Origin of the sequence: Thermosynechococcus sp. QKsg1, from assembly GCF_031586415.1 — a bacterium.
In the GTDB taxonomy this organism is placed as follows: Bacteria; Cyanobacteriota; Cyanobacteriia; order Thermosynechococcales; family Thermosynechococcaceae; genus Thermosynechococcus.
Window position 1 is genome coordinate 738,096 of record NZ_CP134200.1, and the last position, 55,508, is coordinate 793,603.

Genomic DNA, 55,508 nt, shown 5'->3' on the forward strand with positions numbered 1-55,508 from the left:
GTGGCTTGGAATGGTTGTTTTATTGGGGATGACAGTGAATTAGAGCATTGCATTTTGGCTCGCCATGTCCATGTCGATCGCCATGTAACCCTACACGAAGGGGTAATTATTGGCAGTCGCTGTGTGGTCGGGGAGGAAGCTAGCCTCAGTCAGGGGGTGCGCCTGTGGCCGGGCAAACGTATTGAAGCGGGTGCAATTGTCAATGAAAGTCTGATCTGGGGCACAACGGGACAGCGCTATCTCTTTGGTCAGCGGGGGGTAGCCGGTGTGGCCAATGTGGACATTACACCGGAGTTTGCGGTGCGGTTGGCAGCGGCCTATGCATCCACCCTTGAACTGGGAACTAGTGTCTTGGTATCGCGGGATCAGCGCAATGTATCGCGGATGGTAGCCCATGCCCTGATGTCGGGTTTGATGTCAGTGGGGATTCATGTGCTCAATTTGGAGGCGATCGCCCTGCCTATTGCCCGTTTTGCTGCCCAAACCCTTTCAGTCAGCGGCGGAATTCATGTGCGTGCCCATCCCGATCGCGCCGATCAACTCTTGATTGAGTTTTTTGACCATAAGGGCATCAACCTGAGCAAAGCCAAAGAGCGGCAAATTGAAACCGCCTACTTCCGCGAAGATATTCGCCGCGCCCTACTGACGGATGTCGGTGTCATGACCCATCCCAACAACTGCGTGGCCGCCTATGCCCAGGGCTTTGAAAAGTGGCTGAATACCCAACTGTTTTATGGTAGCCCCGCCAAAATTGTCATTGACTATGCCTATGCCGTTTCTGGGGTTGTCTTGCCCCAGCTCCTCAGTAAGTTTGGCTGTGATGCCGTTGTTCTCAATGCCACCCTGCACCCAACCCTCCTCAATATTCTCGAACGACAGCGACTCCTGCGGGAACTAGGACAGGTGGTGACAGCGCTGTCTGCCAGTTTGGGGGTACAAGTCTCCGCCAATGGTGAACGGTTGACCTTGGTGGACAATGCCGGTCAGGTGTTCAGTGATCAAGAACTCACGGCGTTGATGACCTACTTGACCCTCTTGACCCATCCGGGGGGCAGCGTTGTGGTGCCGGTCACAACCTCTAGCGCCGTGGAGGCGATCGCCCGCCAACAGGGCGGACAAGTCATTCGCAGTCGCACCAACCCCACTGATCTCATGGAAGCCTGCCAACACCACAGCGGTGTGGTTCTCGGCGGTTCTGCGGAAACCGGTTTTATCTTCCCGCAACTGCATCCGGGGTTTGATGCCATGTTTACGATCGCCACGCTGATCGAACTACTGGCACTGATTGGCAAACCCCTCACCGTCATGCGCCAAGAACTACCCCGCGTTCACTACTATCACCGCCCGATTCGCTGTCCTTGGATTGCCAAAGGGTCATTGATGCGGCACTTGGTGGAAACCCATCCCCGCAATCACTTAAGTCTCATTGATGGCGTCAAAATTGGTGAACCCAACACGGATCATTGGGTGCTGATTCTCCCCGATGCCAGTGAGCCACTGGTACACCTCTATGTAAACAGTCCAGATGCTACGTGGAGTGAGCAGATGCTGCACCGCTACAGCCGCCGCATTGAAGAGTTTGCTCGTTTGGAACCCCTCTCAGATGCCACAATAAAGATGTAACCAAAATCCCGTAGAATCAGGGAAAATTTTTCGTACATTAGGCGCAATGGTGCTTTTGAAAACGGAGAAAACCGAAGGGGACTTTACTGATAAATTGCGGGGAATTGCCCGTTGGTGGTCAGAATTCAAGATTCAAACCCGCCTCATGGCCACAGCAACCCTCGTGGTCTCGATCATCATGAGTGGTTTCACCTTTTGGGCGGTGAATACCATTCAAACCAATGCCCACCTCAATGACACCCGCTATGGCCGCGATTTGGGGTTGCTCTTAGCTGCCGATGTGGCTCCCCTAGTGGCCAAGGGGGATACCGCCGCTGTTGCCGAATTTTCTCGTAAGTTCTACGAGCGCAGTGCCAGTATTCGCTACATCCTCTATGCCGATCCCGATGGGGAAATTTACTATGGCCTGCCCTACTCTGCCCCCCAAGTGGAAAGTGCGCTGACCCTGCGCCGCCGTATTCAACTGCCGGACACCTACCGTGCCAGCCAAGAACCCCTTGTGCGCCAACACCAAACCCCCGACGGCCTTGTGGCCGATGTCTTTGTGCCGTTGATATTTAATGGTGAAAATCTAGGAGTTGTGGCTTTGGGCATTAATCCCAACCAAACGCTTATTGCCTCTGCCAATCTCACGCGGGATCTCACGATCGCCGTCTTTGTCTCCCTCTGGATCATGGTGATCTTGGGGGGCGTCTTCAATGCCCTCACCATTACTCAACCCATTAAAGAATTGGTGCAGGGGGTCAAAAACATTGCCGCCGGAAATTTTAAGCAACGCATTAACCTGCCCTTTGGCGGTGAACTGGGGGAACTGATCACCAGCTTTAACGACATGGCTGAGCGCCTTGCTTCCTACGAAGCCCAAAACATTGAAGAACTCCAAGCCGAGAAAGCGAAACTGGATACCTTGGTGTCCACCATTGCTGATGGGGCGATTCTCTTAGATACCGACATGCGGATTATTCTTGTCAACCCCACGGCTCAGCGCCTCTTCAATTGGGAAGGGATGAACGTCATTGGCCAAAATGCCCTGAACTGTTTTCCAGCACCGGTATGTGAAAAACTCACCTGCCCCCTCTACAAAGCCTCCAAGGGCGAGTCGGAAGGAGGAGAATTTCGGGTAACGCTGCAAGAGCCTAGCTCGCGATCGGTACGCATTTTGCTGACAACGGTGATGGATGTGCAACGGGAAAAACCCAAGGGCATTGCGATTACGATTCAGGACATCACCCGCGAGGTGGAACTCAACGAAGCCAAAGCGCAATTGATTAGCAATGTTTCCCACGAATTACGCACACCCCTATTCAATATCAAATCGATCATCGAAACCATTCAAGAGTACGGCAGCAGCCTCAGTGAAAAAGAGCAACAGGAATTCCTCGAAACTGCTAACCACGAGACCGATCGCCTGACTCGTCTTGTGAATGATTTCCTCGATATTTCTCGCCTCGAATCGGGTCGCCCCTATCAATTTGGCTCGGTACAGATGGCGCAGGTGATTGATCAGATCATGCGCACCTACCAACTCAATGCTGCCAATAAGTCCATTACCCTCACTGCCGAAGTGGAAAACCCCCTGCCACCGGTTTGGGGCAACTACGATCTGCTCATTGGTGCCCTCACTAACTTGGTGGGGAATGCTTTGAAGTTTACCCCCGAAAATGGACGGGTAACCATTCGTGCCTATGTCTGGCATCCCCCCAGCGATCCAGAGCAGGAACGGGTGCGCATTGAAGTCGCCGACACGGGTATGGGCATTGCCCCAGAGGATCAACCCCGCGTCTTTGAACGCTTTTTCCGCGTTGAGAATCGCGTGCATACCCTAGAGGGGACAGGGCTGGGGTTGGCCATTGTCCAAGATATTATCCACAAGCACAATACACAAATTCATTTAATTAGTGAATTGGGGGTCGGCAGTACCTTTTGGTTTGATTTGGCCATTGATGAATCCGCCCTCGTTAATAACCCTGATGGCACTGCTGAAAGGGCACTTCCCCCCGCTTGAACAAGTTGATAGAGGAAGGGGGCGATCGCCCCCCGTTGCCAACAACCACAAATAATCGGCTAAAATCTGAAGGCACGAATTCACCACTCCTCACGCCGATGGTTCCTTGGGCTTGACCCACAGGAAGAAAAAAACAGGTCTTTGTATTGATTTTGCGGCTCTATACTAAAACCGAATAATTAAACATTGGGGTTGAGGACGTGAAAACAAACTTATTTGCACCCGTTGCCCTTCTCTCTGTTCTCGGCAGTACGGGAGCGGTGTTACCTGCTTTAGCGATTCCAGTTCTCACCCCCACCCAACAGGATATTCAGCCCCCCCTACCGGAACCACCCCCTCTACCCTCCCCTTCGCCACCCGCTCTTGAACCGCCCCCTTCACCCCCTAGCCCAGCCCCCGAGTCAGAAAACGTTTTAATACCTGTACAAAAAATTGTTGTTGAAGGGAGTACTATCTTTGGGCCTGCGGAATTTGATCCGATTATTAAGCCCCTGGAAGGGCGTCAGGTGACGCTTGCGGAGCTACAAGGCGCTGCCGATGCGATTACAAAACTCTATCTTGAGGGGGGCTATTTGACCTCTCGCGCCGTTTTAGGCGAGCAGGTGGCACGGGATGGGGTAATCACGATTCAAGTGCTTGAAGGCCGCCTAGAGGACATTCGTATTGAAGGGAATAAAGGAATTATCCAACGCTATATTCGCAGTCGTATTGCCCTCGGTGCCGGCGTGCCCCTCAACTCCAATCGTCTGGAAGAGCAGTTGCGCCTGCTGCGAACGGATCCTCTCTTTGCCAATCTTTCTGCCAGTCTGCGACCCGGCACGACGCCTCAAGACAGTATTTTGGTGGTACGGGTGGTGCCCGCCCGCTGGTTTAATGCCGCCTTTGGTTTGGATAACAATACACCACCGGCGATCGCCCCCAGCCGTGCTACTGTCTTTTTGGGATACAACAACCTCAGTGGCCGCGGCGATAGTGTCTATGGCTCCTACGCCATTAGCAACAACCTTAGCACCTTTGACTGGGGAGCGTCCAACACCGTAGAGTTTGGCTACAGTCTGCCCCTCAATGCCATGAATGGCACACTCACCATTCGCACCGTACAAGCAGACAGCGAAATTACCCGCCCCCCCGCCCTTGCTGGCTTGAATATTCGCAGTGAGTCTTCTATTTACGAAGCCAGTTTTCGCCAACCAGTGATTCGCAATCTCCGTGAGGAACTGGCCTTTGGCATTGGCTTCCTGATGCAGTCGGCACAGACTTTTGTTTTGGGAGTGCCAACCCCCATTTCCATTGGTTCTGATCCATCGGGCTATAGTGCCACCCGAGTGCTGGAAGTGAGCCAAGAATATATCCGCCGTGATCCCCAAGGGGCATGGGTCTTTCGTTCGCAGTTCAACTTTGGCCTGCCGATCTTTGGCGCCACCGAAAACCCCAGTCCAACCCCTGATGGTACTTTCTTTAGCTGGCTGGGACAGGGACAGCGGCTGCAACGCCTCTGGGCAGATAACTTCTTGATTTTGCGTACGGATGTGCAACTGAGTCCCAATAGCCTCCTCCCCTTTCACCAATTTGTCATTGGTGGCCCCCTGTCGGTGCGGGGTTACTCAACCAATGCCCTCTCTGGGGATAATGGCCTGCGGTTCTCTGGGGAAGCCCGTTTTCCCATACTGCGCACTGCCAATCGTCGCCCGATTATTTCCATTGGACCGCTGTTTGATCTAGGGGTGGTCTGGAACAATAGCCGTAATCCTGCGGGTGCAGTGCCCGATAATGTGATTGCCGGCTTAGGTATGGGACTCTTGGTGCAACCAACGCCCAACTTAGACATTCAGTTCCAGTACGCGGCACCATTGATTGATCTGCCCGGTCAAACCCGCAGTTTGCAGTCCGATGGCATTTACTTTACGTTGACGGTGCGTCCCTAGGGCGTATCGAGGGCTGCGCGGAGTGACTGACAAAACTCGGCGACAGCGGCAACTCCCTGCTCTGGTTCTGCCAGACGTTTGACAAAGGCACTACCGACAATGGCAGCATCGGCGCCCCAATCGCGCACTTGGCGGGCATGCTCCGGACTGGCAATGCCAAACCCGACACCGATGGGCTTGGGAGTGATCTGGCGTAGGGTGTGCAACAGTTCCTGAACCCGAGTGGCCATTTCTTGGCGCATGCCAGTGACACCCGTGGTGCTGACAAGGTAGATAAAACCTTGGGAGGCGGTGGCGATCGCCTGCATCCGTTCGGGCGATGTGGTGGGCGCAATCAGTAGTGTCAATTCCAAGCCTAGATGCGCTGTTTCTGCAAGAACGGGTTCTGCTTCCTCAAGGGGCAAATCCGGAATCACTAAGCCCTTGATCCCGGCTTGGGCAACGGCTTTCAGAAATGAAGAGACCCCTCGATGGTAGATGGGATTGTAGTAGGTAAATAAAATGAGTGGTGCCCTCAGTTGGCGGTGTAAGTCCGTTGTCATTTCTAAGACTGCCTCGAGGCGAGTTCCCCGTTGCAGGGCGCGGGTAGCGGCTGCCTGAATCACGGGACCATCGGCCAAGGGATCGGAATAGGGCATTCCCAGTTCAATCAAATCTGCACCATGGGCATCTAAGGCCTTGAGGGCAGCAACCGTCGTTTCTAAATCAGGGTCACCGGCAGTCAAAAAGGGAATCAGGGCACAGCGTTGGCGGGCACGACATTGCTCAAAGCGTTCAGAAATTGTAGGCACAGTCACAGGCAGTCGCTCTAAAAGATGCATAATAATTGTGCCAGATTAGATACTGTTCCTATAGTGGCCGATGCCAGTGAGGGTCATCTAAGCGTGAGTTGGTGGCGTTTTCTCCCCTTTGGCGATCGCCTGCGGCGCAGCGAAGCGGTTGGCGACCTGCGGCAGTGGACCCTAGAAGCACGATTGCTCCACTGGTTGACCCTAGTGTGGATTGGTCTTGGCTTGGTCGTCCTCTTTTCCGCTAGTTTTCCCGTCGGTTTGGCCGAAACAGGGGATGGGCTGTACTACTTTACGCGCCAGTTGCTGTGGCTTGCCCTTGGCTGGATAGGCTTTCAAGTGTTTCTGCGGCTGCCGCTGCGGCGATCGCTCCAGATGGCCATTCCAGGTTTCTTTTTGTTTCTGCTGCTGATCTGGGCAACACGCCTACCGGGGGTCGGGACAACGGTGATGGGCGCCACCCGCTGGATTAGTCTTGGTCCTTTTCAACTCCAGCCCTCGGAAATGATGAAGCCTTTTTTAGTCCTGCAAGCCGCTTGGGTGTTTAGTTCTTGGCGGCGGCTGCATCTCAAGGCACGCTGTTTTTGGTTAACGGCCTTTGCCGTGACGCTGCTGGGAATTTTAATCCAACCCAACCTCAGCACCACCGCCCTCTGTGGCATGACATTGTGGCTGATTGCCCTTGGGGCAGGTTTACCCTTGGCGCCCCTACTGTTAACAGCCATGAGTGGCTTGGGCTTGGCAGTCCTCAGCATCAGCATTAACGAGTATCAACGGCGGCGGGTGATGTCCTTCCTCAACCCTTGGGCGGATGCGATGGGGGATGGCTACCAACTGGTGCAGAGTCTCTTGGCGGTTGCTTCGGGGGGCGTTTTGGGCACGGGCTATGGCTTTTCACAGCAAAAGCTCTCCTATTTGCCCATCCAGCACACGGATTTTATTTTTGCGGTCTATGCCGAGGAAATGGGGCTATTGGGGTGCCTCTTGCTCCTAGGACTGCTGGCGGCCTACGGTTGGCTGGGAATGCGGGTGGTGAATCAGGCGCGGGATCCCCTGATCCAGCTCATTGCCTTGGGGGCAACGGTGATCATGCTCCTACAGGCCCTGATTAATATAGGTGTCGCCATTGGTATCCTACCGACAACAGGATTACCCTTTCCCCTCTTTAGCTATGGCGGTAGCTCAATTATGGCCAGTATGGCGATCGCTGGCCTGTTGATTCGCTGTGCCCGTGAAGGACAGCAGGCAGAGGTGATTGCCTTCCCCGCTGCCACAAACACTCGCGCCAAAACGTCTAGAACCCACCGCCGCCGGGCTGCCCCAGTCGTACCCCTGCGTCCTGAAGGGATCAATCGCTATTCTTCCCGCAAGCCCTAGGCTGACACTTCCCGGCCATCTGAGCGCCATACAGCAATGACGGCAGGCCGAGGCACGACCACCTCTTCTCCATAGGGCCAGCGTGTTGGCAGATCAGCTGTGGATTTTGCCCCTTCCCCCGGATGCTGAATGGCACAGAAAAAGGTTTGATAGTCACTGCTAAATTCAGGGCCACAAATTTCACAGCCGGGCACGCCAGAGAGGAACATCTTCAGTTCGCGGCGCTGCGGATTGAGGACATAAACGCCATCATTTTTGCCCAAGCGGGTTGATCCGCCATTGCCATCGGTGGCAATCCAGACATTGCCGGCGCGATCGAAGGTCAAGTTATCGGGGGCTGAGATTGGCGGTACCTCTGCGTTGGTGGGTTCACCATACAGCACTAACTGGCGGTTTTTCTCTGGGGCGGAGGGATCTCCACAAAGCAAAGGTAAACGCCACTGAAACTGCAAGGCGGTTGGGTTATTGCCCTGCTCAATCATTTCAATCACATGCCCCATCACATTTTCAGGACGCGGGTTGGCGCCATCCGTGGCCTTAGCCTTCCGTTTCTCGTTGTAGGTCAGCGCCAGCCAAACACTTTTGGTGACCGGATTCCACTCGAAGTCCTCGGGTCGATCCATTTTTGTTGCCCCTAGGGCATCAGCGGCGGCGCGGGTGTAAATAAAACACAGGGCAGGATCCTGTTGGAAGGCTGTGGGCAGATTGGGGTTGGGGGTAATTGTACTGCCCTCAACGCGGGCGATCGCTCGCCATTCACCCGTCAGATCGTCATTAAAGCGAGCAACGTACAGTTCCCCTTCATCCAACAGGTTCAAGTTGGCGGCGCGATCGTTGGCTTGGTACTTGCCCTTGGTAATGAATTTGTAGGCATACTCAAAGCGTTCATCATCCCCCATATACACCACAACTCGACCATCGGGGGCAATCACCGTTGTCGCCGCCTCATGGCGAAACCGTCCTAGGGCTGTGCGTTTAATGGGGGCGCGATCCGGAGAAAGAGGATCCACTTCCACAACCCAGCCAAAGCGAAAGGCCTCTTGGGGTTCCTTCGCGATGTTGAAGCGATCTTCATAGAGATAAAAGCCATAGCGATCGGCCCGCTCATTGGGAATGTCATAGCGCTTATGCAGCTCCTTCACCATGCCCGTGAGGTTGCTATCACTGCCGCCAAAATAGCTATGGAAGTTTTCCTCGCAGGTGAGTACCGTGCCCCAAGGGGTTTTGCCCGCTGAGCAGTTATTGAGGGTGCCATTCACCCGTGTCCCCGTGGGATCCGCAGCCGTTTTCAAAAGGGCGTGGCCTTTAGCAGGGCCAGAAATCTCACAGGGCGTTGAACCTGTGATTCGGCGGTTGTAGGGCGAGGCTTTCACATATTGCCAGCCACCATTGGCGTTTTTGGCAATCTCGACAATGGAGAGTCCATGGGCCTCCCGCTGGAGTGCGGCTTGCCATTGATTGGGGCGATCGCCCACGGTTTGAAACATGAGTTCGGGATTGGTGTATTCATGATTTACGACCAGCAAATGCTTGCCATCGGGTGTGGTCTGATAGCCAACAAAATCACAGTTGTAGCCAAAGCACTGCTGCTGCCGTTGGACATCGGCTGCGGTGACTGTCTGGTGAATGCGATTCCAATTCAAGTTTTCACCACCATCGAGGGCATCGCCCCAGCGAATCACGACGCCATGCTCAAAGCCCTCAGGCAGCGTAATTTTATCGTCGGTGTTGGGGTAAATCGTTGGAAAGCCTAAAGCCGGTGCAGTGGCACACCCCTTGGTCAGGGTTGCAAGGGTTAAACCCGCCGCGCCAAAAAGAGCAGTTTTTAGTACGGTGCGTCGGCTTAGGACACGGGGTAACAGATCACCAAAATATTCAGCCATGAAGCGTATCTCGTTCCAAATTCATCCACTGTGGGCAGCCAGTTCCTAAACTTTAGGGAAGTTGGGTTAGGGTTTGCCTAAGAAATGGGGGAAAAATGGTTAAGATACGCTACAGAGCAGCGGCCAGCAATTTTTGCGTGTAGGGATGCTGCGGCTGGGCAAACAATTGGGCAGTGGGAGCCAGTTCAACGATCTTACCAGCGTACATGACGGCAATGCGATCGCAAAAATAGCGGGCGATCGCCAGATCGTGGGTGATAAAGAGATAAGTGAGTTGGAATTGTTCCTTTAACTGTTGCATCAGCGCCAGCACCTGGCGTTGGATATGGGCATCGAGCATACTCACTGGTTCATCACAGACCACCAGTTGGGGATGGGTAATCAGGGCACGGGCGATCGCCACCCGTTGGCGTTGTCCCCCCGACAGGGCATGGGGATAGCGATGAACATACACTTCACTGGGGGTTAATTCCACCTGTGCCAGCATCTCGCGTACCCGTTCTTGGGCAGCCTCTTTGGCCATCAGCCGATGAATTAGCAGTGGCTCCAGCAAGTTTTGCCCTACGGTCATTTTGGGATTGAGGCAGGCATGGGGGTCTTGGAAAATCATTTGCAGATCGCGGCGGACTGGGCGCAGTTGTGCCGCTGGTAATTGAGTTAAATTGCGCCCCAAAAAGACCACTTCACCGGCGTTGGCGGGAATCAGTTGCAGAATCAGGCGCGAGAGCGTACTTTTACCACAGCCGGATTCGCCCACAAGGCCAAGGGTTTCTCCGCGGCGCAACGTTAGATCGACGCCATCAACCGCTCGAATCGTGGTTTGCGGTTGTAGCCATCCCCCCAAGCGGTAGTGCCGCTGTAAATTGTGAACCTGCAGCAGTTCTGGGGCAGTGTCCAAGGGTGGGGTTTCTTTAGGGGTGAGTTGGGTGGCCGCAAGTAGGGACTGGGTATAGGGGTGGTGGGGCTGTTGCAGCACTTGACGAGCCGCTCCCAGTTCAACAATCTTGCCTTGGTGCATGACCGCAAGGCGATCGCAATACTTGGCCATCAATGCCAAATCGTGGGAAATCAGCAGCAGTCCCCGCTGCTCCTCTTGGCACAGGCGCGTGAGTTCATCGAGAATTTCCGCCGCGACAGTCACATCTAGCGCCGTTGTCGGTTCATCAGCAATGATCAGGGGTGGGTTCAAGAGCAACGCAAGGGCGATCGCCACCCGTTGACGCATCCCGCCACTAAACTCATGGGGATATTGATAGAGGCGATTGGCCGAAATTTTCACCCGATCCAACACCTCAACAATGCGCTGCCGCCGTTGGGAGCGACTCCAAGCAGAGCAATGACTCCGCAATAGCTCATCGCAGTGGTCATAGACGCTCATGAGGGGATTGAGGCGCGTCATCGGATCTTGAAAGACCAAACCAATTTGCTCGCCCCGCAGTCGCCGCAATTGGGAAGTGGTCAGCTCCAAAAGGGATTGCCCCTGAAGGGCGATCGCCCCAGCAACCTGTGACCCAGTCGGCAATAATTGCAAAATGGCCTTACCAATCGTGGATTTGCCACAACCCGACTCCCCCACTAAGCCAAACCGCTCCCCTGCGGCCACACAAAAAGAAACACCATCCACCACGCATGTTGCAGCAGATGATGTCTCCGTTGTAGGGTAGGCGACCCGCAGTTCCCTGAGTTCTAAAAGAGTCGCCATGGGCTGGTCGATCCTAGGCAGGTTCGATGCGGGCGTAAAAGACCCCTTGAATTTTCACTTCGTGAGGTTCGTGGGCACCCATATCATCATCGGAGAGTTGCTCACTTTCAAAGGTGCCAGCAATTTCACCCGTGCGGCCATCCACTTTCGCCACATTCAGAGAAATTTCACCCTTGGTCAGGGAGAAGCGTTTGACGTTGGCGCGAGCCAGCTCTTCTTCTTTACCTTGGGGAATGGCGATCGCCGAATCATAACCAGAGGCCAAGCCCCGTCCTTTGGGATCGAGGAAGTTGGCGGTGCGGTAGGAAGGAACGGTGAATTCCCCTTTGAAATCCGTTGAAGTGGTGATGCTGCTAATGTTGGGCTGAGTGCTCGCCACCAAGTTTTTCACCGTAAACAGCAGTGGGATACGCTCGCCACCGGGCATTTGCACGGTCACTGGTTGGAAATCAATCCCATCCTCTTCTATGAACGTGAGGCTGCCATCGCTGTTGACCTTGAGTTCCCCTTGAATTTGATCCAAGCTCGTGGTTTCACGGGTCACCAGTTTTGTGGGAACAAATTCGGCCTCTTGGCGTTTGTTCTTAGGCTCTTCCTTGACCAAAAATGTCGTCGGCTGCAAGCACAGTTGGGCAATGCGATAGGTTTGGGAGCTATCAATGGGGTAGGCACCGCGTGCCGTATCATCAAGCGTGGGGCACTTGTTGGCCAGACCAGTGCCGACAATATCGTCATAGGTTAAAGTCTGTTTTGCGGCAAAGGCGGGGGCGCTCAAGGAAAAAATCCCTAAACATACCGCCAGCAGCGTCGCCATTAAAATGCGATATTTCATGGTTAACCTCAGAAGTCAAAGCATCTCAAAGCAGTCAGAGTGTGGGAGATACCCCTGCGTAAGAGTCCAGTGAAGGCAGCCATGCAACTACCTTATCAATCCATGATTATACGGAGCTTTGCGATCGCCTCAGAAAGGAAATTTTCCCAGATGTTTTAATTTCAAAAAGTAAAAATGAATTGGCTCCCCCTCTCCTGCTGGTGCGGCCCAGCGAACTGGCTACACTAAGAGAGAAGCAGAATCGGGAGTGGATACATGGATGACAGCGAGTTGTTTGCTGTTTTTGTTGCCGATGTTGTCAATGGGGCTGAGAGCCTTGCATCGAATCCCAACTATCGCATTGAATCCGTCTTAGGGACTTGGCAACTGGTGGACAACAAAGCGGGCGTCATTGCCACAGGCAAAAGTGAAAATGGTCAACCGCAGATCATGGTCAAGCGCTACTGCGATGCGTGGGAATCTTTGCGACAAGCATTGACCCATGGTTCATTTTTCCCTGATCTTGCTCAAAATAAGGCACAACTGGTGCCCTTTACCCGTGCCGCCATTCCCGAAGGCTATCAACTCTATGATTGTGCTGCCAGTGAGATGTGGCGCAGTTGGCGACGGGGCGCCGTTGATCATGTGCACATCTATACCGCGAATCAGTGGCGATCGGTGGGGGAGATTTCCTGTAGTGGCGGTGTGGTCTTTATCCCTGTTCCGGATCTGGAGAAAGAGATTCAGATTACCAGTTCTTCACTGATGTCTTGGTTAGGCGTTCCCAATGCTTAGAACCCTAAAAAGGCTTAAGAAACTACGGATTGGGGGGAGCGATCGCCCCAATGGATCAAACAGAACCTAAAGACTCTAGAGATATAGCTATTCCAATCAAGAATGAGATATTATCCAGCACAATACTTGCGAATCACCTCATCAATCGAACTGTTTGACCCTGCATACATCCGCGCTCGCTTCAGCGCACTGAAGTCGTGCTCAATCACATTCAAATCAGGAGAGTATTTCGGTAAAAATAACACCTCGTGACCCGCCGCTTTGACCGCTTCCTGAATCGCCCCTTTCGGATGAATCGGTGCATTATCCATCATCAACAACGAACGTTTCTCTAACGCTGACAAACAGTACTGACTCAGCCAGCTCACAAACCCTAACGCATTCAAATATCCTGAAAACAGCATCGGCGCGATGAAGTCTTTCTGGTGTCTATACCGTCCTGCGACTACACTCTCTCTTTTCTGACGCTTCCCCGCTCGCTCTCCATCAATTCGTTGGCCTCGCGCTGACCACCCATACTCACACGCCACCCAAGAGTCAAACCCCGTTTCATCGATATACACCAGCGTTTCCTTGCCGTGGCTCTCTACCCATGTGTCGAGCTGCTGTTGATACGCTTGTCGCTCTTCTTCACACCGTTCTTGGTAACGTATCTGTTTTTTTTTCGGGTGATGCCCATCTGGGCGAGGGCATAACTAATGGTGGAAACTTGAACGCCAAATCGCTGGGCACGGTCGATTAAACGGTCATCGGGATGGGCAGCAACATCGGCTGCTAAGGCCGCCCAATCCAGCTTCCAAGGACGACGGGGGACAACTGTGGGGGCTAAGTCGTCTCGCTTCAGCCAGCGATGGATAGTGGCGCGGCTCACCTGAAAAATTTGAGTCGCTTCACTGATTTTGCCACCTTGCTTGATATAGGAGACAACCCGCTCTCGTAAGTCCAAGCTATAGCTCATATTCTTGAGTAACATTCATGACTCTTTGAGTATAGCTTATCCCTCTTGAAAATATCTCATCTCCTTTCGAAATGGCTATAATAGACGTATAACCATAGCGACCTAGCAACACAATACTTGCCTGTTTGCGACCTCGTCAGCCGATTTCCCCTTGAGGCAACTATGTCAGAACCGCACCGCGATACCAACATTGGCCAAATTCTGATGAATCGGTACCAGCTGACGGAGCTGATTGGCAAAGGCTCAATGGGGCGGGTGTATCGAGCAGAGGACATTCTCCTTGGTGGTGTTCCCGTTGCCGTTAAATTCCTGTCGCAAACCCTGCTCAACGATCGCATGAAAACCCGCTTTGCCCAAGAAGCGCGCGCGGGTGCTCTCCTCGGTCAGAAAAGTATGCACGTGGTGCGGGTGCTCGACTACGGCATGAACAACGAGGAAATTCCCTTCTACGTCATGGAATTTTTGGAAGGCGAAAACCTCAGTGATTTGCTCCTAGAAGAACCCCTGCCCTTAAGCCGATTTCTGCGAATTGCACGCCATATGTGCCTTGGTCTGCAGGTAGCCCATGAGGGAATTATCATCGAAGGCCAAAAATGCCCCATTATTCACCGTGACATCAAACCTAGCAACGTCCTTGTGATTCAGGATGGCACGATGGGGGAACTTGCGAAGCTATTGGATTTTGGGATTGCCAAATTTTTGGGGGATGTCTCTGAAAAAAGGCAAACCTCGTCGTTTATGGGCACTTTGGCCTACTGTTCCCCAGAGCAAATTGAAGGGCGAGAGTTGGATCACCGCTCGGATATCTACAGTCTTGGCATCACCATGTATGAGCTACTCACCGGCAAGATGCCCATTCAGGCGGACACCCACTCCATTGGCAGTTGGTTTAAGGCACACCACTTCCAAAAGCCAGTGCCCTTCAATGTGGCCAGTCCAGGGTTGTATCTTCCTCCTGTCCTTGAGGAACTGATCATGGCCTGCATGGCCAAGTCCCCCAGCGATCGCCCCCAAAACGTCGGTGAAATTATCAACGTCTTAACAGCCCTTGAGGAACAGTTTGGGAGTAGTCGAGTCACCCAGCCGGGGGTAGAGGTTGCTGCAAAAGTCTCTCAACCCTCAGAACGCCAGTCTCAACCGCCTGTTGCCCTTGCAACGGTTGAAGAAGTCTGCTGGCAAAGTGTTTGGCCTGCCGATAAACCCGTCGCGGAAATTGTCTTTCCGATGCCTTTGTATGCACAGCGGGAATCAGCCGCCTCGCTGTGGGTGATGCTGCCTCGCCCAGAAATTGATCGGCGCATGCTCAATATTCGCTACAACCAGTTTCTCTTTACCACCAGTCCCCACCCGATGATCCTCTGGATTACTGCTATCTACGATCCCAAACAAGGTCCCCGCTGGTTGCCCTGTTATTTGGATATGAAACTGCCACGCAACCAAGAACTCTGCGTTTTGCTCTCGGAGACCGGCTACTATCCGCTGCTCTTTTTCTCCCTTGAGGATCCGCAACACTGCATCAATGTCCGCATGTTTACGATCGCTACCTTCCAGCGGCAACTGCTACGGGATTGGCTGCAAACCAGTAAAAGCTTGCCCAGTTCTGCCCCAGCGATTGTGAGCCGTAATCTCCTCAAAGCAGAGTTTGAAAACTACAAGCCGCAAATCCTCGCCAAGCTGGAGAACGTGAAGATGGCCACAGTCATTGATTAGGGATACCGCGATCGCCCTCTAGGACAGCAATAGAGAAAAATATATTAAGAGATGTTGCGGAATTAGTAAAGAATTGTTACAGTGAGGGTACAGGGTTCGATCAGGAGTCAAAACCATGGAAGATACCAAAACCATCAAAGCTGAAGATCGCAACGCATGGGTCTTTGGATTCACCCCCCAAGCTGAAATTTGGAACGGTCGCCTCGCCATGATTGGCTTTGTGGCGGCGCTACTCACAGAACTGATCACCAAACAAGGCGTGCTTCACTTCTGGGGTCTCCTCTAGACCTTAACTCTCTCCCAATTTTCAGCGGTCAAAGTGTCATTTTGAGGTCAGTAATGGCCTCTTTTTTTTTTGGCCAATTCAGCGGTACTACAAGGCAAACACAGCGCCTTTCACAAAGAGAGCACACCTTCAAAACCGTGAAAGCGACTAGCAGAGAGGATTGTACTCCCTCTATGCATCCCAATATGTCAGGACTGTAGCGGGAAATTTCGCTGTCAAAGTACCTGTTAAATAATTCGCGATTAAGGATGAATAAATCTAGGAGTGATTCACACGAGGAATCCCCAGACTGTAGTTGCGCACGCGACTGTTGAGGTTGTAGCCAATTTCCCCCTGCATCAGCAAAGAGCGAATAAAATGCTCCAAGTCCGAGCCAATGCGCCGCAGATTATATTCCGTCAAGTCCTCGCCAGCGGCATTTGCCACCAACTCCTGAAATTTGGCTTCCACCTTCGCTAGGGCGGCGTCGTTCCACTCCAACTCGTTATCGGGATCCACATTCAGCGTCAGCGTTTCTGTATCAGGATGAACTTCACCATCAACCACATGGCCGGCATAGATGTGAACGTGACGTGTTGTGGACTTCAGTAGCATGGCTGACCCAATGACGAGTGGACAGTAGTTCGTAAACGCTTCTACTATACCAAGAATCCTTTCGCGGAAAGTTTCGAAAAACTCATGCCTTAACCCAAGAATCCGTAATAGAACTAGGCTGGATTCTAGGCTGATTTTGGCTAGCGATCGCTGAAAATAAAAGGGGCAATCGCCCCCTCTATCCATCGAAATTTTTAGCTACCTCACAAAATTTTCCAGCGGCCTATGTGGTAAAGTGGTTTATCCTAACGCGCTTGTCGTTGCTCCCAGCGTCGCCGGCCACCCGCCCAAGGGGGAGGCCCACCATGGGGACGAATGTTAATCACCTCTCCATTGGCGCGGGTAATACGAAAGGCGTCAAAATCATAATCATCATATTTCCCCACCACCGTGACCGTTTCGCCGGGCTGGAGATTGATTTGGTGAAACCAACGCGGCCCCGCATCCACAATCACTTGGCCAGTACCATCATCGAGAATGAAATGATTGCCAACCGCACTGCGTACGGTGCCGCGAATGGTAATGCCATAGACATTGCCTAAATTACGAATCGGGGTTACCGACTGGGCAACGCTTTGAGCCATCGGCGGCATCAAAACGCCCGTAGTACCAACAAAAAGAGACATACCCAAGGCCCATAAATACTTCCTAACCATCTTCTGTGTCCTCAATGCTTCAATCCCTAGATTAAGGAAAAAAAATGACAGAACTATGTCAACGTCCGTCAACGTCCGCTTGGGAGTAAGGTAATGGTCACCGTTGTTCCCTCCCCCACGCGACTGTGAATTTGCAGCTGTCCTTGATGAGCATCAACAATTTGTTTGACGATTGCCAGCCCTAAACCAAAGCCCTGCGGTTGTTTCTGACCTTGATGAATGCGATAAAAGCGCTCGCAGACATGGGGCAGGGCAGCTTCTGGAATGCCGATCCCCGTATCCACAACAGCAATTTGAACCTCGCGCTCCGTTGACTGAGTTTCCAATTTCACCTTGCCACCCCTAGGGGTATAGGCACAGGCATTTCTCAAAAGGTTTGCAATTGCTTGCTTGAGCAGCAAAAAGTCACCCTTTACCATGACGGGCAATTCAGGGAATTGAACCACAAATGTGATCCCTTGGTTATCCATGGGCTGCTGCCACTCTTCAGCTAATTCCTTGATCAGCGCATGGGCATTAAACGATTGGCAATTGGCCAATTGACCTTCATGGCGAGCCAAAAACAGCAGATCGCTGACTAAATTGGCCATTTGTTTTGCAATCTGGCAAATGTTGTTTAAATTTTGCTGCACAGTTGCAAATGATTCACTGTCATCTTGCAGCTCTTCTTCTAGGATCATTAGAGCCAGCTGACTATTACTTAAAATTGCTGATAAAGGTGCCCTTAGCTCATGGGAAGCATTGGCTGTAAATCGCTGAAGCTGATGACAAACAACAGATAGTTTTTCATTATTTTCCCTAAGGGAATTTTCGCGAAATTCTAGCTCCGCAACCAGCTGATAAAACAAGCGAACAGAGAGTAAGCTAGCAATACCACCAATCACGGCGGCAGCAATTATAATTGACCATGCCAATTCTCGATACTCAATTTGGTGCTGCCGGCGATCGCCCAACAGCACCTCCTCATTTTTATAAAATTCGTAAATGCTTTGCCGTGCTCTTTCCATTAAAATTCGACTTTTATTCCAATCAATATTTTGCTCTTGGTTGGACTTACTGAATACATGAGTCGTAGATGCAAAATTTTCTGAATATACGTAACGATCAAAAATCTGAATGTTTTGATGAAGGGTTTCCTCGATGGAGTCTAAAGCTTTAAGTTGCTCAGGATTATCCTGTACCAGCCCTCTAATTTTTTCCAATGATGGAACAATGCGAGATTTTGCTGTGATGTAAGGTTGCAGAAAGCTGTGACTGCGTGTCAGGCTATAGCCACGCACACCTGTTTCCAAGTCCAGCAGTAAGTTAAGTAGTTTTTGCGTTTCTAGTCGTACTTTTTGCGTATGCAACACCCATTCATCATCTTCAATTAGGTTTAGCTTCAACCATATAAATGACGCGACAATAATGAACAGACAGATAATCGGCATGGCAATAATTAAGCCAGCACGATAGCGAATTGATCCAATTACTCTCCTAAGAAACATTTTGCTGGGGATTCAAGGAATAACCACTACCGTAGTGGGTTTTGAGCCAATGCTCTACCCCCAGTTGCTTCAATTGCTCCCGCAGCCGTTTCACTCGCACGGCAACCGCGTTACTCTCAGGGGATTTATCCCATTCCCAGAGTTGACTTTCAATTTGCTGGCAGCTGAGAACTTGGCGTGGATGGCGCATCAGGTAGCTGAGCAACTGAAAATCTCGACTTTTAAGCTGAATTTCCGCACCTTGATAGCTCAACTTCCGAGTCTCTAGGTGGAGAGTTAATCCCTCAAGGGTTAGTTCATCCCCCTGCCAGAGGGGCGATCGCCGCCGCAGGGCGCGGATGCGTGCCAATAATTCCAATAGATCCACGGGCTTAATGAGATAATCATCGGCACCCACATCTAAGCCAGTGACTTTATCCGCCGTCGTGTCCTTTGCGGTAAGAAAGACAATTGGCGCGGTTTTTTGTTGCTGGCGGTAATAGCGACACAGCTGTGTGCCTTCACCATCGGGCAAAAGCCAATCTAAAATGAGCAATTCATAATCCACCTCATGGATTAACCAGTAGGCTGTTTTCAAATCGGGTGCAGTATCAACGGTGTAGCCCTGCCGCTGCAGTGCTAGGCAAATGGGCTGTCGCTGCTGGGGGTCATCTTCGACAAAGAGAATGCGCATGCTCGAGTGACCGCTGCTATAAAAAACGATGATAAACCTGCTGAAATCCAATTTGATTTAGACAGAAAGGAATAGGATTCGGTTCAGGCCAGAGGCAGGTTGAGCAAAAGGGGAAGGCATGCTTAACTGAGTTAAAGAGTTTTGAGCCTTTGCTCCTATGCCTTTGATAACGCTACTGTTTGAACCCTTTTTTGCCAATGCGGCAGCAGAATCAGTGAACTTGGCGGAAGCAGCACCTTTAATTTTGGCCGCTGTTTTACTGAGTCTGGTGGTGATTTACTTGGCGAGCAAAATGGGCGGTGAAATTTGTGCCCGCATTAACTTTCCACCGGTGTTGGGCGAGCTGGTGGGCGGTGTGGTGGTTGGTATTTCGGTTTTGCACCTGTTGGTCTTTTCCGAAGGGGGAACCACTGAGCCCTCTGTGCTGACGACGTTTATTCAGCAGACCACCGGTATGGATGACCCGCTGGCTACGGTGGTTGCCAATACTGCCAGTGAGGTAATTGCCGTCCTCTCAGAAATTGGCGTCATGATCCTGCTCTTTGAGATTGGCTTGGAATCGGATTTAGAGGGCTTGCTCAAGGTGGGGCCCCAAGCGGCTGTCGTCGCCGTGGTGGGGGTAGTGGCTCCCTTTGTTGCGGGAACCTTCGGCCTCGTGACGCTCTTTCATGTGGACTTGGTACCGGCCATCTTTGCGGGGGCGGCTCTGACGGCAACCAGTATTGGCATCACAGCCAAAGTCCTTGCCGAAATTCAACGCCTCACTTCTCCGGAAGGTCAAATCATCATTGGGGCAGCGGTTCTCGATGACATTCTCGGCATTATTGTGCTGGCAGTGGTAGCCAGTCTAGCCAAAACGGGCACGGTCGAGATTAGCAATGTGATCTACTTGATCATTAGCTCTGTGGTCTTTTTGGTGGGGTCTGTTGTCGTGGGGCGGCTGCTGAGTCCCTTCTTTCTGGGGATGGTCGATCGCCTGACAACGCGCGGTAACTTGCTGATTCCCTCTCTTATCTTTGCCTTTGTCCTTGGTTATGTGGCAGTGATCCTGCAATTGGAAGCGATTCTCGGTGCTTTTACCGCTGGCTTAGTCTTGGGAGAAACGGAAAAACGACGTGAGCTAGAGGAGCAGATTTTGCCCATTGCCGATATGCTAGTGCCAGTTTTCTTTGTCTGTGTTGGCGCGCGCACCGATATTAGCGTTCTCAATCCCCTAGAACCGGCCAATCGTGCGGGTCTGATCATTGCCTCCTTCCTTGTCGTTGTGGCCATTGTTGGTAAGGTAGTTACAGGGGCAACGGTCTTTGGTCAGCCGGGAATTAACCGTTGGGCCATTGGCATTGGTATGGTGCCTCGCGGTGAAGTGGGTTTGATTTTTGCGGCTGTGGGGTCGGCCAGCGGTGTGCTCTCGAAGGCTCTAGATGCCGGTATTATCGTCATGGTGATTGTGACCACGTTCGTTGCGCCACCCCTGTTGCGCTTGGTCTTTAAGCCAGAGGTAGAGGAGTCAGAGGCGTTACCCAGCTCAGAAGTTGCAGTGGAGTCTCCCCCAGAAGGATAGCAATGGAACCGATTACGGTCGTTGGTGGTGGTCTAGCGGGTACAGAAGCAACTTGGCAAATTGTTCGAGCGGGTGTGCCGGTGGTGCTGTATGAAATGCGCCCCCATGTGCCTAGTCCAGCTCACCATACGGCGGAGTTGGCAGAGTTGGTGTGCAGTAATTCCTTTGGTGCCAAGGCGAGCGATCGCGCCACGGGGTTATTGCACCATGAACTGCGTGCCCTCGGGTCGTTGATTATTGCCACTGCCGATCGCCATCAAGTGCCGGCAGGAGGCGCCCTTGCGGTGGATCGTGCCCAGTTTAGTCGTGAGTTGACTGAAACCCTCGAACGCCATCCCCTCGTTACACTGCGCCGTGAAGAACTCCGCCGCCTCCCGGAGGACGGAATTGTGGTGCTGGCTACAGGCCCACTGACCAGTGAGGCGCTGAGTGCGGATTTGCAACGTTTTACAGGCCTAGACTACCTGAGCTTTTTTGATGCTGCCAGCCCAATTGTGGTTGGGGAGTCCATTAACCGTGAGGTGGCCTTTTTGGCCTCCCGCTACGACCGCGGGGAAGCGGCCTATCTCAACTGTCCCTTCACTGCTGAAGAATATCAGCGCTTTTGGCAGGCTCTCTGTGAAGCTGAACATGCCCCCTTGAAGGACTTTGAGCGTGAGAATGCTCAATTTTTTGAGGCTTGCTTACCCGTAGAGGAGTTGGCGCGGCGGGGGGTGGATACCCTGCGCTTTGGACCTTTGAAACCCGTGGGCTTGCGAGATCCGCGTACGGGAGAGCGTCCCTATGCGGTGGCACAACTGCGCCAAGAGGATCGCCACGGCCAACTGTGGAACTTGGTGGGCTTTCAAACGAATCTACGCTGGGGGGAGCAACAGCGGGTGTTTCGGATGATCCCCGGTTTAGAGCAGGCGGAGTTTGTGCGCATGGGGGTGATGCACCGCAATACCTTCTTAAATGCGCCGAAGTTGTTGAGTGCCAGTCTCCAGTTTCGCGATCGCCCCACCCTCTTGGCGGCGGGTCAAATTACGGGTACCGAAGGGTATACAGCAGCGGCGGCGGGGGGGTGGTTAGCCGGCACGAATGCGGCTCGCTTGGCACAAGGACTCGCCCCCTTGGTATTACCCCCAACCACGATGGCTGGTGCCCTCTTCCACTACATCAGTACGGCGGAGAGCAAAACCTTCCAGCCCATGCCCCCCAACTTTGGTATTCTGCCACCCCTAGAGCAAAATGTTCGGCAAAAGGCCTTGCGCTATGCCGCCTATCGCGATCGCGCCCTCAAAGATTTAAGCACTTGGGCAACAGCGATGTCGCTGCCCCTACAGCCTCTAAGGTTAGATGGGTGCGATCCTGCTGTCGTTGAAGCTGGAGCCTAAGGTAGTCTGGGGGTAGCGTTGGCAGGCGATCGGGCCACTCTATGGCAACAATTCCCAGATCAATTTCTTCCCCAAGCCAATAGCGTTCCGGTGCCAACTCCGCCACTTCAGCGGGGGTAAGGCGATAGAGATCAAAGTGATAGAGGGGCACACGCCCTTCGGGGTATTCCTGAATCAGCGTGAAAGTGGGGCTTTGGATGACATCCGCAATGCCCAATCCCTCCCCCAAGGCTTGCACAAACGTGGTTTTCCCTGCCCCTAGATCCCCCGCTAACAAGAGCACTGTCCCCGGCGGCAGCCATGTCCCCCACTGGCGCCCCAAGGCTTGCAGATCCGCCAAGCTGAGGTTGAGGTTCGTCATCTAGGCGCGCACTGCTTCTAGGAGTCGCGAAAAGTAAAAGCGGGTTTTGATCATGGCATTGCGTTCAATCCGCCAACCCAAGTCTCGCAAAATCCCCACAATAAATTCCTCACTGTGGAGATAGGCACGGGTGGCCTTGCTGGAGCCGGGGAAGAATTCACCAATTTTTTTCAGCAGCGTATATTTTGGTGTTTTGGGGGCAAAGCTGAGGATCAGTCGCTCCATCGCCAAGGAACTCAAGTGGGCTAGCATCCCTGCCATTTGGCTGTCGGGATAGTGGATGAGGACATCGAGGCAGATGACGGTATGGTATTGTCCCCGCAGGGCTTCAAGATCACTGACACTGAGGATGAGTTCATGGTGGCCATTCAATTGAGCAGCGGCGCGATCGCGGGCTTCGGCCACCATCTTCTCGGAAATATCACTGGCATAGACCCGTGCCCCCAATTCCGCTAGGGGAATGCTCAGACTACCAACACCACAGCCCGCATCACAAATGAGTTTACCCTTGAGGGAGCCATCAGCCTTGAGCCATGCTAGTACCGTATCAATGGTCTGTTGGTGTCCCATGCGGATATCCGCTTGCACCTTGCTGACCTGATCCGTGCCATAGATGCGCCGCCAGCGATCGAAGCCGGTCGTGTTGAAATAATTTTGAACAATTGCTTTCTCGTCAGCCGTAAATTGTGTCATAGCCCTTAGAATCAATCGTCATTGCCCCATTTATTGTGGCATAGCCGCCTACCGCTGAGAGGTGGTTGGCAGGGCTAATCGGGTACTCACCAGTCCCAAAATCACGCCGCTGAGAACCAAGAACACCCCCAAAGCGGGTGACCAGACAACAGAGGCATGGCTAGAAAGAGCGCGAAAGCTGGCCTGTTGGGCTAACCACTGCTGCAGCTGTTGACTGCTACCCCAGCCAACCATCCACGCCAGTAAACCGCCGCCGCCCCCTAGACTAGCAGCTTGAATAAATAGGGGGGTATAAATCCAAGTTTGGGTGGCGCCCACTAGAGTCATGATCTCAATTTCAGGTTGGCGCACAAGGATAATCAACCGTAAAATGGCGCTCACTAAGGCAACTACCGTTAAACTCAGGAGCAGCACCAAAATGAACGTGATTCCCCGCACTACTCGCTGCACACTTTGCAGACCTACTAGGGCGCGCTCAAGATACTGCACCGACTCAATGCCTTCCTTTTGGGCAATTTGGCTGGCTAGGGGAGCTACCTGATCGAGGCTTTGGGCGCGGATCTTGATTTCATCGCTGAGGGGATTGGTGTCAAAGAGGTCTAAGCCACCCTGTTCACTTTTGAGGCCTAAATCAGCTTGCAATTCTGCCCAAGCGCGATCGCGATCCATCCAAGTGAAGTCGGCTACCCCCGGTAATGCCGCCAACTGCTCCTTAAGGCTGGCCACTTTGGCTGCGGGAAGTTCAGGCGACACATAGGCCGTAATTTCTAGGCGATTGCCCAAGGACTCAACACTAGCGCCAAGGAGGTGCGACACTTGCCAACCCCAACCAAAAATAAAGAGCGTCACGGCCACCGCAATGACGGCTGCGCTATTGAGCCAACCACCGCGCCAGAGACTGCGGCGCACTTCTGGAAGCAAAAAGTCAAGGGTGGGTAAGGGGCTCAAGTTTGCCATGGTGCAAATGGAGAATCCGATGGGGGACTAAGCGAGTCAAGGCTAAGTCATGGGTGGTAAAGAGAACCGTTAGCCCATGTTGATGGAGGCGATGGAGCAGGGCAAGAATTTGTTGGCTGGTTTGCGGATCCAGATTGCCCGTGGGTTCATCCGCCAGCAATAGCTCAGGCCCACCAACGATCGCCCGAGCAATGCTCACCCGCTGCTGCTCTCCCCCCGATAGAGATTGGGGATTGGCATTGGCTTTGTGGCTCAGGCCCACCAGTTTGAGCGCCGTTTGTACCCGCTGCTGAATTTCTGCTTTGGGAATACCGCGCACCAGCAGCGCAAAGGCCACATTCTCTGCCACGGAGCGATCGCCCAAGAGCTTAAAGTCCTGAAAAATCACCCCTAGGCGCCGCCGCAACTGTGCCATCCGCCGATCCTGCTGGGGATTGACTTCCTCACCAAACAGGCGAACTATGCCCTGATCTGGGCGAACTTGGCCACAGAGAAGTTTTAAGAGGGTGGATTTACCCGACCCCGAAGCACCCGTGAGAAAATAAAACTCTCCCCGTCGCAGTTGTAAATTGACGCGATGTAAGCAGGGCAAAGTGCCACCAAAGGACTTCGTGACTTGCCACAGTTCTGCAACGATTACCCCCTGAGAGGTGGGTTCGCAGGGGGGTACCACTGGGGTCACTGCTGTCATCGGGACGAGAAACGCTGTCGCCCATACAAACGACTTAGGAGCGCCTTCCATGCAAATTGGGGCAAAGCCAACATCCGCCGCCAGCGCCACGGTTCCTGATACAGGCGATAGAGCCATTCTAGATGGAGTTTTTGCATTAGCTTGGGTGCCCGTTTTTTCACCCCCGCCCACACATCAAAACTACCGCCCACGCCAACCCAAATCGCCTCTGGGCAAATGTGACGATGGCGATCGATCCAGTATTCCTGCCGAGGCACCCCCAAAGCCACAAAAATAATGTGGGGTTGTGTCTCCTTCAGCGTTTCAATGAGAGCAACCTCTGTATCGGCATCGTGGTAGCCTGACTGCACACCAACAATGTTCAGGTTGGGCAACTCTCGATGCCAGCGCTCAGCCACTTTTTCTGCCACCCCCGGCGCTGCCCCATAGAAGAAGACCCGCTTGGGCTGGGGCGCCTCATTGGCAAGTCGCAGGAGGGCTTCGGCAAATTCAATCCCCGGCAGCCGGCGCACCGAGAGGCCATGCAACTTGAGGTAGAGAATGACCCCCGATCCATCGGGAATCACCAAATCAGCACGGTGTAAAACATCAGCAAACTCTGGTGTTCGCTCCGCCAGCATCACCATCTCTGAATTGAGGGTGATCACGTGCTGACCATGGCCATCCCGCTGCTGCATCAAGAGCCACTCTGGGGCATTATCCACCAAGTGCAGTGGAAAGCCAAGAACAGAGACCTTTACGGGAATGGCGGGAATTAGAACTGAGCGACCCATAGGGCAAAATTCAGCGCAAGAAACACCGAGTATCTTACAGCCCTTTTCACAGTAATTGCACCCTCCCGGCAAAAACAGCTTTTAACAGGGATGTTGAAGCAAGGGCCATAATAGCTACCGCCCTATCTTGGGATCTATGCGTTGTTGAAATCCACAAAACGCCTTTGCTAGATTAGAGTCGTTATTAAGATTCGTAAACTTGGCTCTTATCGTCCCATTGAGCTACCTCACGAATCTGCCTTTATCACTTCCTTTTGGAGTTGAGTTTTATGACGATCGCAATTGGACGAGCGCCAGCAGAACGGGGATGGTTTGACATCCTCGACGACTGGCTCAAACGTGACAGATTTGTCTTTGTCGGCTGGTCAGGCATCCTGCTGTTTCCCTGCGCCTACCTTGCCCTCGGGGGCTGGCTGACCGGTACCACCTTTGTGACCTCTTGGTACACCCACGGCCTCGCCTCCAGCTACCTCGAAGGCTGCAACTTCCTCACCGTTGCCGTTTCCACCCCCGCCAACAGCATGGGGCACTCCCTTCTTCTCCTTTGGGGTCCCGAAGCCCAAGGGGACTTCACCCGCTGGTGCCAACTCGGTGGTCTGTGGACCTTTATCGCCCTCCACGGCGCCTTTGGCCTCATTGGCTTCATGCTGCGGCAATTTGAAATTGCTCGCTTGGTGGGCATCCGTCCCTACAACGCCATTGCCTTCAGTGCCCCCATTGCCGTCTTTGTCAGCGTCTTTTTGATCTACCCCTTGGGGCAATCCAGTTGGTTCTTTGCCCCCAGCTTTGGGGTGGCTGCCATCTTCCGCTTCCTGCTGTTCTTCCAAGGGTTCCACAACTGGACTTTGAACCCCTTCCACATGATGGGGGTGGCCGGTGTGCTCGGCGGTGCCCTGTTGTGTGCCATCCACGGTGCCACAGTGGAGAACACCCTCTTCCAAGATGGCGAAGGCGCCAGCACTTTCCGTGCCTTTAGCCCCACCCAATCGGAAGAGACCTACTCGATGGTGACGGCGAACCGTTTCTGGAGCCAAATTTTTGGGATTGCCTTCTCGAACAAGCGCTGGTTGCACTTTTTCATGTTGTTTGTGCCCGTAACGGGGCTGTGGATGAGTGCGATTGGCGTGGTGGGTCTGGCGTTGAACCTGCGGTCTTACGACTTTATTTCGCAGGAGATTCGGGCCGCGGAAGACCCTGAGTTTGAGACGTTCTACACGAAGAACCTGCTCTTGAACGAGGGCATTCGCGCTTGGATGGCGCCCCAAGACCAACCCCATGAAAACTTTGTCTTCCCAGAAGAGGTACTCCCCCGTGGTAACGCTCTGTAGAGCCTAATCGTATCCTCGTCTGAGTGTCCCTCTCCAATTGGGGAGGGATTTTTTATCTCAAGCAAATAGGGGAAGTTCGTTGAAAGACTTGCCCTGCTGATCCTTGGCAGAAAGGAGGGGTTCGCTGTCGATCGGCCATTGAATGCCGACGGTTGGATCATTCCACAGCAGTGTATATTCATCCCCCGGATTGTAGTAGTCCGTTGTTTTGTAGAGCACTTGGGCAGTGGCTGATTGCACCCAGAAGCCGTGGGCAAAGCCAGCGGGAATCCACAGTTGCTGGAAGGTGTCTGCACTGAGCCAAGCCCCTACCCATTGGCCACAGGTGGGCGAGGAACGCCGCAAATCGACTGCGACATCAAAAATTTTTCCTTCGATGACGCGAATGAGTTTGCCTTGGGGCTGTTGGTGCTGGTAGTGTAATCCCCGTAGCACGCCCTGTTGTGAGGCAGAGTGATTGTCTTGGACAAAGGTCACCTCTAAGCCTGTAGCGGCCATAAAAGCCCGTTGATTAAAGCTTTCTAGGAAAAAGCCCCGCTGATCGCGAAAGACACGGGGTTCCAAAAGCAGAACATCAGCGATCGCCAACGGTTGTACCTTAAGCATGAATGCCTCCAGTGACTTCTGCCCACACCTGCAAGAGATATTGACCGTAGCTACTTTTGCGCAGGGGTTGGGCGAGTTCATAAAGTTCCTCTGGGGTAATGTAGCCCTGATGCAGAGCAATTTCCTCTAAGCAGGCAATTTTCACCCCCTGCCGTTCCTCCAGCGTGCGAATGAAGCTGCTGGCCTGTTGCAGCAGATCATGGGTACCCGTATCCAGCCACGCATAGCCGCGTCCCAGCAATTCCACCCGCAGTTGTCCCTTTTCAAGGTAAAGGCGGTTGAGATCGGTGATTTCCAGTTCCCCCCGTGCCGATGGTTGCAGTTGGGCTGCCAGATCGCACACTTGATGGTCATAGAAATAGATGCCGGGCACCGCATAGTTGGACTTGGGTACTGCTGGCTTTTCCTCAATGCCGAGGACGCGACCGCTGGCATCAAACTCAATCACACCGTACTGCTGCGGATTGGCCACCCGATAGCCAAAAATCATTGCCCCTTCCGTCAATTGCGCCCCCTGTTGCAATTTTTGGGGTAAATCATGGCCGTAGAGCAGATTATCCCCAAGGGTGAGGCAGACGGGTTCTCCTTGTAAAAACTCCCGCCCTAGGATAAAAGCTTCCGCGAGACCATTGGGCTGAGGCTGCACACAATAGCTGAGGGACAAGCCCCACTGATGACCATCCCCTAGAAGCTTTTCAAAAAGATAGAGGTGCTCTGGGGTAGAAATAATGAGGATCTCCCGAATCCCCGCCAACATCAGAATTGAGAGGGGATAGTAAATCATTGGCTTGTCGTAGATGGGCATCAGTTGTTTACTGATCACCTGCGTCAGGGGATAGAGGCGGGTTCCAGAGCCACCGGCCAAAATAATTCCCTTCATGGGCAATGACTAAGAACGCTGCCATAGTGGGTTGCCAGCCAAGCACTGTAGTCGGCGGTGCGCGCTGCTTCCACCCAATCTTGATGGGCAAGATACCACTGCACCGTCTTTTCGAGGCCACTGCTGAAGGTTTCTTGGGGCTGCCACCCCAATTCTCGCTGAATTTTACGGGCGTCAATGGCGTAGCGGCGATCGTGGCCGGGGCGATCGCTCACAAAGGTAATCAAGCTGCGGTAATTCAAATCAGACCGGGGCACAAGGGTTTGCAGCAGATCACAGAGGGTTTGCACCACCTCAAGGTTCGGCTTTTCGCAGTTGCCACCAATGTTGTAGGTTTCCCCCACCTGACCCTTTTGCCAAACGGTATAGACCGCGCGGCAGTGATCTTCAACGTAGAGCCAATCCCGTACATTTTGACCATCGCCATAAATGGGTAGCGGTTGCCCCGCTAGGGCTTGGCAGATCGTCAGGGGAATCAGTTTTTCGGGGAACTGGTAGGGGCCGTAGTTGTTGGAGCAATTCGTTGTCAGGGTGGGCAGACCGTAGGTGTGGTGGTAGGCACGCACAAGGTGATCTGAGGCGGCCTTTGAGGCGGCATAGGGGCTGTTGGGGGCGTAGGGGGTGTCTTCGCGAAAGGGCGGATCCTCAGGGCCAAGGCTGCCATAGACTTCATCGGTGGAAATATGAATGAAGCGGAACTGCTCCTGTGCTCCAGTGGGTAACTGTTGCCAGTAGGTTTTGACCTCTTCGAGGAGATTGGCGGTGCCCACAACATTGGTTTGGATAAAGTCTTGGGGACTATTGATGGAGCGATCCACATGGCTTTCGGCAGCAAAGTGAATCACGGCATCGGGCTGAAAGGTTTGCAATAGCTCTTGGACAAGGGAGCGATCGCCCACATCCCCCTTGACAAACTGATAATTGGGCAGTTGCTCCAGCATGGCCAAGGTTCCAGGGTGGCAGGCATAGGTCACTTTATCGAGGTTGAGCACTGCACCCCAGCCTTCCGTAAGGGCTAAGCGCACAAAGTTGGCGCCAATAAAACCACCCCCACCCGTTACCAAAAACTTGATCATGGACACTGACACCAGCAGATTCTGGCTTGCATCATACCAAGACTAGACACCTGTTCAGAAAAAGACGTTTACTAGGAATGAACATTTGCTCAGGCGGACAATCATGGATGAATTTATGGCGGCAGCGATCGCCGAGGCAGAGCAAGGACTCAAAGAGGGCGGCATTCCCATTGGCTCGGTCTTGGTGCGCAATGGCCAAATCATTGGTCGCGGCCACAACCAACGGGTGCAGCGGGGCAGTCCGATTCTGCATGCGGAGATTGACTGTCTGGCCAATGCGGGTCGCATCGGTCGCTACGATGATACAGTACTGTACTCAACCCTCATGCCCTGCTATCTCTGCGCCGGTGCGGTGGTGCAGTTTGGCATCAAAAAAGTGATTGCGGGTGAATCCCAGACCTTTCCGGGGGGCGCGGGAGTTCATGGCAGCCCACGGCGTTGAGGTGATTGACCTGAACTTGGAGCGATGTCAGCAGTTAATGCGGGACTTTATTACGCAACATCCCCAGCTCTGGTTCGAGGACATTGGCGAACTCACCTCTGAAGGAGAGTAGCAAAATTCAGGAGACAGGAATACGCGGCAAGCGGTTCTTGAAGCCGCAGAGAATTTCCCAAGTAATTGTGCCTAGGGTATCCGCCCAAGTTTCTACGGTTAGGCAATCCTCGCCATCTTCGCCTAGGAGCGTGACGACATCCCCCTCTTGCAAGCCATCAATGTCACTGACATCAATCATCAGTTGATCCATCGTAATGGCTCCCACTTGGCGCACCCGTTTTCCTTGAACCAAGACTTCAAGCTTGTTGGAAAGAAGGCGGGGCACCCCATCGGCGTAGCCAATGCCAACAACGGCAATTTTCATCGGCTTGGGGGCAATGAATTGGTGGCCATAGCTAATGCCCGTATGGGCGGGAATCTCTTTCAATAGGGTAATGCGCGATCGCACTTGCATGACTGGTCGCAGCGGCACCACCTCCCGTAAATGGGGGGCAGGATACACACCGTAGAGACTCAAACCAATCCGCACCATGTCATAGTGGCTACTGCGATTGGCCAAGGTGGCGGCTGAATTGGCCATGTGACGCCGCACCGATCCCAACCCAAGGGGAGCAAGTTCTTGACACACCTGCTCAAAATAGGCCTGCTGCTGGTGCATCAAACTGGGGTCAGGGTCATCGGCACTGGCAAAGTGGGAATAAATCCCTTGGATGCGGAGGTTGGGTAACCGCTGCACAAACTGCACAAAACCCACGGCATCTTGCCACGGACAGCCCAAGCGAGACATGCCCGTATCAATCATCAAATGGACATCAAGGGGTTCCCGCAGATGATCGGCGTAGTCGGAGAAAATCAAGGCTTGCTTGGGTGTAGAGAGGGTGGGCTGAAGCTGCCACTCGGCCATCATCTGCACCTGCACGGGCAAATTGACGGATCCCAAGACCAAAATTGGCGCTGTAATCCCCGCCTGCCGTAGGGCAATCCCTTCGGGAATTGTTGCCACCCCTAGCCAAGTTGCACCGTGGGCTAAAACCGTCTGTGCCACCGTGAGGGCACCATGACCATAGGCATCTGCTTTCACCACGGCTAAAAGTTCCGTTGTTGGTGCCAGCCATTGGCGAAGATGTTGGGTATTGGCTGCCAAGGCCGCTAAATCAATTTCAATCCACGCGCGCTCACACTCATGGGAACTGGTGAGCTGTTCCTGACTGAGCATTGTTTTTCCTATCCTCACACCATAATTCCCCAGTAGGGGGTGACGAAACTTACAGCCACAGGTGCTCTGTGATTCAATGTATAGCACCCTATGTTCGGTCTTGGCGTCAATTATTCGGTTCTTGGCAAAACCTGCTAGAGTGGCACTACAGCCCTTTTCTCAGACCTAGCGTCCATAGAGGGGATGTATTGTGGCTCTCACGGTTTGGAGCGTGTTTCATCCCGGTGAAAAGGGCGGTAGATTGGCTGTGGTTGCCCTCTTGCTGAACGGGGCAATGTCATTTTTGTTGGTGTGAGGTCGAGGTTCGAGTGGACAACTGGCACAAGACATCCCTAGGGCTAAATCCTCTGGGAGCGATTGGCGTGTTTGACAGTGGGGTGGGGGGCCTAACGGTTTTACAGGCACTCCAACGCCTTTTACCCCAAGAATCGTTTCTCTACTTTGGGGATACAGCACGGTTGCCCTATGGAACTCGCCGCCGCAGTGAAATCCTGCAATATGTGCGGGAGATTTTGACGTGGATGCATTCCCAAGGCGTCAAGATGGCGGTAATGGCCTGCAATACTAGTTCAGCCCTTGCCTTGGCACAGGTTCGCAGTGAGTTTCCCTTTCCGATCCTTGGCTTGATTGTCCCCGCTGCCAAGATGGCGGTCACGCTGGGAAAGCGCATTGGTGTCATTGCTACCCCCGCAACGGTTAAAAGCGGTGCCTATGCACGGGCACTTCAGGAACTCTCACCCACAGTGGCGATCGCTCAAGTGGCTTGCCCTGAGTTTGTCCCCCTTGTGGAAAGCAATTGCCTAGAGGGCGATCGCGTCCACCGCATTGTTTGTCAGACCCTAAACCCCCTAGTTCAATTTGACCCCGATACCCTCATTTATGGTTGCACCCATTACCCCCACCTGCGCCCTGTGATTGAGCAGTATTTGCCCGCAACGGTTCATCACCTTGATCCTGCCCATGCCGTTGCCCGTGCAACAGTGCGCAAACTAGAAGCCATGAATTTAGCGACTCCTTGCCCCCAAGGCCAAGTGCACTTTTATGTCAGTGGGATACCCGAACAATTTGCCCAGTTAGCCAGTCAATGGCTGGGATACTACCCAACGGTGGAGCATCTATCCTTGAGTGTCTTGACCCAATTCTATCCGCCATTAGAGATAACCGCCCCGCCACCAGAGGTCTCCGTGGTTGTTGCCAGCTAGGTGCCCTTGGGAATTTTGGCACAATAGAACTATGCCATCTGGCCATGTTGTCTATTCACCACCCTTGGAGGATTCCCGTGAGTAGTACCAGTAATTTTCAAGAGGCGATTCGCGAGGCGCGTAGTAGCGCGATCGTCGGTCCCAATGTGATTCGCAATGCCCTGCCCTTTGTCGGTGGTGGCCTCGTCCTGACGGCGGTGGGTAGCTGGGGTGGTCTGGGCGTGCTTGCTGCTGCGCCCCAACTCTTCATGCCCACGTTTATTGTGGCCATTATTGCTGAACTTGTCCTCTTTTTTGTGGCGCAGGGAGCCGCTCGCAAAGGGAACAATGGGCTAGCCCTACCCCTGTTGGCCACCTACAGTTTGCTGTCGGGTTATACGCTCTCTGGATTGATTGCCCTTGCCCTCAGCACCGTGGGCATTATGGGGATCATCATTGCCGCTGGCGGCTGTGGCATCACGTTTATGGCCGCTAGTCCCATTGGTTCCAATCTGTCGGAACGCGATGGCTTTGCCCTTGCCAAAACGGTACAACTGGGGATTATTGCCCTGCTGGTGGTGCTCGTTCTCCAGTTAGTCTTCAGCTTCTTTGGTGTCTTTACACCCACGTTTCTGGAAATTGCGATTTCTGGCATTGGTGTCGTGCTCTTTGTGGGGGCTGCGGTGGTGGACTTCTTTGTGCTGCCCCGTACCTACCGCGATGATCAGTACCTCTCTGCTGCCCTTTCGATGTACTTGACCTACATCAACCTGTTTATCTTTATCCTGCGGTTACTGATTGCCCTCAATCGCAGTCGCTAAAACAGCAGATGACACTGGGCATGATCCCGGAGCAGATGGTCACAGAGAACGAGAGCTACCATTGCCTCGACCATCGGCACCGCTCGCGGTAACACACAGGGATCATGCCGTCCTTTTGCCGCTAGAATGGTTTCTTCACCTGCTTGGTTCACGGTTTTCTGGGCTTGGCCAATGGTGGCGGTGGGCTTAAAAGCTACCCGCAAAATAATGTTTTCGCCATTGGAGATGCCCCCCTGAACCCCCCCAGAACGATTGGTGCGGGTGCGAATGCGCCCCTGTTCATCGGTATAGAACTCGTCATTGTGCTCTTGACCCGTGAGCAGGGTACCGGCAAAGCCAGAACCAATTTCAAAGCCCTTACTGGCGGGCAGCGACATCACCCCCTTGGCAAGATCTGCTTCTAGTTTGTCAAAGACGGGGGAGCCTAGGCCGACAGGCACATTGCGAACCACGCACTCAATGACACCGCCAATGGAGTTGGCTTGCCGCCGCACCTCATCCACAAGGGCAATCATTTTTTCTGCGGTGGTGGCATCGGGACAGCGCATGATATTCGCCTCAACGGCAGCCGCTGCCACGGTATCAGGATCAACAATGGCTTCAATGTCCTTGACCCGCTTGACGTAGGCAATGATTTCGGTACCCGCGACTTGAGCCAGAATTTTGCGGGCGATCGCCCCCGCGGCCACACGCCCAATGGTTTCCCGTGCCGAGGAACGCCCACCCCCTTGCCAGTTGCGAATCCCGTATTTGCCGTCATAGGTAGCATCTGCATGGGAGGGACGATAGACCTGTGCCATTTCGGCATAATCTTCGGGGCGAGTGTCCTTGTTGCGCACCAGAATCGCAATGGGCGTGCCGAGGGTTTTGCCCTCAAAGACCCCGGAGAGAATTTCACAGCGATCGCTCTCTTGGCGAGGGGTCGTGAGACGACTTTGGCCGGGGCGGCGGCGATCCAGTTCCTTTTGAATATCCGCTTCTGACAGTTCCAATCGGGGAGGGCAGCCATCCACAACCACCCCCACACCGCCCCCGTGGGATTCACCAAAGGTGGTGACGCGAAAGAGATGCCCAAACGTATTGCCCATAGTGATTTCTGAAACCTACGATCCGCTCACCCGAAAGGCCATGCCACAGCCACAGGTTTGACTGGCATTGGGATTGTGGAAGCGAAAAGCGCCCCCCATTAAGTCTTCGATGTAATCCACCCGCAAGCCCCGCAACATCTCAGCCGCTTCCGCCGCGATCGCGATCGTCCAGCCTTGGGACTGGGTGAGCACATCCGTCGGCTCGGGTTCGGTCACAAGGGCAAGATCGTAGCGCCAGTCACTGCACTCACTGGGTTGCACCTGAATCCGTAGAATCGCGGCCCGACCTCGACTGACGCCATGGGCTTGGAGACGTTCCAACTCTTGAATGGCTGCGGGGGTCAATTCCACCATCTTGCACCAAACTAGCGGGAACCATCAGTATATCGTGGTTTGAGGAGGTTGGTGAGAGCTGCCTTGGCGTTGGGGTAGTCAAATTGAAATCCCGTAGCCAGCGTTCGCTCCGGCAAGACCCGCTGCCCCTTGAGCACCACATCAGCTCCTTCCCCAAGCAGCAATTGGAGAACTGGGGCAGGCACAGGCAACCAAGAGGGGCGCTGCATCACCTCTCCTAATACCCGGCAAAAGTCCGCCATCGTCAGTGGCTCTGGGGCGGTGGCATTGTAAACCCCCTGCATTCCCGCTTGATCCACTGCGGCTAGAATCAGGCGCACTAAGTCCTGCTGATGGATCCACGAAAACCACTGCTGACCCGAGCCAAGGGGCCCCCCTAGATATAACTGAAAGGGCAATAGGAGCTTGGCCAGTGCCCCCTGCTCGCCGAGGACAATGCCAAAACGCAGAATCACGAACCGCACCCCTAAATCCGTTACCCCTTGGGCAGCCGCTTCCCAGTCCACACAGACCTTGGCCAGAAAATCATTTCCCGCTGCATGGGTTTCGACAAACGTTTCTGTATCGCTAGTGCCGTAGTAGCCAATGGCAGAGGTGGAGACCAATACCTGCGGGCGCTGTTGACATTGGGCGATCGCCCGCACCAACTGCTGTGTGCCGACAACCCGGCTATCGTAGATCTCCTGTTTGCGCTGCGCTGTCCAGCGACCATTGGCAAGGGGTTCTCCTGCCAAGTTAATTACTGCATCCGCCCCCTCAAGGGCAGCAAACCAGTCCCCAGCGGCTTTGGGGGTATAGCCCACCCATTCAACATGGGTCATGCCAGCGAATTGTTTGGCGGCTTTCGCCGGGGAGCGTACTAAGGCAACCACGTGATCGCCGCGATCGCTGAGGGCGCTGACGACCTGCTGCCCGACAAATCCAGTAGCACCGGTTACAACGACTCTCATAGATCCCTATCCATGGGTTGCGCTGGACGCTTTTGCCTCAAGGTCGGCCACCACGGGTTGCCACTCTGTACCGTAGCGTTCCCGCAGGGCGTGCCAAGCTGCCACTTGACCTGCGGCGTATTCACCGGGCTTACCCCACTGCAAAAAGGCACTGAGGACGGATTTCTCATTGGCATCGAGAAAGCGAATGGCGTAGGTAGGAAAGTTGCCCCGCTTGGCTTGCCCTTCCTCAAAGCGAATTTTGGCCACCTGATCCATATTCAAGTGAAACTCAAAGTCCTCCGTGTGCATATTGGCATAGCGCCCCTTGGGCAGTTCGGCATAGAAGACCTTGGTGAGGGGCGATCGCACCTCCAGAACGGCAGTTTCGTTTGTAACCACAAGGCGCAGTAGCCCCAATTGCTCACAATCCCTGAGGAATTGCTGAAAGGAGGGAGAAATATCAGACATCGTTGGTGCATCAGCCATGAACACTTCTTCCACTGTGACGCACAGGGGATGCCGATGCAAGCCTGCCGAGTTAGCTCTCTATTTCGCCTTAGCCAAATGCAGCACAACGCCCAGACCCGCGCCCATATCCTCTGGCGTGACCTTACCATCGTGGTTGGCATCGAGGGCATCAAACACTGCATCCGTTCCCAGCCACTCTTCGCGGGTAATAATGCCATCGCCATCGAGGTCATAGACATGGAAGAGTTCTTCTGCTGCATGGGTGAGGGTTTCCGCCCCTTCAAGGCGGGCCAGTCGCTGCGTCAAGAGATCCTCAAGGGTCTCCAGTGCCTTGGTGAAGCCCTTAATGCCCTCATCCAGTTTTTCACTGGCCATCTCATCAGCCGCGTGCATCCTGCGGAAGGTGGCTTCATCCATAGCGACTTTTTCAATGTCAAGGGTGGCAGCGATCGCCGGATCCAACTTGCGTTTTAGCTCGCCACTGGTATTTTGTAGCTCTTGGAGCAAGGCCGGGGAAATGGTGAGCAAATCGCAGCCGGCCAGTTCAATAATTTCGCCAATGTTGCGGAAGCTGGCGCCCATCACTTCGGTAGGATAGCCGAATTTCTTGTAGTAGTTGTAGATTTTGGTGACGGAAATCACCCCTGGATCCTCAGGCCCTGGATACTCGGCACGACCTGTTTTTTTCTTGTACCAGTCGAGAATGCGCCCAACAAAGGGGGAAATCAATGTCACACCCGCCTCAGCGCAGGCGATCGCCTGATGGAAGCCAAACAGCAGGGTTAAATTGCAGTGAATGCCCTCTTTTTCGAGAATTTCGGCTGCACGAATGCCTTCCCAAGTCGAGGCAATTTTAATCAGCACGCGATCGCGCCCCACACCTGCGGCTTCGTATTGGCCAATCAACTCCCGCGCCTTTTGCACTGTAGCTTCTGTATCGTAGGAGAGCCGCGCATCTACTTCCGTTGAGACCCGACCGGGGATAATTTGCAAAATTTTCAAGCCAAAGGCCACCGCCAAGCGATCCACAGCAAGGGAGACAATCTCACGGGGAGTAGCACCAGACCCCAAATCAGCTTTGGCTTTGCGCAGGGTTTCATCGACAATGGGCTGGTACTCCTTCATTTGGGCAGCAGCCGTAATCAACGAGGGATTCGTGGTGGCATCGCGGGGGGTGAATTTTTCAATGGCGAGGATGTCTCCCGTATCAGCGACCACAACTGTCATTTGTCGCAACTGTTCCAGCAAGTTCATGAGACAGGTCTCCCAAAGGTGTCCCTTTCATTATCGTTCGCCAGCCCAAGGGTCGGGGAAAGCACCGTAACAAAGCGCAATATGTCACCCCTAGGTTCTCTCAGTGCGATCGCTGAGCAACCAACCTTGCGCCTCAACCCGCGATCGCCAGTGCTGCCAGTGCTGCTCAAGTTCCTGCCCCATTTCGGGAGTATTGAGGTGATTGCGCCAAAGAATCAGGGCATCCTCTGGGGGGTTCTCGTAGTAGTGGGGACGCCGTCCGACCAGTTCAAAGCCAAAGTGCTGATAGAGTCGTTGGGCGGCTGCATTGCTGGCGCGTACTTCCAAAGTTGCCCACTGGCGATCGCCCCCTTGATGCCCCAGTTGCAAGAGCCGACACAGCAGTAACCCCGCTAACCCCTGCCGCCGGTACTGCGGATGCACCATCAGCAACACAAGGTGCAATTCATCGGCAATCCCCCAGCTCACGCCACAGCCCCACACTTGATCAAGGGTGGCCACCACCAGCAGCGTATGTTGCGGATTCTCCAACTCACGGGCATAGCCCTGGTGCGACCAAAAGCCCCCCAGACACACCTGATCCAGTTGAACGATGCTATCTAAATCCTTGATCGTTGGGCGTCGTAATTCTAATTGCCCCATGGCCGTTGCCTGCAAGGGAGAGTGCTATCATGCAGAGGAAATGGTACCGTGTAGCAGCGCTATGGCAGAAGAGACGCCCACCCAAGCCCCCAAAAAAGAAAAGCCCCCCGCCATTGAGGATAAACCCTTTGCTGAGTTTATTAATGAGGCTTTTTTGCCTGCTCTCCAGAACGCCCTCAGCGCCAAAGTGGGGGATGTGAGTCTGCGCCTAGAGGAGAATACCGTGATGGGTGAGTGGGGCAAGGGAATGTATCAGTTTCGCCTCTACTTCCTAGAGGGGGATATCCAAGGGCCGAAGGCTTTTGTCTGTAGCAGCGGTGGCATTACCCCCAGCACCATTGAGCCATTTTTGGGGGATGAGCGTAAAGTAACGCTTGATCTCCTAGTCTTTGGGGTGATGCAGCGCCTGAATGGCCAAAAGTGGTTGGGAGGCAATTAGCGAGAGTATGGCCACAGCAATTCAAGTGGGCGATCGCGCCCCTGACTTTGAACTCACGGCTGCCGATGGCCGCAAGGTGAAGCTCTCCGACTTTCGTGGCAAAAAGAACGTTGTCCTCTACTTTTACCCCGCCTCAGAAACCCCCGGCTGCACGATTCAAGCCTGTGCCTTTCGCGATGCCTACAGTGTTTTCCAAGAACTGGGTGCTGAAGTGATTGGCATTAGTGGCGACCCCGTGGAGCGGCAGCAGGGCTTCCAGAAAAATCACCAACTCCCCTTTCTCGTCCTCAGTGATCCCGGCAACAAGGTTCGCCAGCAGTATGGTGCCTCTTCGCTCTTTGGTCTCTTTCCGGGGCGGGTCACCTATGTCATTGATCAAGAGGGTGTGGTGCGCTACGTTTTTGACTCTATGCTCAACTTCAAAGCCCACGTAGATGAGGCGCTCAAGATTTTGCGTCAGTTGGCCAGTGCCACTGCCTAAAACAAGCGATCGCAATCACACCCCAACGGTAAGCGAGTTCACTGCCAAGGCCGACTCCTTAGGGCTAGGGTAGAGCCATTCTTCTTAGGAGTTTGGCCATGCGTTCCTACCTTGCCCTTGTACCTGCGGTGACCCTCTTTCTGTTGCCCCTTGGTTCTCTCAGCCTTGCGCAGGGAACGACCCCTGTGGTGAGTCAGCCTTCCAGTCTTGTGGCGCGGCTGCGGGCGAATCTGCCGAACCGTGGTGTTCCCGGTAGTCGCTTTGGGGGGGCAACCCGTGGAGCCTGTGTTAGCGGCAGTGAACGTTTAACCGCCTTACTCCCTGATACCCACCTTGGCCAAACGGCTGTGGCGACACCAACCCTCTTTGTTTTTGTGCCCAAGAGCAAAGCCACGCAGGGGGAAGTGGTGATTGCTGATGCTGAGCATCGTCCCCTAGCAACAATGGTGGTGGATCTACCCGCTGAACCGGGGATTCTGGCACTGAAGCCCAATGTGCAACTCCAACCCGGCCAAGACTACCGCTGGACCTTTACCCTACTGTGTGGTGCTGATGCCGATGATCCCTCCGCCTTTATCTCTGTCAGTGGCGTGATTTCGCGGGTGCAGCCGGCAACGGATTTGGCAAAGCAACTTCAGGGCAAGAGTGGGGGCGATCGCCTTGGGGCAGCAGTTGATGCGGGTCTTTGGTACGAAACCTTGGCGATTTTGGCCGAGCTGCAAGGGAATGAAGCCACACGGAACCTAGCCCGCAGTGAATGGGTCGCCGTATTATCTGCCGTTGGTCTAGGGAGTATTGCCCAAGCACCCCTAGTACAATAAAACTGAATGAGTTAGCGCGGTGGTTGCGGGAGTCTCTCACTCCTGAGGAAAGTCCGGGCTTCCAAAAGACCAAGCTTGCTGGGTAACGCCCAGTGCGGGTGACCGCGAGGATAGTGCCACAGAAATATACCGCCGATGGAGGGAAACCTCACAGGCAAGGGTGCAACGGTGCGGTAAGAGCGCACCAGCAACATCGAGAGGTGTTGGCTCGGTAAACCCCGGCTGGAAGCAAGGTGTGCTAGCGCTAAGGAACCAGGGTTGGTCTTTTCCCCAGTTCTTTGCTAGCCAGAGCCGCTAGAGGCACTTGGTAACAAGTGTCCCAGATAGATAACCACCCTTTGAACAGAACCCGGCTTACGTCTAACTCATTCATTAATCATTTTTTTATGATCTTGAGAAATGCCCCCTGGGGACGTGCCCTTGACTCTTTTCTGCCTCTGTATTGAAGTCCATCTATGGTGAAGCTGGGTTACCTTGGCCCAGTGGGCACCTACAGCGAAGAAGCTGCCCAAAGCTATGCCCAATGGCAGCAACAACAGGGAGTATGCCTTTGCCTTGTGCCGATGATCACGATCGCCGGCTGTCTGGAGGCATTGGCGGTAGGAGAATTAGATTTAGCGCTGGTGCCCAGTGAAAACTCGGTTGAGGGCAGTGTCAACATTACCCTTGATTCGCTGTGGCGACTGGATACGCTGCACATTCAGTACGCCTTTATCCGCCCCATTGTCCATGCCTTCATTGCCCAAAGCACAGATTTCGCCCAAATTCAAGCGGTCTATTCCCATCCCCAAGCTCTCGGGCAGTGCCAGCGCTGGTTACAAGCCCATCTTCCCCATGCGCGCCAATGTCCGGTGACCTCCACCGCCGAAGGGCTGCAATACGTGGCTCAATCCGATCGGGTGGGGGCGATCGCCTCCGTACGAGCCGCCCAACTCCATCAACTACCCATTGTCGCCACCGAAATTCAGGATATTCCCGACAATTGCACGCGGTTTTGGGTGGTGAGTCGCCAACAGGGGGATGGCTGGCCCCAGCCGGGGGATACCCACACTTCCATTGCCTTTAGCCTGAAGGCCAATGCCCCCGGTGCCCTGCTCAAGGTGCTGCAACTCTTTAGCGATCGCCAGATTAACCTCAGCCGCATTGAATCGCGCCCCAGCAAACGTGCTTTGGGGGATTATCTCTTCTTTGTTGACCTAGAGGTGAATGGTCGCCCTGATGTGGTGGCTGATTGTCTGCTGGCGCTTAAGGACGCTACAGATGTGTTGAAAGTCTTTGGTAGTTATCAATTTCTAGACCTCGGAGAGTAGATTGGCCATGCGTATTGGTGTCCCCAAAGAAATGAAGGATCAAGAATTCCGCGTCGGTCTGACGCCAGCAGGGGTACAAAGTCTGCGGGAGCGCGGCCATGAGGTTCTCATTGAAAGTGGCGCGGGGGTGGGTTCAGGCTTTCTCGATGAGGCCTATGTTGCCGCAGGTGCCCAAATTGTGTCCACGGCTCAAGCCGCGTGGGATGCCCAACTGGTGGTCAAAGTCAAGGAACCCTTGCCCTCGGAGTATCGCTATTTGCGTTCTGGCCAACTGCTCTTTACCTACTTGCACCTTGCCGCTAGTCGGGAGCTGACGGTGGCTCTGTTGGAATCGGGGATTACCGCGATCGCCTACGAAAGTGTTGAAGAAACGCATCACCAACGCAGCTTCCCGCTGCTAACCCCCATGAGCATGATTGCCGGTCGCTTGGCAGTGCAGTTTGGTGCCCGCTTCCTAGAGCGTACCCAAGGGGGGCGGGGAGTGCTCCTCAGTGGCATTCCGGGGGTGCGGCCGGGGCGGGTTGTCATTTTAGGGGGCGGTGTCGTCGGCACAGAAGCGGCGCGGATGGCTGTGGGTTTGGGGGCACAGGTGAGCATTCTCGATATTAATGTCGAGCGTCTCAAGTACCTAGAAACCCTCTTTGGCGCCCGGGTGGAGTACCTCTACAGCAGTTCTCACCTCATTGCTGAGCTATTGCCCCAAGCGGACTTAGTGATTGGTGCTGTCCTTGTGCCGGGTCAGCGTCCTCCCTGTTTGGTGCCCAAGTCCCTTGTGCAAACGATGCGCCCCGGAGCAGTGATCATTGATGTGGCCGTGGATCAAGGGGGCTGTGTGGAAACGCTGCGACCCACTACCCATTCCAACCCCACCTATACCGCCTTTGGTGTGGTTCACTATGGCGTGCCGAATATGCCGGGAGCCGTGCCTTGGACAGCCACCCAAGCCCTGACGAATAGCACCTTGCCCTATATTCTTTGCCTCGCCGATCATGGCGATCGCGCCCTCGAACTCTCCCCTGCCCTTGCCAAGGGTCTAGTGGTCAAGCAGCACCATTTAGTCCATCCCGATGTGCGGGTTGTCTTTCCTGATCTTTAGGCGGACGATCAAGTACCTCTGGACAGGCTGAGCCCCGTTCTCATTGACGCTCATCCCGCTAACGCTAGGCGTATAGCAGGAGATTCCCCGTTCACAGCATCTCTACGAAAAACCTAGGCCGTGCTAGTTGAAGTCCGTCCGAGGTGGAGAGAAAGTATTCCAAGCCAACATCGAGGCCAACCACCCGCTTCAAGACTTGCTGCAATGCTTGGGTGTTAACCGACGCTAAATCAGGGTTGGTCTGCTTTGCTTGGGTTAATCGTTGGCACTGCACGTTGAAGCTGGGGTAAGGGGCATCCGCTGAGATGATGTACTCGCTATGCACAGAGCAGGCATTGACTGGACATTTGCGCGAAGCAATCCAGTCTTTGCGTTCCCTCAGCGCATCATTCCAAACTTGGCGACACACCTCTAGATCGTAGTCGATCTGCTTGGCCTGCTGCTGGGTTAGTTTTAGCCTGTACTCGTACGTCAGGGTGATCATGAGTGGACTATAGCTATCAGTCGCACCCGATGTTCGGTGCTAGCTCAATATATCCAGCAACAAGCTGAGATTGAGTGACTGCTCCCTGCGGTCGCCCGCCGCCTCACCACCACCTAACCGCTTTGCGGTATAGACGGAGCACTGCGGCGAATTTTGGTAGATTGAATGGCAAGAAACTCATTGACACAAGGGCAATAGTAACGTCACAAAGTAAAACACAAGGGGTGCCGTAAAAACATAGCTATCGGCGCGATCCAAAATGCCGCCATGCCCGGGAATCAACTGGCCAGAATCTTTGACGCCGGCATCCCGTTTCATCATTGACTCCGTTAAGTCCCCCAATAGACTGGCAATGCCAATCATGAGGCCAAACATTGCACCCAAAAGCCAAGGGAGTGGCCAGCCGAGGGAATGTGCTCCCCAAAGGGCGACGCCTAAACTCCCTAAAACGCCAAACACTGCCCCTTCTACGGTTTTCTTGGGACTGATGTGGGAAAGCCGTGTCCGGCCAAAGAGCTTACCAACAGCATAGGCACCAATATCTGCCGCCCAAATACAGACAAAGGCCAAGAGGGTTACCTGCAACCCCAAGGGCAAAGCGGTGAGTTGAAACTGCTCTGGCCAAAATCCTCCCAAAGGTAATGTTGCCTGTTGCTCCAATCCCCGCAAGCGCACCCAATAGCTTGGCAAATAGCCGCCGTAAAACAGCCCCATGATTGAAGTGGAAATGTCGGCGATCGAGGCCAGCTTGGGTTGAAATAGCAAGTAGAAGCAAATGAAGGTACCTGCGACGGGAAAGACAGCATCCGCAAGGTCTGGACGCAGCAGTGAGGTGATGAGGAGCACTTGACTCACCACGAGGGTGGTTTTAGCCGCCGGCGCACTCCCTTTGGCACGGGCTAATTCAAAGTATTCCAGTTGACCCAGATAAATCAGTGCCCCAATGCCCAGACAAAAATACCAACCGCCTAGAAAGGTCATCAGCAGCGCGAGAGCGATCGCGACAAGTCCACTGGCAATGCGGATCCAGAGCATGGTGGTGAGGGGCGGTGACAAGGGGTTACATTGAGCCGCGCGTTGAGTGTTTGCGTAGCGCGTCCAAAGAACGATCGCCGCTACAATAAAAAGTTTAATCTAAATTCACCAACGTTAAGGGAACATTAACAGACTCGCAGCCAAGACAGGATGCATGGCAATGTCCTTGCCAAGCTATAACGGATTATGGAACATCATGGGGGCAAGGGCGTCATGAAAAGCGATTGGTCTGAGGTCGATTGTATCCATGACATCCAGTCTTCCCCTTGCTTGGACGCGTGTTGAGGAGACCAGTGCTCGGGTGACGCTGCCGCTGACAAAACTTACACCCCAAGAGTTGGTTGTCCGCTGTCAAGCCGGCAGAACCCCAGATCGCGCTGCCTTTACTGAATTGTTGCGGCGATACCAATCCCATGTGGAGCGAATTATCTATCACCTCGCGCCCGACTGGGACGATCGCGCCGACCTTGTGCAAGAAGTCTGGATTCGGGTCTATCGCAACATTCACAAACTGCAAGACGCCAGCAAATTTCGGGGTTGGCTCAGCCGCATTGCCACCAACTTGTTTTACGATGAGTTGCGCAAACGCAAACGCCATCAACCGCCCCTGTCGCTGGATGCACCCCTGAAAACCCAAGAGGGTGAAATGAGCTGGGAACTTGCCGCCAGTGATGCCAGTCCCGATGACCGGTTGCGTACGGATGAATTCTATGATCAATTACGGCGGGCGATCGCCAACCTACCGGAAACCTTTCGGACAACGATTGTTCTGCGGGAAATTGAAGGCCTCTCCTACGAAGAAATTGCCCAAATCACTGGGGTTTCCCTCGGAACCGTGAAATCGCGAATCGCCCGTGCCCGACAGCGACTCCAACTAGAACTCCAACCCCACCTCGATCTCCCTTCAACCTGATGCGAATCACCCCTACCCTTTTCCTGCAAGGACAGACCCCTATGATGGACGAACTTGATCACTGCAAACGCGATACCTTTGAACTCCTGAGCGCCTACCTCGATGGTGAAGTGACGGCTGCAGAACGGCAACAGGTGGAAGCATGGCTGGCCACTGACCCCGAAGGCCAACGCCTCTATCAGCGACTCCTGACCCTCAAGCAGCAGATGCAAGAACTGCCCGTACCCTTGACCCCCTGTCCAGCGGATCGTTTGGCCGCTCAAGTGATTGCTAAGGCCCATCGCCCCCGTCGTATTTGGGTCTTAGGGAGTGCGGGAGCAACCCTAGCGGCATCCTTCGTGGCAATCCTGACGGGTCTAATTCCCAATCCCTTCCCCAGTCTGCCTGTAGCTATCACCAGTCCTGCTGGCATTGAGCCAGAGGTATCTCCCCTACCGATTGAGCCAACGGCAGTCGGCTTGATGCTCAGTCTTGACCGTCCCCCTGTGGCCATTCCCGTCAGTGAAACGGCTCCTGCGGCGCTGCCGGCACCCCGGGCAAGTTCACAGCCAAGGACTGAAGCTACTGACTAGGAATAATCTCCGGCTTGAAGGGACGCTCCAAAAGACAGTTGAGGGCAGCTTGGGGAGTGAGATGGCCACTAAGAACGGCATTCACCATCGCCGTAATCGGGATATCTAACTGGTGCTGCTGGGCATAGGTGCAGAGCACGCGAGCAGTGTTCACCCCTTCAGCCGTCCCCTTGGTCAGCGCTAGGGCTTGGGAGAGGGACTTACCGTGGGCAAGATGCCACCCCACTTGATAGTTGCGACTCAGGGCGCTGGTACAGGTGGCGAGGAGATCTCCTAACCCTGAAAGGCCGTAGAAGGTTTCCACTTGTCCGCCCCAGTGGGTACCCACCCGCACCATTTCCACCAGTCCTCGGGTAATCAGGGCAGAGCGGGCATTGACGCCCAGACCCAGACCATCATTGACGCCACAGGCGATCGCAATCACATTTTTGAAGATGCCCCCCATTTCCACACCCCGCCGATCCTCATTGCTATAGAGGCGAAAGGTGGTACTGCCCAAACAGTCCTGCACTTGCTTGGTTGCTGCTAGGTTGCCCCCCACCACTGCCGCTGCCGGTAATCCCTGCTGAATTTCACTGGCTAGGTTGGGTCCTGAAAGCACCACAAGATCGTGATGCGGGCAGTAGGTTTGCCAAATATCCGCCGCTGTGGCAAAGGTTTCTGATTCTAGGCCTTTCGTGGCACTGACAAGGATCATTTCTAAGGGGGGTTGAAGGGCGGCGACTTGGGCAGCCACTTCCCGTACGGCTTTGATGGGGAGAGCCGAAACCAGTAAATGAATGTCTTGAAAAAGAACAGCCGAGAGTGCCCCCTGCGATCGCCCCCAGCAGGAGACCCTGCAGCCCTGTTGCTCAAATAGGTATGCCAGTGTTTGTCCCCAATGACCTAAGCCCAAAATCAATACCCTTGGGGACATACCATCCCCGTCCTAGGGCGTAACCGTTAGATTTTGAAATTGTTGCTGCTGTCGTTTGCGAAAGGCCTCTGCTTCAGCATTAAGATTTTCCATTTGATCCGCCACTACTTCGTTGGGATCGCGACCATCCATCAAACGCAGGCGATTCATCAGTCCGGGCACGGAAAAGTTGCCATTCTGGGGATTAAGAATGCTTCCCAAATCATTGGCATTGCCGTTTTGTTGCCAGCCTTCCATTGGGTTATTCGTGTTTGCAGTCTGGGCAAGCGCCATACTCCCGAGATTGAGAGTGAGTGCAGCAAGGGCAAGACTGGTTAGATAGCGAGGTGTCATGGGTCACTCCTCAAAACATGCGCTAGGAATGCAGACGATAGGATGGCTCAATCGGTGCCGAGGGCTGTACAAGGGATTATACCAAGTCTTTGTCGTTGCCTAGGGGTTGCAGAAGTAGCATTGACTGGGATCGGCAACGGTTTCAGGAACCGGTACTGTGAGTTGGTGCAAACAGCGTTGACAGTGGTAACAGCTGGCTTTGATGGCGCTGGTGGGTGCGCCACACCGTTCACAGGGTAGCCCCGGCAGTTTCTCACGAGCCACAAACCCCGGCCAACCACACTGAGGACAGCCCTGAGCCATTGCTTGAACGAGGTCAGCAGCCGCTTGAGCAATCACCTGCATGCGCGTCGGGTTCATGTGGGCCCGCATATCGGTTTCAAGGTGAATGGTGGGGCGATCGGTTTGCAGGGTGGCGATCGCCCTTTGCAACTGTTCCTCGCTTTGAATTCCTTTGAAAATTGGCGTATTGGGTAGAGGATCCGCCTGCGCCATCGCAATCAAACCATGTTCTGGAAAGCCCACCCGCTCGGCAAAGGCCAAGGCCTCTTCAAGATTGCTCACGGTGGCATGGTTAAAGTTCGTTTCTAGGGAGAGCACTTCCCCCCGCAAGACAAGGTCATGGCGGCGATCCACAAGCAGGATGAGTTCGCGATCGCTCGGAAGCATCGGAAATTGCGGATGGGGGCCAAAGCTCCCCTCACTGGCAACCACTAAGTCTGCGTCCGTTTGTGCCAGCACTGCTTCTGCCTTGGCGAGAGCCGCCTCTTCTTGGGTGCCACAGCGGGGAATTTCACGGCTAAACGTCCCAAAGCGATCGCTATCAAAATCTGAGGCCACAACTACCGTTACCCCTAAGCGAGCCAGCACCGGAGCGATCGCCTGCTCTTTGCCATGCTTGGTGGCAAGAATTGCCGTGCGTCCTTGGAAGTAGCGATCTGTAGCTCTAAACATCACCGCCAAGATAGGCCTCAATCACCTTGGGATCATTTTTAACCGTCAGGGGATCGCCCAGAGCAATGAGTTGACCAAAGTCCAATACTGCCAAGCGATCGCACAAACTCATCACCAAGGGCACATGGTGCTCAATGAGAATCACCGTCAGGTCAAAGGTCTCCTTGAGGCGGCGAATTAACTCACAGAGGTCTTGCTTTTCCTTGGGGTTCATACCCGCAGCGGGTTCATCTAACAAGAGCAGGCGGGGTTGCAGTGCCAAGGCACGCGCCAGTTCAAGGCGGCGTTGTTCACCATAGGGTAAGTTGCCTGCCCGCTCGTGGCGCCGCTCATAGAGATTCACCCAGTAGAGAAGTTCCTTGGCGCGGTTTTCCAAGCGCTCCTGAGCATACCGTCCAGGGGCTGCTCCCCAGAGGTTTGCCCAAAAACTGGCAGGGGCATGGAGATGCTGTCCCATGCGCACATTCTCCCAAACACTCATCTCTGGAAAGAGGCGAATATTTTGAAAGGTGCGAGCAATGCCCAACCCAGCAATCTGGTGGGGCTTAAGCAGGTGCAGGGGCTGCTGCTGAAACTGAATTTCTCCTGAGGTGAGAGGAATTAACCCCGTCAGCAGGTTAAAAAGGGTGGTTTTACCAGCGCCATTGGGGCCAATAATGCCAAAAATCTCCCCCGTTGCCACGCTAAAGGACACGCGATCAACCGCCTTGAGGCCGCCAAAGTAGCGGCACACATTCTCTAAGGTCAGGAGTGGCTGCGACATCTAGGGCTGAGGAGGGGGAAGTTTCTCGAAGGCTTGGTAGGCCATGCGCGAGACTTGGCGAATGAGTTCACTACCTCGGGGATCATTGTAGGGGCGTTTCACCATCATTGCTGCCACATAGCGTTGGCCATTGGGCATATCCACCATGCCCGCATCTCCCACCACAATACCAATATCGCCAGTTTTGTGGGCAATGGTGGCCCCTTTGCCAAGACCAGCGGGCAAGAGGGTATTAGTGACCGTGCGCCGCATAATGTCCAGCAGGCGATCGCGACTACGGGGGGAGACAATTTCCCCCTGACCAATTTTCAGCATCAGCGTTGCCAAGTCGCGGGGGCTAGTGGTGTTGGTGCCCTTCATATCCGGTAGCAGATTGTTGATCACCGTATTTTCTAAGCCCCATTCCTGAAACTGTTGGTTGAGCACGGCTGCGCCCCCAAGGCGATCAATAATCATATTCGTTGCCGTGTTGTCGCTAATGGTAATCATTAAATCGGCCACCTCAAGGGCGGGGTACTGGGAATTCGGCTTTTGGTATTGCAATGTGCCCGCCTCAGAAGCAATCAGATCGGGGCGCATCGTCAGGCGTTCATGGAGCGTGACTCGTCCCTCATCCACCGCCTTGAAAAAGGCAACAAGGATGGGAAATTTAATCGTAGAGGCCGCTGGAAAGACCGCATCGCCGCCTACATTCAGAGATGCCCCGGAGTCGAGGTTAAAAAAGTACAGCCCCGCGGCCAGATTGGGTTGACGGCTCACCAATTGCTGAATTTGCTGTTGCAGGTTTGTCAGGGGACGTTCTGGGGGCAAGTTGGGGATTGGTGCTTCGGGGACGATCGCCTGACTGGCCGTGGTCTCTAGGGACAGTTTTTCAGGCTGCAACACCGACAACAGTGTGCCTACTATGGTGGCAAGGGCAACCACACTGACGCCAAAGCGAAAAGTCATTAAGAACAAATTGGGACGGGGAGGCGTTGGGCTAGGAAGCGGTGCTGGACGAGACAGTGAGGAAAGAGTAGAGGACGGAACCATTGAACGCGACTGAGCAACCATGCCATTTACTGTAGAGGGAAGGTGTCCGAAGCAATCGTGGCTGCGTGCTGAATTGCCCACTCCACCTGACGAACCATGCCCCGCAACAGCGCCACTTCGGCAGCCGTGGGGTAGGCGCGCCCGAGGAGCGATCGCACCTTGGCCATACGACTAGCAGCGGTATGGGGATACAAAAAACCAATCTGGAGCAGCACCTGCTCTAAATGGTCATAAAACCCCTGCAACTGCTCAAAGGGGACGGCAGACCCTTGGGAAAAAGTTCCCGCGCTGTCGCAGGCCGTCAACCACAACTCATAGCAGCATACGGCAACAGCTTGCGCCAGATTCAAAGATGGATAAGCATTAGCCGTAGGAATCTGCACCAAACCATGGGCACACTCCAATTCTGCATTCGTGAGTCCCCGATCCTCGCGACCAAAGACCAGTGCCGACTGCGGGACAGCCAACAGTTGCGGTGCCGCCTGACGCGGTGTCCACAGAGGTAACGCCAAATCCGCCACATCTCGCCCCACCGTGGCAAAGACCCGCTGACAATCCGCCAGTGCCGTTGCGAGGGAGTCCGTCATTCTGGCTTGCTGGAGCACATCCTCTGCATGAACCGCCCAGCGACGGGCTAGCTCTCCCTTGGGATCACAGCGGGGACTGACAATCCACAACTGCTGTAACCCCATATTTTTCATCACCCGGGCAATGCTGCCGACATTGATCTCCCCTTGGGGTTCAACGAGCACAATGCGTACCAAAGGCAGGGTATCCACGCTTGCTGGCTGAGCCAAAATAAAAAAATAATTAACATTTTCTAGATGATTTTAGAAGACTTCTTTAATCTTTCTCAAGTCCTTACAAATTCAGGACTTTGCTGCATATTTCATAAAATTTAATAACTGTAACACGCTTAGTACGGTTCTTAGCGCAATCAGTAGAATTGGAAATAACTTTTTAGGTGTGACCCCTACTCGCAAACCGCGTTCCCTTGCTTAGGAAGTTCTCCAGAGATTTCCTAGGTACAGTCCTGTTCTAAAACATGGGGGACACAAAGGGGGCTTCTCTCCTATAGAGACTTTCATCGTTTTAACTGTGTTCCATCCCTGTGAAGAGGGCTGGGTTTTGGGCTGGCAGCAGGGGTCTTGATTTATGTGGTGTGGTTCTGTCAACGAGGAGTCAACTCATGTGGCGTTTTATGAGCTTGCATTGGCCAAAACTCAGTGCCGTCGGCCTCCTGTACTGTGGTCTAGCCGCTGGCTTAGGTTATCTTACGAACCTACAACTGGATGCAATGCACAATCAAGCAAAAAACCAGGCAATCACCGTGCAATTGTCCCATAGCCTGAATGATCTCAATCCCTGAGTCAAGAGGCTTTAGCTTCGAGGGGGAGATCTTCCGTCAGACCAATTTCCCGTTTCAGCAGTTCGACCGACTGCGGATCAATGTAGCTTTCGCAGCAAATGAGACGGGGGATGCGAATCAACTCATGGCGGGCCGCCGCAATGGCTGCTTTGACCCGTTCCCCACTGGCGCGATCGCTAATGATCGTATGGGCACGGTGCACCAAGGCATTGAGCTTATAGCTATCGTTGGCTTGAGCCGTCACCAAGAGTAGCTCATCCCCCCGCAAACTGTGGATCATCACCTCTGCGACACCAAGGGTACCGGAACTGAGGCTGACCAACCCCAAGCAGGAGCCTTTCGGCAATTGCCGTACCACTTCCAGTTCCCGCTGGTAGTTGTAGATGTCGATGAAAAATACTCGCACGTCCTTATCGCGGGTGATGGCTTCCGTCATGCTGGCAAAATAGCGCACGGTAACGACAGTTGCAGAGGTATCGCCATCAAGGACGGTTTCTAAGTCTTCAAGAAAAATCAGCTCGACGGGAATCGGCAGCAGTTGTTGCAGTTCCTGAACAATCAGTTCGCCAGCCCCTTGATCGTGGCGGGGCACCGTCACCAAAACCCTCACCCCGGCTTTTTGGCGGGCATCAATCTCCGCAAGGAATAACTCGCGAATTTGACTTAGGGAATAGCCCATTTCGAGGAGGGTATCAACGCTTTCCTGAACAATGCGGTGCACAGGCACAACAGCGGGTCGGCGTTGGCGAGGACGGGTTTCCTCTTGGCCGAGGGCACGCACATAGATGCCCGACCCCACTTGGGGCACGACTAAACCAGCAGCTTCAAGGCGTTCGTAAACTTTGCTGATCGTGTTGCGGTGCAATCCAGTTTGCATGGCCAGCTGCCGCGTACTGGGCAAGCGATACCCCGGCGGAAATTGCCGTGCAGCGATCGCAAAACTAATTTGATTAAAGAGCTGAGTTGAAGCAGGAATTTCGCTATCTGGTTGGATGTGGAACTGAACCATACTTTTTCCGCCAATCAGGTACTGTCCTAATACGCCCTCCTTGGTGTGGCTATGCCAGATGCAAAACCTACCCCCAATCGCTGCATAAACCGTCACAGTTAGTGAGTAATTTTACCGCACTGGTTGGCTATCATCCTGTGCTTGAGGATAGAACACCCTCACAGTGTCACGACTAGGTTGTCGCGGTGGACAATTGTATCGGCAGCGGCATAGCCGAGGATGTTGGCCAATTCCGTAGATTGTTGCCCCTGCACACGCCGGATTTCTTCACTGTTGTAGTTGACAAGGCCACGGGCAATTTCAGTGCCTGTGGGGTCACAGAGCTTCACGGCATCTTGGGCTTGAAACTCCCCTGCAACACGGGTGATGCCTGCTGCCAAAAGAGACTTGCCACCCACAGTAATGGCCTTAACGGCACCCTCATCGAGCCACAACTCGCCTTTGGGAATGAGGGCACGAGCAATCCAGCGTTTGCGGGCATTGATGGTTTTGGGACGAGGTTCAAAGTGGGTGCCCAAGGGCTCACCCGCAAGGATTTTTAGCAGGTTGGTGGGCGATCGCCCATCGGTAATGACAGTGCGTACGCCAGCTTCGGTGGCAATCTCGGCAGCCCGAATTTTGGTGGCCATGCCCCCGGTACCCCAAGGGGAGCCAGCAGCACCAATTTGAATCGTTTGGGCTAACTCGGCTAAGGAGACCACCCGCTCAATGGGAACGGCTGTTTTATCAATGCGCGGATCTGCTGAGTAGAGGCGATCGACATCCGTGAGCAAAAATAACCAATCGGCTTCTACAAGGCTCGCCACAAGGGCTGAGAGAGTATCATTGTCGCCAAACTTGAGTTCATCCACCGCCACCGTATCGTTTTCATTGACAATGGGGATGACGCCCAGTTCAAACAGCGCCTGGAACGTGTTGTAGATATTCAGGTAGCTCTGGCGATCCACAAAATTTTGCCGCGTCACGAGGATTTGGGCAATCGGCTGGCGCAGGACTGAAAAAAGATCATCGTACATGCGCATTAGGTGTCCCTGCCCCACTGCTGCCACCGCCTGTTTTTGGGCTAATTGTTGGGGACGCTCTGTTAAGCCCAAGCGCACAGCACCCACACCCACCGCCCCAGAGGAGACGAGTACCACGCGATCGCCCCGCCGTTGACAGTGACACAGCACCTCCACTAATTGGGCAATGGTGGCCAAGGCCAGATTTCCTTCTTTACCCCCCGTTAAGCTCGATGTGCCAATTTTGACGACCAGTGTTTGTGCCATGGGGAGTCGGGACGGATATTGACCAGTGGGTATAGGATCAGACGTGCTCATTGTATCGCGGTGGGAGACAGCCAATGAACTCAGGGTTTTGGTCTGAGGTGCTGGAAACCTGTCAACAGATTCAACAGGTGGTTGCTCCCCGTTTGCTGGAGTGGGCAGGGCAATCCCCCAGCGATCGTAAAGCCGATGGCAGCCTTGTTACCCGCGCCGACCTTTGGGCCGATCAGAAAATCACCGAAATGCTGCAACAACGCTTTCCCCACCACGGCTGTCTGAGTGAAGAGGGCAACCATACCTACGGTGGTGAACAGTGGTGTTGGATCATTGATCCCATTGATGGCACGACTAACTACAGTCATGGTTTGCCCATTTGGTGTATTGCCCTCAGTCTGCTCTACCAAGGCACACCCGTATTTGGCTATGTGCACGTTCCCGGCTTTCAGCAGACGTTTCATGGCTTCTATCAAGCCCCTGACCATGCCAACGGTGCCTATTTGAATGAGAAACCCATTCGCGTTAAGGTCAGTGAGCCAACGTTGCAGACGTTTTTTAGTCTTTGTGCCCGCAGTACCGATGTGCTCAAGCGCTCCTTCCCCTGCAAAATTCGCATGTTAGGAGCCGCCAGTTACAACTTGCTGACCGTTGCTGCGGGTTATACCCTCGGTGCTGTGGAGCGCACACCTCGCATTTGGGATGTTGCCCCCGCTTGGCCGATTGTCCATGCTGCTGGTGCCCACTGGCAATGGTTAGACCCGCCAGAACCTTGGCAAAGAATGTTTCCCATTCAGCCGGGGCAGGAAGCCGGCAGTCGCATCTTCCATACACTGGTGAGTGCTAGTCCTAGCTTGGGGCAATTTTTTGCGGCGTACATTATCTAAAATGCAGCTGGAGGGGATCTGCTCATCAAAAATCATGCAAAGCAATCTTTATGAAAGCGACTTTTATGCTTGGACCCTAGAGCAGGCGAAGTTACTCAAGGCAGGCGACTTTGGCCATCTTGATATTGCCCACCTAGTAGAGGAAATCGAAGCCTTGGGACGGCAGGAGCGGCAAGAACTAAAAAATCGCCTCGGTGTTTTGATTGGGCATTTGCTGAAGTGGGAGTATCAGCCAGAAAGACGCAGCAAAAGTTGGCGAGTCACGATTCAGATGCAACGACGCGAGATTAAGGATTTATTGGAGGAAAATCCTAGCCTTCAGTCTTATCTAACGAAGGCGATCGCCAAAGCCTATTTGGCAGGACTCGACTTAGTGTGCTTGGAAACGCCCCTAGACTATCCAGATTTACCCCCAACCTGTCCCTATACCCTAGAACAATTGCTTGACCCAGACTTCCCGCGAGATTTGTATCCCACGGAATAGTTCACCATCAAAGGCCATGACCTCTCCTCTGTATGACACGGACTTTTATGCTTGGACCCTAGAGCAGGCGAAGTTGCTCAAGGCAGGCGACTTTGGCCATCTTGATATTGCCCACCTAGTAGAGGAAATCGAAGCCTTGGGACGGCAGGAGCGTCGGGAGCTAGAAAATCGCCTCGGGATTCTCATTGGACATCTCCTGAAGTGGGACTATCAGCCGCAAAAACGCAGTAAAAGCTGGCGAGCAACCATTCGCGAACAACGGCGAGCTGTGCAGAAACTGATCCATCAAAACCCCAGCCTGCAACCCTACTTACCCCAGGCGATCGCTGAGGCCTATGAATCTGGCAAAGATTTAGTGGTGCGTGAAACCCCCTTGGACTACTCAGATCTCCCTGAAACCTGCCCCTATACACTGGGGCAACTCTTTGATCCCGACTTTCCTGCCACGAAGTAAAAAACTTCAGCGTTCTGAAGCATACTCATGGCATCAAGGCTATACTGGCAGTGACGACGTGGAGTCGCAGTATGGATACAGCCCAAATTAAAGCTCTAGTGGAAAAAGCCCTAGAAGATAAAATTCTTACCCTCGAAGAGCATGGCCAAATTATTGACGCAGTGCTTTCCGATGGCCAAATTTCCGAAGAAGAGGAAAAAATTTTACAGGAACTCCTCGAACGGGTCGCCTCTGGGGAAATTGATTCCCAGTATTAGGGTGTTTTAATCTGCACTCGCCCTTGGCGCAGGACGTACCATTCCCCCGATTGCCATTGCACGACGGTTGAAGGTTCTGGGGGGGTAAGGGGTAACTGCCACGGGTGGAGCGTCAGCACTTGGGGAAACTCACAGGCGATCGCCCCCCATTCAATGAGTGGCGGCTGACCTGAACGGTTAATACTGGTGGTGGCCAATGGTCCTGTTTGCTCGAGGAGGGCTTGGGCAGGCGGCCAATCGGGAACCCGCAAGCCAATCGTGCCTGTACCTAGGGGGTTCAAACCCGCAGGAAGTTCAGCAGCGGGCAACACCAAGGTCACGGCTCCCGGCCAATAACGCGCCGCCATGGCAGACCACTGCTCCCATTCAGCCGCACTACCGCGCACAAAGGGCCAGAGTTGCTCAGGATTGGCACCCATGAGGATCAAGGGTTTAGCCAGTTGGCGCTCCTTGGCAGCATAGATCAATTCCCCGCGATCGCACCGACTGGCCAAGGCGGGCACCGTATCGGTGGGAAAACTAATCAACCAATGGCCCGCTCGCACTGCGGCGACTAAGGCGGCCATACTCACCTGTGCCATATTTCTCCTCTACCAACCCATGGCAGCTCCTT

General features: G+C 53.9%; 58 protein-coding genes, 1 other RNA gene and 2 pseudogenes (2 of these 61 cut by a window edge). 25 read left to right on the forward strand and 36 right to left on the reverse strand.

All coding sequences use genetic code 11. The features are described from left to right. The 3 genes from RHP47_RS03735 to RHP47_RS03745 form a co-directional block, all read left to right on the forward strand. On the forward strand, positions 1-1,623 hold the 3' portion of the coding sequence (locus tag RHP47_RS03735) for a mannose-1-phosphate guanyltransferase (protein ID WP_310841067.1). It extends 909 nt beyond the left edge of the window; 1,623 of the gene's 2,532 nt are visible here — the last part of the coding sequence; the start codon falls outside the window, past its left edge; it ends in the stop codon at positions 1,621-1,623. A gap of 46 nt (positions 1,624-1,669) precedes the next feature. Then, positions 1,670-3,628: a two-component system sensor histidine kinase NblS gene (gene nblS / locus RHP47_RS03740; RefSeq protein ID WP_149818309.1), complete on the forward strand. Its 1,959-nt coding sequence runs from the start codon at positions 1,670-1,672 to the stop codon at positions 3,626-3,628. A 200-nt stretch (positions 3,629-3,828) separates the two neighbouring features. Further along, positions 3,829-5,553, forward strand: coding sequence for a ShlB/FhaC/HecB family hemolysin secretion/activation protein (locus RHP47_RS03745; protein WP_302679862.1), 1,725 nt, complete (start codon positions 3,829-3,831; stop codon positions 5,551-5,553). On the opposite strand, the gene trpA is transcribed toward RHP47_RS03745, so the two are convergent. Continuing rightward, the gene (trpA, locus tag RHP47_RS03750) at positions 5,550-6,344 is read right to left on the reverse strand and encodes a tryptophan synthase subunit alpha (RefSeq protein WP_315863218.1); all 795 of its coding nucleotides are present in this window, start codon (positions 6,342-6,344) and stop codon (positions 5,550-5,552) included. The genes RHP47_RS03745 and trpA overlap by 4 nt on opposite strands. Positions 6,345-6,437: 93 nt before the next feature. On the opposite strand from trpA, the gene RHP47_RS03755 reads away from it, so the two are divergent. Continuing rightward, positions 6,438-7,718, forward strand: coding sequence for an FtsW/RodA/SpoVE family cell cycle protein (locus tag RHP47_RS03755; protein WP_286626653.1), 1,281 nt, complete (start codon positions 6,438-6,440; stop codon positions 7,716-7,718). On the opposite strand, the gene RHP47_RS03760 is transcribed toward RHP47_RS03755, so the two are convergent. The 3 genes from RHP47_RS03760 to RHP47_RS03770 all read right to left on the reverse strand — a co-directional run bounded on the left by RHP47_RS03760 (position 7,715) and on the right by RHP47_RS03770 (position 12,135). Then, a complete protein-coding gene (locus RHP47_RS03760) occupies positions 7,715-9,601 on the reverse strand; it encodes a PhoX family phosphatase (protein ID WP_310841068.1) in 1,887 nt (628 codons plus the stop codon). The two genes, RHP47_RS03755 and RHP47_RS03760, sit on opposite strands and share 4 nt — an antisense overlap. Before the next feature lie 109 nt (positions 9,602-9,710). Continuing rightward, entirely contained in the window at positions 9,711-11,303 is a 1,593-nt protein-coding gene (locus tag RHP47_RS03765; protein WP_310841070.1) for an ABC transporter ATP-binding protein, read from the reverse strand. A 13-nt stretch (positions 11,304-11,316) separates the two neighbouring features. Beyond that, positions 11,317-12,135 carry a photosystem II manganese-stabilizing polypeptide gene (locus RHP47_RS03770; RefSeq protein WP_149818320.1) on the reverse strand — a complete coding sequence of 273 codons (819 nt, stop codon included), beginning with the start codon at positions 12,133-12,135 and terminating at the stop codon, positions 11,317-11,319. A gap of 255 nt (positions 12,136-12,390) precedes the next feature. Between RHP47_RS03770 and RHP47_RS03775 the strand changes: the two genes are divergently transcribed. Continuing rightward, complete coding sequence (locus RHP47_RS03775) at positions 12,391-12,909, forward strand: hypothetical protein (protein WP_149818322.1); 519 nt, start codon at positions 12,391-12,393, stop codon at positions 12,907-12,909. A gap of 110 nt (positions 12,910-13,019) precedes the next feature. Here RHP47_RS03775 and RHP47_RS03780 read toward each other — a convergent pair. Then, positions 13,020-13,867 (reverse strand): annotated as a pseudogene (locus RHP47_RS03780) (IS630 family transposase). A 162-nt stretch (positions 13,868-14,029) separates the two neighbouring features. Here RHP47_RS03780 and RHP47_RS03785 point away from each other — a divergent pair. Continuing rightward, the gene (locus RHP47_RS03785) at positions 14,030-15,577 is read left to right on the forward strand and encodes a serine/threonine-protein kinase (protein WP_286626657.1); all 1,548 of its coding nucleotides are present in this window, start codon (positions 14,030-14,032) and stop codon (positions 15,575-15,577) included. 115 nt (positions 15,578-15,692) lie between these two features. After that, the gene (locus tag RHP47_RS03790) at positions 15,693-15,863 is read left to right on the forward strand and encodes a chlorophyll a/b-binding protein (RefSeq protein WP_011056299.1); all 171 of its coding nucleotides are present in this window, start codon (positions 15,693-15,695) and stop codon (positions 15,861-15,863) included. Positions 15,864-16,121: 258 nt separating this feature from the next. On the opposite strand, the gene ndhM is transcribed toward RHP47_RS03790, so the two are convergent. The 4 genes from ndhM to RHP47_RS03810 form a co-directional block, all read right to left on the reverse strand. Next, a complete protein-coding gene (ndhM, locus tag RHP47_RS03795) occupies positions 16,122-16,457 on the reverse strand; it encodes a photosynthetic/respiratory NAD(P)H-quinone oxidoreductase subunit M (protein WP_206199685.1) in 336 nt (111 codons plus the stop codon). 245 nt (positions 16,458-16,702) lie between these two features. Then, positions 16,703-17,041, reverse strand: a complete 339-nt coding sequence (locus RHP47_RS03800) for a DNA-binding protein (protein ID WP_315863022.1) — start codon at positions 17,039-17,041, stop codon at positions 16,703-16,705. Positions 17,042-17,181: 140 nt separating this feature from the next. Next, complete coding sequence (locus tag RHP47_RS03805) at positions 17,182-18,543, reverse strand: CHASE3 domain-containing protein (RefSeq protein WP_286626662.1); 1,362 nt, start codon at positions 18,541-18,543, stop codon at positions 17,182-17,184. A 46-nt stretch (positions 18,544-18,589) separates the two neighbouring features. Beyond that, positions 18,590-19,273, reverse strand: coding sequence for a response regulator transcription factor (locus RHP47_RS03810; RefSeq protein WP_149818330.1), 684 nt, complete (start codon positions 19,271-19,273; stop codon positions 18,590-18,592). A gap of 157 nt (positions 19,274-19,430) precedes the next feature. On the opposite strand from RHP47_RS03810, the gene RHP47_RS03815 reads away from it, so the two are divergent. Next, on the forward strand, positions 19,431-20,834 hold the full coding sequence (locus RHP47_RS03815) for a cation:proton antiporter (RefSeq protein ID WP_310841071.1): 1,404 nt from the start codon (positions 19,431-19,433) through the stop codon (positions 20,832-20,834). A gap of 2 nt (positions 20,835-20,836) precedes the next feature. Continuing rightward, positions 20,837-22,210 carry an FADH(2)-oxidizing methylenetetrahydrofolate--tRNA-(uracil(54)-C(5))-methyltransferase TrmFO gene (gene trmFO, locus RHP47_RS03820; RefSeq protein WP_310841072.1) on the forward strand — a complete coding sequence of 458 codons (1,374 nt, stop codon included), beginning with the start codon at positions 20,837-20,839 and terminating at the stop codon, positions 22,208-22,210. On the opposite strand, the gene tsaE is transcribed toward trmFO, so the two are convergent. The 5 genes from tsaE to RHP47_RS03845 are packed head-to-tail and all read right to left on the reverse strand — an operon-like array spanning position 22,113 to position 25,685. Beyond that, positions 22,113-22,571, reverse strand: coding sequence for a tRNA (adenosine(37)-N6)-threonylcarbamoyltransferase complex ATPase subunit type 1 TsaE (tsaE, locus tag RHP47_RS03825; protein ID WP_149818336.1), 459 nt, complete (start codon positions 22,569-22,571; stop codon positions 22,113-22,115). The two genes, trmFO and tsaE, sit on opposite strands and share 98 nt — an antisense overlap. Beyond that, complete coding sequence (gene bchM, locus RHP47_RS03830) at positions 22,572-23,264, reverse strand: magnesium protoporphyrin IX methyltransferase (protein WP_149818338.1); 693 nt, start codon at positions 23,262-23,264, stop codon at positions 22,572-22,574. 48 nt (positions 23,265-23,312) lie between these two features. Continuing rightward, entirely contained in the window at positions 23,313-24,221 is a 909-nt protein-coding gene (locus RHP47_RS03835; protein WP_149818340.1) for an ABC transporter permease, read from the reverse strand. Further along, positions 24,190-24,912, reverse strand: a complete 723-nt coding sequence (gene ftsE, locus RHP47_RS03840) for a cell division ATP-binding protein FtsE (protein WP_286626671.1) — start codon at positions 24,910-24,912, stop codon at positions 24,190-24,192. Before ftsE ends, RHP47_RS03835 begins: the two co-directional genes overlap by 32 nt. Next, on the reverse strand, positions 24,909-25,685 hold the full coding sequence (locus tag RHP47_RS03845; RefSeq protein WP_310841073.1) for a WecB/TagA/CpsF family glycosyltransferase: 777 nt from the start codon (positions 25,683-25,685) through the stop codon (positions 24,909-24,911). Before RHP47_RS03845 ends, ftsE begins: the two co-directional genes overlap by 4 nt. A gap of 269 nt (positions 25,686-25,954) precedes the next feature. Here RHP47_RS03845 and psbD point away from each other — a divergent pair, with 269 nt between their 5' ends. Next, a complete protein-coding gene (gene psbD / locus RHP47_RS03850; protein WP_149818344.1) occupies positions 25,955-27,013 on the forward strand; it encodes a photosystem II D2 protein (photosystem q(a) protein) in 1,059 nt (352 codons plus the stop codon). Positions 27,014-27,070: 57 nt separating this feature from the next. Here psbD and rfbC read toward each other — a convergent pair whose 3' ends face one another. The 3 genes from rfbC to rfbB are packed head-to-tail and all read right to left on the reverse strand — an operon-like array spanning position 27,071 to position 29,575. Then, positions 27,071-27,619 carry a dTDP-4-dehydrorhamnose 3,5-epimerase gene (gene rfbC / locus RHP47_RS03855; RefSeq protein WP_286626672.1) on the reverse strand — a complete coding sequence of 183 codons (549 nt, stop codon included), beginning with the start codon at positions 27,617-27,619 and terminating at the stop codon, positions 27,071-27,073. Next, complete coding sequence (gene rfbA, locus RHP47_RS03860; RefSeq protein WP_286626674.1) at positions 27,612-28,499, reverse strand: glucose-1-phosphate thymidylyltransferase RfbA; 888 nt, start codon at positions 28,497-28,499, stop codon at positions 27,612-27,614. Before rfbA ends, rfbC begins: the two co-directional genes overlap by 8 nt. Then, positions 28,496-29,575 (reverse strand): dTDP-glucose 4,6-dehydratase, encoded by a 1,080-nt coding sequence (gene rfbB / locus RHP47_RS03865; protein WP_310841075.1) that lies wholly within the window; start codon positions 29,573-29,575, stop codon positions 28,496-28,498. Before rfbB ends, rfbA begins: the two co-directional genes overlap by 4 nt. A gap of 103 nt (positions 29,576-29,678) precedes the next feature. Between rfbB and RHP47_RS03870 the strand changes: the two are divergent. After that, positions 29,679-30,129 (forward strand): annotated as a pseudogene (locus tag RHP47_RS03870) (nucleoside deaminase). A gap of 6 nt (positions 30,130-30,135) precedes the next feature. Here RHP47_RS03870 and alr read toward each other — a convergent pair. Beyond that, positions 30,136-31,287, reverse strand: a complete 1,152-nt coding sequence (gene alr / locus RHP47_RS03880) for an alanine racemase (protein WP_286626680.1) — start codon at positions 31,285-31,287, stop codon at positions 30,136-30,138. Between the two features lie 308 nt (positions 31,288-31,595). Between alr and murI the strand changes: the two genes are divergently transcribed. Beyond that, a complete protein-coding gene (gene murI / locus RHP47_RS03885) occupies positions 31,596-32,489 on the forward strand; it encodes a glutamate racemase (RefSeq protein ID WP_149818353.1) in 894 nt (297 codons plus the stop codon). Positions 32,490-32,566: 77 nt separating this feature from the next. After that, positions 32,567-33,289: a Bax inhibitor-1 family protein gene (locus RHP47_RS03890; RefSeq protein WP_190278207.1), complete on the forward strand. Its 723-nt coding sequence runs from the start codon at positions 32,567-32,569 to the stop codon at positions 33,287-33,289. On the opposite strand, the gene aroC is transcribed toward RHP47_RS03890, so the two are convergent. The 6 genes from aroC to rimI all read right to left on the reverse strand — a co-directional run bounded on the left by aroC (position 33,286) and on the right by rimI (position 38,027). Beyond that, positions 33,286-34,377: a chorismate synthase gene (gene aroC / locus RHP47_RS03895; RefSeq protein WP_286626682.1), complete on the reverse strand. Its 1,092-nt coding sequence runs from the start codon at positions 34,375-34,377 to the stop codon at positions 33,286-33,288. The genes RHP47_RS03890 and aroC overlap by 4 nt on opposite strands. Before the next feature lie 15 nt (positions 34,378-34,392). Continuing rightward, positions 34,393-34,731, reverse strand: coding sequence for an iron-sulfur cluster assembly accessory protein (locus RHP47_RS03900; RefSeq protein WP_310841078.1), 339 nt, complete (start codon positions 34,729-34,731; stop codon positions 34,393-34,395). Positions 34,732-34,742: 11 nt separating this feature from the next. Beyond that, positions 34,743-35,681 carry a TIGR01777 family oxidoreductase gene (locus RHP47_RS03905; protein ID WP_310841080.1) on the reverse strand — a complete coding sequence of 313 codons (939 nt, stop codon included), beginning with the start codon at positions 35,679-35,681 and terminating at the stop codon, positions 34,743-34,745. A gap of 6 nt (positions 35,682-35,687) precedes the next feature. Then, positions 35,688-36,149 (reverse strand): ChuX/HutX family heme-like substrate-binding protein, encoded by a 462-nt coding sequence (locus RHP47_RS03910; protein ID WP_310841081.1) that lies wholly within the window; start codon positions 36,147-36,149, stop codon positions 35,688-35,690. A 60-nt stretch (positions 36,150-36,209) separates the two neighbouring features. Next, positions 36,210-37,385, reverse strand: coding sequence for a transaldolase (locus RHP47_RS03915; protein ID WP_149818361.1), 1,176 nt, complete (start codon positions 37,383-37,385; stop codon positions 36,210-36,212). 90 nt (positions 37,386-37,475) lie between these two features. Then, positions 37,476-38,027 (reverse strand): ribosomal protein S18-alanine N-acetyltransferase, encoded by a 552-nt coding sequence (gene rimI, locus RHP47_RS03920; protein WP_286626690.1) that lies wholly within the window; start codon positions 38,025-38,027, stop codon positions 37,476-37,478. A gap of 61 nt (positions 38,028-38,088) precedes the next feature. Here rimI and RHP47_RS03925 point away from each other — a divergent pair, with 61 nt between their 5' ends. The 6 genes from RHP47_RS03925 to ald all read left to right on the forward strand — a co-directional run bounded on the left by RHP47_RS03925 (position 38,089) and on the right by ald (position 42,174). Continuing rightward, positions 38,089-38,466: a DUF2996 domain-containing protein gene (locus RHP47_RS03925; RefSeq protein ID WP_226972003.1), complete on the forward strand. Its 378-nt coding sequence runs from the start codon at positions 38,089-38,091 to the stop codon at positions 38,464-38,466. Then, a complete protein-coding gene (locus tag RHP47_RS03930; RefSeq protein ID WP_225901532.1) occupies positions 38,438-38,947 on the forward strand; it encodes a peroxiredoxin in 510 nt (169 codons plus the stop codon). The genes RHP47_RS03925 and RHP47_RS03930 overlap by 29 nt, the downstream gene beginning before the upstream one ends. 98 nt (positions 38,948-39,045) lie before the next feature. Beyond that, on the forward strand, positions 39,046-39,768 hold the full coding sequence (locus RHP47_RS03935; protein WP_149818368.1) for a DUF928 domain-containing protein: 723 nt from the start codon (positions 39,046-39,048) through the stop codon (positions 39,766-39,768). A 7-nt stretch (positions 39,769-39,775) separates the two neighbouring features. Then, positions 39,776-40,140: RNase P RNA component class A (rnpB, locus tag RHP47_RS03940), an RNA gene on the forward strand. Between the two features lie 83 nt (positions 40,141-40,223). Further along, entirely contained in the window at positions 40,224-41,078 is an 855-nt protein-coding gene (gene pheA, locus RHP47_RS03945) for a prephenate dehydratase (RefSeq protein WP_310841083.1), read from the forward strand. 7 nt (positions 41,079-41,085) lie between these two features. Continuing rightward, positions 41,086-42,174, forward strand: coding sequence for an alanine dehydrogenase (ald, locus tag RHP47_RS03950; protein WP_149818373.1), 1,089 nt, complete (start codon positions 41,086-41,088; stop codon positions 42,172-42,174). A gap of 91 nt (positions 42,175-42,265) precedes the next feature. Here the strand turns inward: ald and RHP47_RS03955 are convergent, their stop codons facing one another. Both RHP47_RS03955 and RHP47_RS03960 read right to left on the reverse strand, forming a co-directional pair. Beyond that, positions 42,266-42,658: a helix-turn-helix domain-containing protein gene (locus RHP47_RS03955; RefSeq protein ID WP_286626691.1), complete on the reverse strand. Its 393-nt coding sequence runs from the start codon at positions 42,656-42,658 to the stop codon at positions 42,266-42,268. Positions 42,659-42,835: 177 nt separating this feature from the next. Then, positions 42,836-43,693, reverse strand: coding sequence for a phosphatidate cytidylyltransferase (locus RHP47_RS03960; RefSeq protein ID WP_149821646.1), 858 nt, complete (start codon positions 43,691-43,693; stop codon positions 42,836-42,838). Positions 43,694-43,940: 247 nt separating this feature from the next. Here RHP47_RS03960 and RHP47_RS03965 point away from each other — a divergent pair, with 247 nt between their 5' ends. After that, on the forward strand, positions 43,941-44,606 hold the full coding sequence (locus tag RHP47_RS03965; protein ID WP_149818375.1) for a sigma-70 family RNA polymerase sigma factor: 666 nt from the start codon (positions 43,941-43,943) through the stop codon (positions 44,604-44,606). Between the two features lie 41 nt (positions 44,607-44,647). Beyond that, entirely contained in the window at positions 44,648-45,178 is a 531-nt protein-coding gene (locus tag RHP47_RS03970; RefSeq protein WP_149818377.1) for an anti-sigma factor, read from the forward strand. On the opposite strand, the gene RHP47_RS03975 is transcribed toward RHP47_RS03970, so the two are convergent. From RHP47_RS03975 to proB, 8 genes are all read right to left on the reverse strand, one after another. Further along, positions 45,168-46,094 carry an NAD(P)H-dependent glycerol-3-phosphate dehydrogenase gene (locus RHP47_RS03975; RefSeq protein WP_310841084.1) on the reverse strand — a complete coding sequence of 309 codons (927 nt, stop codon included), beginning with the start codon at positions 46,092-46,094 and terminating at the stop codon, positions 45,168-45,170. The two genes, RHP47_RS03970 and RHP47_RS03975, sit on opposite strands and share 11 nt — an antisense overlap. Before the next feature lie 12 nt (positions 46,095-46,106). Next, on the reverse strand, positions 46,107-46,427 hold the full coding sequence (locus RHP47_RS03980; protein WP_149818381.1) for a hypothetical protein: 321 nt from the start codon (positions 46,425-46,427) through the stop codon (positions 46,107-46,109). A gap of 99 nt (positions 46,428-46,526) precedes the next feature. Then, a complete protein-coding gene (locus RHP47_RS03985) occupies positions 46,527-47,381 on the reverse strand; it encodes a DUF6671 family protein (protein ID WP_286626695.1) in 855 nt (284 codons plus the stop codon). Then, the gene (locus tag RHP47_RS03990) at positions 47,374-48,144 is read right to left on the reverse strand and encodes an ABC transporter ATP-binding protein (protein ID WP_310841085.1); all 771 of its coding nucleotides are present in this window, start codon (positions 48,142-48,144) and stop codon (positions 47,374-47,376) included. Before RHP47_RS03990 ends, RHP47_RS03985 begins: the two co-directional genes overlap by 8 nt. Further along, a complete protein-coding gene (locus RHP47_RS03995; RefSeq protein WP_310841086.1) occupies positions 48,145-49,092 on the reverse strand; it encodes a serine hydrolase in 948 nt (315 codons plus the stop codon). Between the two features lie 110 nt (positions 49,093-49,202). Next, positions 49,203-49,955, reverse strand: a complete 753-nt coding sequence (locus RHP47_RS04000; protein WP_310841088.1) for an RNA methyltransferase — start codon at positions 49,953-49,955, stop codon at positions 49,203-49,205. A 591-nt stretch (positions 49,956-50,546) separates the two neighbouring features. Further along, a complete protein-coding gene (locus RHP47_RS04005; RefSeq protein ID WP_190278210.1) occupies positions 50,547-51,554 on the reverse strand; it encodes a GntR family transcriptional regulator in 1,008 nt (335 codons plus the stop codon). 158 nt (positions 51,555-51,712) lie between these two features. Then, positions 51,713-52,822 (reverse strand): glutamate 5-kinase, encoded by a 1,110-nt coding sequence (gene proB, locus RHP47_RS04010; protein ID WP_302679877.1) that lies wholly within the window; start codon positions 52,820-52,822, stop codon positions 51,713-51,715. 74 nt (positions 52,823-52,896) lie between these two features. On the opposite strand from proB, the gene RHP47_RS04015 reads away from it, so the two are divergent. From RHP47_RS04015 to RHP47_RS04030, 4 genes are all read left to right on the forward strand, one after another. After that, positions 52,897-53,700, forward strand: a complete 804-nt coding sequence (locus tag RHP47_RS04015) for an inositol monophosphatase family protein (RefSeq protein ID WP_302679878.1) — start codon at positions 52,897-52,899, stop codon at positions 53,698-53,700. A 34-nt stretch (positions 53,701-53,734) separates the two neighbouring features. Next, on the forward strand, positions 53,735-54,184 hold the full coding sequence (locus RHP47_RS04020; RefSeq protein ID WP_310841090.1) for a DUF29 domain-containing protein: 450 nt from the start codon (positions 53,735-53,737) through the stop codon (positions 54,182-54,184). 16 nt (positions 54,185-54,200) lie between these two features. After that, the gene (locus tag RHP47_RS04025; protein WP_149818398.1) at positions 54,201-54,638 is read left to right on the forward strand and encodes a DUF29 domain-containing protein; all 438 of its coding nucleotides are present in this window, start codon (positions 54,201-54,203) and stop codon (positions 54,636-54,638) included. A 71-nt stretch (positions 54,639-54,709) separates the two neighbouring features. Beyond that, on the forward strand, positions 54,710-54,895 hold the full coding sequence (locus RHP47_RS04030; RefSeq protein WP_011057956.1) for a hypothetical protein: 186 nt from the start codon (positions 54,710-54,712) through the stop codon (positions 54,893-54,895). Here RHP47_RS04030 and RHP47_RS04035 read toward each other — a convergent pair. Further along, positions 54,892-55,476, reverse strand: a complete 585-nt coding sequence (locus RHP47_RS04035) for an L-threonylcarbamoyladenylate synthase (RefSeq protein ID WP_286649900.1) — start codon at positions 55,474-55,476, stop codon at positions 54,892-54,894. The two genes, RHP47_RS04030 and RHP47_RS04035, sit on opposite strands and share 4 nt — an antisense overlap. A 9-nt stretch (positions 55,477-55,485) precedes the next feature. Continuing rightward, positions 55,486-55,508 carry the final stretch of a gamma-glutamyltransferase gene (ggt, locus tag RHP47_RS04040; protein WP_310841092.1) on the reverse strand. It continues 1,705 nt past the right edge of the window, so 23 of the gene's 1,728 nt are visible here — the last part of the coding sequence; its start codon lies off the right edge, out of view; it ends in the stop codon at positions 55,486-55,488.

What these genes read in the sequence shown, in the direction of transcription:
- nblS (WP_149818309.1), top strand. Translation starts at nt 1,670, where the DNA reads ATGGTGCTTTTGAAAACGGAGAAAACCGAAGGGGACTTTACTGATAAA.
- RHP47_RS03760 (WP_310841068.1), bottom strand. Translation starts at nt 9,601, where the DNA reads ATGGCTGAATATTTTGGTGATCTGTTACCCCGTGTCCTAAGCCGACGC.
- RHP47_RS03765 (WP_310841070.1), bottom strand. Translation starts at nt 11,303, where the DNA reads ATGGCGACTCTTTTAGAACTCAGGGAACTGCGGGTCGCCTACCCTACA.
- RHP47_RS03770 (WP_149818320.1), bottom strand. Translation starts at nt 12,135, where the DNA reads ATGAAATATCGCATTTTAATGGCGACGCTGCTGGCGGTATGTTTAGGG.
- RHP47_RS03775 (WP_149818322.1), top strand. Translation starts at nt 12,391, where the DNA reads ATGGATGACAGCGAGTTGTTTGCTGTTTTTGTTGCCGATGTTGTCAAT.
- RHP47_RS03785 (WP_286626657.1), top strand. Translation starts at nt 14,030, where the DNA reads ATGTCAGAACCGCACCGCGATACCAACATTGGCCAAATTCTGATGAAT.
- RHP47_RS03790 (WP_011056299.1), top strand. Translation starts at nt 15,693, where the DNA reads ATGGAAGATACCAAAACCATCAAAGCTGAAGATCGCAACGCATGGGTC.
- ndhM (WP_206199685.1), bottom strand. Translation starts at nt 16,457, where the DNA reads ATGCTACTGAAGTCCACAACACGTCACGTTCACATCTATGCCGGCCAT.
- RHP47_RS03800 (WP_315863022.1), bottom strand. Translation starts at nt 17,041, where the DNA reads ATGGCTCAAAGCGTTGCCCAGTCGGTAACCCCGATTCGTAATTTAGGC.
- RHP47_RS03805 (WP_286626662.1), bottom strand. Translation starts at nt 18,543, where the DNA reads ATGCCGATTATCTGTCTGTTCATTATTGTCGCGTCATTTATATGGTTG.
- RHP47_RS03810 (WP_149818330.1), bottom strand. Translation starts at nt 19,273, where the DNA reads ATGCGCATTCTCTTTGTCGAAGATGACCCCCAGCAGCGACAGCCCATT.
- RHP47_RS03815 (WP_310841071.1), top strand. Translation starts at nt 19,431, where the DNA reads ATGCCTTTGATAACGCTACTGTTTGAACCCTTTTTTGCCAATGCGGCA.
- trmFO (WP_310841072.1), top strand. Translation starts at nt 20,837, where the DNA reads ATGGAACCGATTACGGTCGTTGGTGGTGGTCTAGCGGGTACAGAAGCA.
- tsaE (WP_149818336.1), bottom strand. Translation starts at nt 22,571, where the DNA reads ATGACGAACCTCAACCTCAGCTTGGCGGATCTGCAAGCCTTGGGGCGC.
- bchM (WP_149818338.1), bottom strand. Translation starts at nt 23,264, where the DNA reads ATGACACAATTTACGGCTGACGAGAAAGCAATTGTTCAAAATTATTTC.
- RHP47_RS03835 (WP_149818340.1), bottom strand. Translation starts at nt 24,221, where the DNA reads ATGGCAAACTTGAGCCCCTTACCCACCCTTGACTTTTTGCTTCCAGAA.
- ftsE (WP_286626671.1), bottom strand. Translation starts at nt 24,912, where the DNA reads ATGACAGCAGTGACCCCAGTGGTACCCCCCTGCGAACCCACCTCTCAG.
- RHP47_RS03845 (WP_310841073.1), bottom strand. Translation starts at nt 25,685, where the DNA reads ATGGGTCGCTCAGTTCTAATTCCCGCCATTCCCGTAAAGGTCTCTGTT.
- psbD (WP_149818344.1), top strand. Translation starts at nt 25,955, where the DNA reads ATGACGATCGCAATTGGACGAGCGCCAGCAGAACGGGGATGGTTTGAC.
- rfbC (WP_286626672.1), bottom strand. Translation starts at nt 27,619, where the DNA reads ATGCTTAAGGTACAACCGTTGGCGATCGCTGATGTTCTGCTTTTGGAA.
- rfbA (WP_286626674.1), bottom strand. Translation starts at nt 28,499, where the DNA reads ATGAAGGGAATTATTTTGGCCGGTGGCTCTGGAACCCGCCTCTATCCC.
- rfbB (WP_310841075.1), bottom strand. Translation starts at nt 29,575, where the DNA reads ATGATCAAGTTTTTGGTAACGGGTGGGGGTGGTTTTATTGGCGCCAAC.
- alr (WP_286626680.1), bottom strand. Translation starts at nt 31,287, where the DNA reads ATGCTCAGTCAGGAACAGCTCACCAGTTCCCATGAGTGTGAGCGCGCG.
- aroC (WP_286626682.1), bottom strand. Translation starts at nt 34,377, where the DNA reads ATGGGCAATACGTTTGGGCATCTCTTTCGCGTCACCACCTTTGGTGAA.
- RHP47_RS03900 (WP_310841078.1), bottom strand. Translation starts at nt 34,731, where the DNA reads ATGGTGGAATTGACCCCCGCAGCCATTCAAGAGTTGGAACGTCTCCAA.
- RHP47_RS03905 (WP_310841080.1), bottom strand. Translation starts at nt 35,681, where the DNA reads ATGAGAGTCGTTGTAACCGGTGCTACTGGATTTGTCGGGCAGCAGGTC.
- RHP47_RS03910 (WP_310841081.1), bottom strand. Translation starts at nt 36,149, where the DNA reads ATGGCTGATGCACCAACGATGTCTGATATTTCTCCCTCCTTTCAGCAA.
- RHP47_RS03915 (WP_149818361.1), bottom strand. Translation starts at nt 37,385, where the DNA reads ATGAACTTGCTGGAACAGTTGCGACAAATGACAGTTGTGGTCGCTGAT.
- rimI (WP_286626690.1), bottom strand. Translation starts at nt 38,027, where the DNA reads ATGGGGCAATTAGAATTACGACGCCCAACGATCAAGGATTTAGATAGC.
- RHP47_RS03925 (WP_226972003.1), top strand. Translation starts at nt 38,089, where the DNA reads ATGGCAGAAGAGACGCCCACCCAAGCCCCCAAAAAAGAAAAGCCCCCC.
- RHP47_RS03930 (WP_225901532.1), top strand. Translation starts at nt 38,438, where the DNA reads ATGGCCAAAAGTGGTTGGGAGGCAATTAGCGAGAGTATGGCCACAGCA.
- RHP47_RS03935 (WP_149818368.1), top strand. Translation starts at nt 39,046, where the DNA reads ATGCGTTCCTACCTTGCCCTTGTACCTGCGGTGACCCTCTTTCTGTTG.
- pheA (WP_310841083.1), top strand. Translation starts at nt 40,224, where the DNA reads ATGGTGAAGCTGGGTTACCTTGGCCCAGTGGGCACCTACAGCGAAGAA.
- ald (WP_149818373.1), top strand. Translation starts at nt 41,086, where the DNA reads ATGCGTATTGGTGTCCCCAAAGAAATGAAGGATCAAGAATTCCGCGTC.
- RHP47_RS03955 (WP_286626691.1), bottom strand. Translation starts at nt 42,658, where the DNA reads ATGATCACCCTGACGTACGAGTACAGGCTAAAACTAACCCAGCAGCAG.
- RHP47_RS03960 (WP_149821646.1), bottom strand. Translation starts at nt 43,693, where the DNA reads ATGCTCTGGATCCGCATTGCCAGTGGACTTGTCGCGATCGCTCTCGCG.
- RHP47_RS03965 (WP_149818375.1), top strand. Translation starts at nt 43,941, where the DNA reads ATGACATCCAGTCTTCCCCTTGCTTGGACGCGTGTTGAGGAGACCAGT.
- RHP47_RS03970 (WP_149818377.1), top strand. Translation starts at nt 44,648, where the DNA reads ATGATGGACGAACTTGATCACTGCAAACGCGATACCTTTGAACTCCTG.
- RHP47_RS03975 (WP_310841084.1), bottom strand. Translation starts at nt 46,094, where the DNA reads ATGTCCCCAAGGGTATTGATTTTGGGCTTAGGTCATTGGGGACAAACA.
- RHP47_RS03980 (WP_149818381.1), bottom strand. Translation starts at nt 46,427, where the DNA reads ATGACACCTCGCTATCTAACCAGTCTTGCCCTTGCTGCACTCACTCTC.
- RHP47_RS03985 (WP_286626695.1), bottom strand. Translation starts at nt 47,381, where the DNA reads ATGTTTAGAGCTACAGATCGCTACTTCCAAGGACGCACGGCAATTCTT.
- RHP47_RS03990 (WP_310841085.1), bottom strand. Translation starts at nt 48,144, where the DNA reads ATGTCGCAGCCACTCCTGACCTTAGAGAATGTGTGCCGCTACTTTGGC.
- RHP47_RS03995 (WP_310841086.1), bottom strand. Translation starts at nt 49,092, where the DNA reads ATGACTTTTCGCTTTGGCGTCAGTGTGGTTGCCCTTGCCACCATAGTA.
- RHP47_RS04005 (WP_190278210.1), bottom strand. Translation starts at nt 51,554, where the DNA reads ATGGTTCAGTTCCACATCCAACCAGATAGCGAAATTCCTGCTTCAACT.
- proB (WP_302679877.1), bottom strand. Translation starts at nt 52,822, where the DNA reads ATGGCACAAACACTGGTCGTCAAAATTGGCACATCGAGCTTAACGGGG.
- RHP47_RS04015 (WP_302679878.1), top strand. Translation starts at nt 52,897, where the DNA reads ATGAACTCAGGGTTTTGGTCTGAGGTGCTGGAAACCTGTCAACAGATT.
- RHP47_RS04020 (WP_310841090.1), top strand. Translation starts at nt 53,735, where the DNA reads ATGCAAAGCAATCTTTATGAAAGCGACTTTTATGCTTGGACCCTAGAG.
- RHP47_RS04025 (WP_149818398.1), top strand. Translation starts at nt 54,201, where the DNA reads ATGACCTCTCCTCTGTATGACACGGACTTTTATGCTTGGACCCTAGAG.
- RHP47_RS04030 (WP_011057956.1), top strand. Translation starts at nt 54,710, where the DNA reads ATGGATACAGCCCAAATTAAAGCTCTAGTGGAAAAAGCCCTAGAAGAT.
- RHP47_RS04035 (WP_286649900.1), bottom strand. Translation starts at nt 55,476, where the DNA reads ATGGCACAGGTGAGTATGGCCGCCTTAGTCGCCGCAGTGCGAGCGGGC.